This is a genomic window from Pseudoalteromonas sp. NSLLW24, assembly GCF_015864725.1.
GTDB lineage: Bacteria > Pseudomonadota > Gammaproteobacteria > Enterobacterales > Alteromonadaceae > Pseudoalteromonas > Pseudoalteromonas arctica.
The window spans coordinates 1-48,330 of sequence record NZ_JADYWQ010000023.1 but is presented as its reverse complement, the minus strand read 5'-3'; the positions used below and the strand labels follow the sequence as shown (position 1 = coordinate 48,330).

The following is a 48,330-nucleotide window of genomic DNA, read 5'->3' as shown; positions in this document are numbered from 1 at the left end:
CCATGCCGAACTCAGTAGTGAAACGAAACAGCGCCGATGATAGTGTAGCATTTGCTATGTGAAAGTAGGACATTACCAGGCTTCAAATTGTAGAAAGCCCGAATCTAACGATTCGGGCTTTTTTACGTCTGCAGAAAAGTGAAATGCGGGCAATTAACACACACTCACATTAACACCTAGCACGTAGGTCGGGCGTAGCGACTCCCGACGTTAAAATCACAACAAAACCCCTCAATAACTCAGTCGGCCAATAAAGTAGCATTTGCTATGTGACTCTCCACCGCTGTGGGCACTACGACATCCTACTGCGTAGCGCACCGACTTCACATTGTAGAAAGTCCGAATCTAACGATTCGGGCTTTTTTACGTCTGCAGAAAAGTAAATGCGCGCAATTAATACTCACTGACATCTACACACATCACGTAGGGCGGGCGAGCATAGCGACTCCCGACGCTGATATACTGCGTAGCGTACCGACTTTATATTGTAGAGCGTCTGAATCTAATGATTCGGACTTTTTTACGTCTGCAAAAAAGTGATTCAGGGATTCCTCTAGAGCGAAGGACTTTTTAGTAAATAATTTATATCGATCAGCAATAATATTTAATCAATTTGAGGGATTAAATCTGACGCTAACTGCGTTAAAAGCCTTATATATGAAACAACTGAATAACGAATTCTTGCCCTTCTTTTATCGACTCCGCTTAGTTATTGCTCTAATCTCAATTTATGATCTGTTCAATTATGTAGTTTATAAAATGTGACATAGTTCGTTTAGATAAAAATAGAATAATAAGGGTTTAATAATGAGTGAAATTGATAATCATCCACATGGCATTTTTTGTTGGTCAGAACTTTGTACACACAATTGGAAAGAAGGTAAGACGTTTTATACATCATTATTTGATTGGGGGTATGACGATCAACCTATTGGGGAGGACATATATTACACCATGCTACAAAAGCAAGGTGGTGATATAGCCGCTATGTATGAAATGCCTAAAGAGCAAATTAGTGAAGGGATCCCAAGTCATTGGTTGGCTTACATTGCCGTCGACAATGTTGATGATTGTGCGCTAAAAGCTAAAGAACTAGGTGCTGAAGTTATTGCCGGTCCTCATGATGTTATGAATGCAGGACGAATGTTGATGCTAAAAGATCCTGTAGGTGCCACTGTTGCACTATGGCAAGGCAATGAGCATAAAGGTTGTAAGTACTTAGGTGAATTAAACACGCCTTATTGGCATGAGTTAGCAACCAGAAATAGTAAAGTAAGTAGAGATTTTTACTGTGCTTTACTAGGCTGGGAAAGTGAAATAAAGCCAATGGAAGGTATGAACTACACTTTATTTTTGGTTGATGGACAGCCAATTGCCGGTATGCTTGAGATGACAAGCGACTGGCCTGAAGATATTCCTGCTCATTGGATGATTTATTTTGCAGTAGAGAGCTGCGATACGGCAGTAAATAAAGCCGCTAGCTTAGGTGGACAAGTATGTGTTCCTGCAACAGATATCCCCGATGTTGGTCGTTTTAGTGTTATATGCGATCCTCAAGGTGGTGTATTTTCGGTGATCGAATCTGTTATAGATGACGTTTAAACAGTTACATTAGCTTTAGCGTTAATTTACTCGCTAGTTTGTTATAATACTCGCCAATTAAATCGTCAGAAAGTGCAGAGAACGCAATGGAATTTGAACAAGATAGCAATTTAACCCTTCCTTTATTTCTATTAGATGAATCATTAAGTGATAGAGATTTAGAGCAGCCTGATTTTGAAATATCAATTGGACTTGATGATGAGTTACTTGCTCAAATTTGCCAAAATCCAAGTGAAGATAGCAGTGTAGCTATTACCGTTAGCGGTTATGAGTTGCTTATAACTGATTCTCTGTATTTAAGTATATTAGAGCAAGAGCATGATGCGCAGATAACATTAACGCATGGGCCTCTTTTAAGTATTGTTTTGAATACTGAAGGTCAAAAAACATTCGTTTCTCCTCAAATGGATATGATGCCCACCTTCGATTTAGGTGACGAGGACGAATGAAAAAAATAATAATAAGTACATTTGTATTAATTATCCTTAGTGGTTGTGCTTACTTAGGTAATGCACATTACGATGATTTATTTGGACCAGAGCAAGCGCAAGAGCGTATCGTTCCACATTCTACTCTTGCTGGAGCTGATTTTTTACAAAACGTAAAACCAGTGCTCGATACCCGCTGCGTCGTTTGCCATGGTTGTTACGATGCACCTTGCCAGCTTAAGCTCTCATCCCCTGAAGGTATTGACCGAGGTTTGAGTAAAGAGCTTGTTTACGATGGAACTCGTTTATTGGCAACGACCCCAAGCCGTTTATTATTTGATGCAACCAATACACAGCAATGGCGAGAAAAAAACTTTACGCCAGTTTTAAATGAACGCGTGCAAAGTGAGGAAGCGAATTTAGCGGGAAGTGTTTTATTTAATAGTTTAGTGTTAAAGCAAAGCTATGAATTACCAACTAATGAAGTGCTAGATGATGAATTTGATTTTTCATTAGGGCGTTCGCAAACCTGTGCAACAATGGGGGAGTTTGACCGATTAGCTGACGAGCAACCTCATGGCGGTATGCCTTATGGTTTACCTGGGGTTTCGCGCGAAGAGTTTAATCATTTACAGAACTGGCTTAAAAATGGCGGTAAAATGTCACATATTGAGCCACCAAGTAAGTATGATCAGAATAAAATAAAGGGCTGGGAAGCATTTTTAAATCAAGATAACTTAAAGTATCAGTTATCAGCACGTTATATTTATGAACATTGGTTTTTAGCACATATTTATTTTACGTCAGAGGACCCACAAAGCTTTTTTAAACTAGTTCGCTCAAGTACGCCTCCTGGTGAGGAAATAAAGTTAATTAATACTCGTCGTCCATACGATGACCCTAAAGTTAGCCGTGTTTATTATCGTTTTATGCAAGAGCGTACAACCATACTTTCTAAAACGCATTTACCACTTGAGCTTAATGAAACTAAATTACTGCGTTTGTACGAGCAGTTTATTGCGCCAGATTATACAGTTACGCAAATGCCGAGTTATGAGCCTAAGTCAGCATCTAACCCATTTAAAACTTTTGAAGTTATTCCTATTAATTCTAGATATCAATTTATGCTTGATGAAGCAGAGTTAATTATTATGGGCTTTATAAAAGGGCCTGTTTGTCGTGGTCAGATTGCTTTAAATGTTATAAATGATCACTTTTGGGTGGCATTTGCTGATCCTGATAAGGTTGCGACTCCTGCTGTAGGGGAAATGCTAATGCAACATGAAGAAGCTCTAGAACTTCCTGCCGCAGAGGAAAGTAATGCGTTACCTATTTCTAGCTGGGTTAAATATTCAGTTCGTGAGAAAAAATATTTACAGGCAAAAGTTGAGCTTGCAAACGAAATGTTTAAAGGTGGCGAGCATCTTACAACTGACTTGCTTTGGAAGGGTGATGGGCATAATAAAAATGCTGCGCTGACTATTTTCCGCCATTTTGATAGTGCAACTGTTGTTAAAGGTTTTATTGGTCAAGAGCCTAAAACCACGTGGATACTTGATTATGCGTTATTTGAACGTATTCATTATTTGCTTGTGGCAGGCTTTGATGTATACGGAAATATAGGCCATCAATTGGTTACACGTTTATATATGGATTTTTTACGTTTAGAGGGAGAGCAAAACTTTTTAGCTCTATTACCTGAGCACAAGCGTAATCAAATCAAAAAGCAGTGGTATCGTAATTCACCACCTGACTTATCTAAGTTCTTTAAAAGTAACCGAGAATTTAGCCAGCCCAGTGGTATTAACTATGAAACTGATGATCCACAGCATGAACTATATACCTTGATGAAAGAAGCATTAGCGCCAGTTTTAAGTGAAAAATACAACTACACTGAAGTGCCAAAGCCGTTAAATGTAGTAAGTAACATGCCAGCAAAAGCGGTTAACTTATTACCTCAGCTTTCTTTTATACTTGTAAAGCAAGAAGATAATAGCCATAAGGGCTACACTATTATTCATCATAATGCGCACTACAATATATCTAGTTTATTAAACGAAGATGGCCAACGTGCTTATGATGAAGATACCGCGACTATTGTTCCTGGGTTTATCGGAGATTATCCAGCAGCTATTTGGTATTTAAATAACGAGCAGCAAGTAAATGCTTTTGCTGAGCAATTGCCTATGATGCAAATAGAAGCTGATTATGGTGCATTGAAATCTAAGTTTGGTATTCGACGTACTCATCCACAGTTTTGGCAATACAGCGATATATTGCACGATACTGCTAAAAAATATCGTGGGATAGAATATGGAATGTTCGACTATAACCGTTTAGAAAATAGATAGTTAAATAGTTTTATTTTATTAGCCCAACTTTTTAGCTGGGCTTTTTTATTTAATAATCATTATTTAAGCTGCTTATTAGTTCTAAAAAATTGAGCTACACTTAAAACAAAAACAAGGCTTAGTATGTTTAAAGTTGTCGCGAATATCCGTACTCGTTACCGATGGGCATTAATAGCAATAGCACTATTAATAAGCACATCAGCATCACTTATGCAGTATTATTTTTCGGTGCAAAAATACGACGCAAAAATAATAAATATGGCTGGTAAGCAGAGAATGCTTTCTCAAAAAATAGCTTGGCATAGTAATGAGTTATTATTATCGGCAACAAATATTTCTGAGCATACTAAAGCGTTAAAGGCATCAGTTGTATCATTCAAAAAAACTCATAATTACTTACTTTCAAAAAATGGTAATGGAGAGTATCAATACCTTACACCTAAGCTTATTAAGCTGTATACGTTAGCTCCTCATAAACTAGATTCCCAAGTTGCAACATATATCCAGCAAGCGGAAAATTTGCTTTATCAACAAGGCCAAGTAGATAAGCGTATATTCTCTGTAACTGAGGTTGAAGAGCTATTAAAGCAACTAGATCATGCAGTGAATTTATTTGAAGAGCAAGCTGTCCAAAAATTGAACTGGGTATCTAACCTTGAATTATTATTTTGGCTTATGGCGATGTTTTTACTACTTGTAGAGTTAAGATTTGTATTTATGCCAATGGAAAAAGAAATAGGTAATGCATTGTCTAAATACCAAAAACAAAAAGAGTTCGCTCAACAAGTGAGTCAAAATAAAGAACATTTTATTGCCAGAGCAAGTCACGAATTTAGAACACCTTTACAGGGTCTTATTACGTCTATTGAGGAGTTAAAGGTTTCTGATACGCAGAAAAGCATTAAAACCCAAGCTAATTACTGCGCACTTAGGTTAATAGCCATATTAGATGAACTGCAGGACTTGCACGCTTTAAGTACAGGTAAGTGGGTACCGCAATTTAAAAATGAAAACCTTCTAGAGTCGTGTAATAAAGTACTAATGGCTTACGAGCATGCTTGTCAGCAAAAAGGCCTGAAACTAGTTAGTTGTTTAGATAAATCATTAAATTGTGTATGTAAATTGGATCATCAACGTTTGCAGCATACGCTTACAGAATTAATCAGTAACGCTATTAAGTTTACGACAGAAGGTGAAATTACTGTCTCTGCAAAGCTTTTTAATGATGAACTTTGTGTAACTGTAAGTGATACTGGTTGTGGTTTTTCGAAAGAGATTACTGATCTTGAATTTGACTCATTTAAACAAACAAACCATTTTCAAGGATTAAGAACAGGTCTCACTCGGGTTCAGTATGTTGTAAAGGCGTTGCACGGTGAAATTACCTTCAAAAATAATGAAGCCCATGGAGCGCTGGTATCTTTGCACTTACCAATAATTGCCAGTAAAGCTCTCCCAAACCCTCGTAAAATAAATGACAAACTAAAGTGTTTAGTCGTTGAAGATAATCCATTAAATACTATATTACTGACCCGCATACTTAGCCTATTAGGTTTAAGCTATGATTGCGCTGAAAACGGCAAAGTCGCGTGCGATATGGTGAGTGAAAATCAATATGATATTGTTTTTATGGACTTAAATATGCCAATAATGGATGGGTTTGAGGCGATTAAAAAAATACGCTCTGATCTTAATAAAGTAATGCCAATTATTGTTATAACAGCAAATACTTCACAAAATGATATAGAGCGAGCTTATAAATACGGGGCTAACCTTCATATTCATAAACCAATAAGTCAGCAAGCAATTAAAGACGCATTAAATAGTATTAGCGTTGTTAGGGCGTGTTGATCTTTGGTAGTTGAATTTGCAGCAGACTGTTTGGTTTTTAGGCAAGGCAGAGCCTGTGTAGTGTGGTTATTCCCCATAAATAGGCGATAGCGCAGCATAAATACCAAACATGCGCTGCCCATTGGGTTCTTTCTAGGGACGATTAACTCTTTGTTGCCTACATGGATGTAGGTAAGGGGCGTGAGCAGGACGCGGAAGCTTTACTCGGTTTTGACTTAGCCCACTAGGTTACAAACCTCGCGCCGCGATTTAATCGCCCCTAGATTGAACAAATTTCAATCCACAAAGATCAATACGCCCTAGTGAAATAAATTAATTTTTCAGATAACAAGCTTGCTAAGCACTTTTAATATGCGTTAACTTGCTGTTTTAAGGTTTATTAGGAAAAGTTAGTGCAGTCAATTACGCTTGAGCAATTTAATGGTTACTTACAAGGACAAGGCAAAAGTCGTTACGACATATGCAACCTAGATTGGCAAGTGAATCTAGGAGAACATTGGCTGCTTCTAGGTGCTAATGGAGCCGGTAAATCTGCACTGACAGCTGCGTTAGTTGGTGAAGCTAAGTGCGAAAGTGGTAAGCGTATAAGTAGTATTAATAAACTTATGCTCGTGTCTTCAGATTCGCATAAACAGTTACTGGCCCAAGAATTAGAGCATGAAAAGCATAGCCTCGTTAAAGACCTTATATTTGCAGAGCATAGTAATAATGGTGAGTTATTAGCGCAGCTAATAGAATTATTTAAATTTAGCTCATTACTAAATAGGCATTTTAGAGAACTTTCAACGGGTGAAACTCGTAAACTCCTACTTATAAAAGCACTCAGCTCCCATAGTGAGTTAGTCGTGCTTGACGAGCCATTTGATGGACTCGACGTACAATCTTGCCAGCAACTTAATAAAATACTCATAGAGCTTAGCCACACGATTACTTTTGTTTTTGTACTAAACCGCCTAGACGAAATCCCTTCATTCATTACTCACTATGGCTATGTAAACCAAGGTTGCTTGTTACATACTTTAGCAAAGCCAAGTAGTGAGCAATTAAGTGACTTACTAAAACTACTTCATTTAGAGCATACTTCATTGGATGTGCCATCTCCTGATACCGAACAAGAGCAAAAGACATTCACTGGTAATACCTTAGTTAAATTGAGTAATGCTAAAGTTAGTTATAGTGACGTAAGCATATTCAAAAATCTCAATTGGACCATAAAAAAGCATCAGCATTGGCAGCTTACTGGAGCGAACGGTTCAGGTAAAACATGCCTATTAAATTTAATAACAGGTGATAACCCACAGTGTTATAACAATGACATTGAAGTGTTCGGTTTTAAACGCGGAACCGGGGAGAGTATTTGGGATATAAAACAGCATATTGGTTTTATATCTAACGGGCTACATATGGATTATCGCGTAAGTATATCGGCTTTAAATACTGTTATATCTGGTTTTTATGACAGCATAGGTTTATATCAAAAGCCGAGCGACGCACAAGTTAATATTGCTAAGCAGTGGCTGGCATTTATTGGTTTAAGTGACAAGCAAAACACCTCATTCACCCAGCTTTCGTACGGCGATCAACGTATGCTTTTAATTGTACGAGCTATGGTAAAGCATCCAACGTTACTTATTTTAGATGAACCTTGCTTAGGATTAGATGAAGCAAACAGGCAACGTGTACTGCTACTAATAGAGAAAATTTGTGCTGCTAATACAAGTACTGTGATTTATGTAAATCATCATGCGGCAGACAAAATTAAAGGAATAGAGAATTACTTAAAAATGGAAGACTTTAATTAAAAGCTCAGAGAAAGGTTGAGCGAAAATTCACTCAACCCATTTTTATTTTAAAGACGAGTAACGCTAAAGCCTTTATCTCGTAGCTGTTTAAGTAACCCGTGTTTTTCAGGTAAATGCAGAGCGCCTACGGCAATAAATAGTTGCTCGTTTGCTAAACGCGGTGTGAGTTGTTTAACCCAATTATTATTGCGGTTAGTTAGCATTACTTGCTCGCTAATTTCACCGTAATTACTGTCATCAAAACTCATGTTGTAGTAATCGGTTAGTGTATCCATATCCCCGTTTTTCCAGGCATTAACTAATTTGATAAAGTAAGTATTAATATCGCTGAGTTGTTCAAATGTTTCTTCAATCATTTCATTGCTTAATAGCGCCATGCCATCAAACATTTGCAGTTGTTGCTCTAGAGTTTCAAGCTCACCAATTTTTATTTTATGTTCTTTAGCGTAAGCAAGTACTTGCTTATCTATGCCGGTTTTATCTGAATATCCTGCATTTTGAAATTCAATTTGCATCATAGTCACCATAACAGCCCAAGGCTTTAAGCCATTAAACATAGCAATATCAATCGACTTTTTAGCAAAGTAATCTTTTAGCTTGGTATAATTTTGCTTTGAAAGCTCAGTTTGCAGTGTTTTACCGTCACTTAGCATCATAAATGGCATTGAACGCTGTTGCATTTCAAGTGGTGTAAGTTTGCTTATATCAACTTCAACAATCACTTCTTTGCTTGCACTAATTGCATCGGTTACATTTTTAGGTAAGCCTTTCATGCTGGCATCACCAACGTGTACAGTGCCAAATAGGTATGAGCTGACGCCATTTTTTTCTATTTTATATAAGGCGGGAGCTGCATAGCTGTTAAGGCTAAATGTTATAAGTAATGCCACAATAAAAAAGTGGCTAATACGGGTAAGAGCATTCATTGTTTGTCCTTAAAATCTCGAAGGTTAGTAGTGTAAATACTAACCTAAATTTACTTCAGAGGTAACGCTAATATAAACGTTAGCGTATTGTTTTCGGTATTACTGGCAGTGATAGTAAAGCCATTTAAGTTACATAAGCTCTGTACAATTGATAATCCTAAACCATGGCGCTGGTTATTAGTTCTAGATGAATCTAGCTGATAGAGCGGGTCAAAAATAGCAGTGAGCTGTTCACTACTTAGTGGTTTATTTACTTTGTTACTAACAGAGATGGTCATGTTTGTGCTGTTATTTACGGCAGTTAATTTAATTGGTGCCTCAGGGAGTCCATAAAATAGTGCGTTATCGATTAAGTTACATAAAATGGTATTTAAACTAAATTCGTCAGCATTAAGTGTAATCTCGTCACTTATTTCGTTATTTAAACGCGCTTTAATAGTTGGGTGCTTAAAGGTCACCTCATCAACAATTTGATTTACTAGGTTATTTAGAATGATATTTTGTGCATTTAATTGCATTGCACTGCTACTTGAGCGCTGCAACAGTAATAGGTTGCTAACAATCGTTTTCATACGCTGTGAAATATTAAGCACATCACTGGTATAGGTGTCGCTAATGCGTCTATCGTCAGGGTAGCGAATAGCCACTTCTGAGAGGCTTATTAGTTCAGCTATTGGGGTTTTAAGCTCGTGTGCAATGTCGCTTGTTAGGCGTTTTTCATTACTATAGAGTTGCTGATTAACGGTAATAAACTTATTTAGCTCGTTACGTATAGGTTCTATTTCTTCTACTTTAAAGTCGCTTTCTATTGTTTGCGCAACACCGGTAATATCGAGTAACTTAATTTGGTCGTTTAAGTTGTGTAGCGGGTGCAGACCTTTATTTACAATACGTGTCACTAAATAGCGCACACCAAACACACCAAGTACACAGGTTAAAATAAAGACCACATCAATAATAATCAGTACTTTATTAAGTTCGGCTGTCGGCGCTGCAATCGCAAGAGTCATGGTATTAAAAACAGCAGAGTGAGTGGGGTTTCTATCATCTTTTTGGGCTACAAAGTGACTTATAAGTGCGCGGCCATCACGCCCGTTAGGAAGCTCGTAATCTATAATTTTAGATTCGTTTATCGGCATTTCTAAAAAAGGCAGGTTAGCATTTTCATAAAGCGCTAATGAGTCCGAGCGCTCAAAAACATCACGGCCATGCCATAACTGGTAAAACTCCGTGGCATCGGCTGCTTCATACTCTGACATAAACTCGCCAGCAAAATCAAATTCAACCACATTGTTGTCATCTTCAACTAAGGTTTTTAAGTAGTTAGCTTTATTAGTTAAAGACTGATTGAACTGATCTTCCACCCAAGTATCAACACTTAAATCAACGGTTAAAAATATGGTGAATAAAATAACCGAGATCACGGCGCTAATATTATTAACGAGTTTACGTCTTATTGAGTGACTTTTATTTTGTTGTTGCGACATAACCAAATCCACGTTTGTTTTTTATCGGTAGCTCGCCATCAAACTGCCTTACTTTTTTACGTATGGTTGAGATGTGTGCTTCAAGCGCATTTTTAGAGAGCATATCAAACTGACCTACCACGGCCTCACTTATAAGCTCGAGTCCTAATACTCGCTCTGGGGCGTTAAATAAGCATTCTATTATTTTGTATTCATTACGCGTGAGTTCAATGTCATGTTGCTTGTAATGAAGAGTTTTAAGTGACAGATCTAATACGCAATCACCTACGGTAAGGGTATTTTGTTGGTTTTGCAGTGAACCACGACGAAGTAATGCAAGGACACGAGCATGGAGTTCTTCAAACGAAAATGGCTTAGTTAAATAATCGTCAGCGCCTTTCATAAGGCCGCTAATTTTATCTTGAGGCTCACTTCGTGCAGATAAAATTAGCACACGGCTTTGGCTATTACTGCTGCGCAGTGCTTGTAAAATACTCATGCCATCAACGCTCGGTAGCATTAAATCAAGTACGAGGAGGTCGTAGTTTCCACTAAGTGCCATACTCAACCCTTCTGAGCCATCACCTGTTTCATCTACGGTAAAACCAAGGTTGCTAAGGCCAACTTGCAAGCTGCGTCTTAGTGCTTCAGAGTCTTCAATAACGAGGATTTTCATGTTTACTCGGTTTATAAAAATAGCCTTGTTACTTTAACAAGGCTTTATTATCAAGTCACTGCAAGAATAAGAACTAATGGTACCAACCATTTGTGTAGGCTAAATTACCCAAGTTCGCATGGGCTAGGGCTTTTTTTACTAATTGCTCATCGTTTTCACATGGCACAAGCTGGTTATTGCTATACGTATAGGTGGTTGCTGGTTTTTGTGGTTGTAACACCACCACTTTATTATCGTGCATGTAGGCAAAGTTTTTGTCGTATTGCATCATTGCGCGTTGTTTGTTGTCGCTAATTGGCTTTGATAAATCATGGCCTATCATAGGGTGCTTACCACTTGCGCCAATCAAAGACAGTAGAGTAACAGGAATATCGAGCTGACTGGCTAGTTGGCTATCTCGTTTATGGGTAATACCTTTACCAAAAATAACGGCCGGAATTTTAAAGTGATCAACCGGTACTAAATTCGAACCCGATACGCGCGAGTCGTGATCGGCAATAACTATAAACACGGTATCATCCCAGTAGCTCGATTTCTTGGCTTTTTCGATAAACGTGCCCAGCGCGTAATCTGCATACTTTGCTGCATTATTACGGGTTTGTTTTTGTTTGTCGTACAGCGTTATTTTATCGTCCGGAAAGTCATACGGACTATGATTAGAGCTTGAGAATATAAGGCTAAAAAAGGGTTTGTTTTGATTTTTAAGCTTAGTAAGTTCTATGTCGGCTTGGTCGTACAAGTCTTCGTCTGATGCGCCCCACGAGCCATTAAAGTCTATTTTTTTAAAGTTATTTGTATCTACGATACTTTTAAAACCATTGCCTAAAAAGAAGCTGCGCATGTTATCAAAATGGCTTTCGCCACCATAAATAAACTGTGTGTTGTAATTTTGCTTCGCTAAAAAATCAGCAATGGTAAAAAAGTCACGTTGTGATTTATCAAGCTTAACAACTGCACGCGAAGGCGTTGGTGTAAACCCTGTAATTACTGCCTCAATTCCACGTACTGAACGTGTACCCGTGGCGTATAAATTATGAAACCCCCAGCCTTGTTTATAAAGGGCGTCAATATTAGGTGTAAGCGGTAAACCGCCAAGCGTGCCTACATAACGAGCACCTAAACTTTCTTGTAAAATAATGACTAAATTTTTGGGTTTACCTGTATTACTTGCGCCATGAAACGTTTTTGTAGGGGCGGTTACATCACTAAATGTGCCTTGCGTATTTTGCATGTTACTACGCACAATACTAAGTAATTCATCGGTGGGCATTTTACCGTAATAGTCTTGGCTTGATTGCTCATTAGAAAGTTGCTTAACTGCAAACGCGACGCTATAAAGTGAGTTAAGGGTTAAGTCGTTAAGTAAGTGATCGGTAGAAAACGAGACCATGGCGGGGTTAAGTGGTCTGTGCCCTAATGAGTTACGCGCGCCCAAAAAAGTTAAGCATACTAAAACGAGCGCTAAAATTGATTGGTTTAAGCCTGTTAGTGATGACTTGCTTTGCCATTGATTGCTAAATACTTTACTTGCAAATTTACAGCTCAAAACAAGTGCTATAACAACAATAAATACTTCTAACTTATAGCCTGAAAAAATCATTTTTGAGACTTCTTTAGGGTAAATTAAATATTCTATAAATAAGCGGTTTGGGCGTAAATCGTACTCGCTTATAAACGTAGGCGTAATCACTTCAAAAAAAACAAGTAAAGCAGACATCGTCACTAAATAAATTTTAATGAGGCCGCGTACTTTATTTTGCCAACCTACGCTTTGCATCAGTAAAGTAAGTAGTAATGCGGGCATAATAATGTAGCTTAGAGTGGCTATATCTACTCTTAACCCACCTATAAATATAGATAACCACGCATGCGATCCAAATACACGCTCCCCTTGCCATACACTTAATCCAAAGCGAGCAAGTGTTAAAAAGCTAAGTGCCAAAACAGTAAATACAACAAAAATCCATACAGGGCCAAGTGCATTTTGTATTTTAGGTATAAAAGTTAGCTTTATGCCCATAATACAGCCCACCAAATAAGAGCGGCAATTAGCATAGCTATAAACACGCTTGCAGAGGCTATATCTTTAGCTAGCCCCGAAAGCTCATGGTATTCACTGCCAATTCTATCAACTACAACCTCAACTGCCGTATTTACCAGCTCAGCAAACAATATAAAAAGCAGGCTAGCTATAAGCAGTAATTTATCCCTTAGTGCAATTTCTTGTAGCCACACAAACACACCGAGTAACGAAAACAGTGCTAGCTCTTGTTGAAACGCCGCTTCAAATCGACTCATCCATTTTAAGCCGTTAAAAGAATGGCTTAAGGTAAAAATAAGGCGCATTAAGCCTTGGCGTTTTATAACGGTTTTATTACTCATATTTTTATTTCGCTTGGTGTTGTTTGGCAGCTAGCAAGTAAATCGAGCGATGCCTGATACGTTTTGCTTTTAATGCCAATTAAATTTAAAAGGGTGTGAAAAATATTGTTGTGTGAGCGTGCAGCAGTGGTGTCTAAATTAGCTAAACAGGTATTGGTAATGCGCTGATTATGCTCATCAGCCCACATATACAGGGGTACATGCGTTTGTGTACTAGGTGCAAAGCTATACGGAAAACCATGCAAGTAAGCACCGCCTTCGCCAAGTGATTCACCATGGTCAGAGACATATAAAAACTGTTTATCTATGTTGTTTGGCAGTGCTTTTAATTGCTCAATTACCTGGGCGTTAACAAAGTCGCTGTACGCAATTGTGTTGTCGTAGGTATTAACTAATTCATCGAGTGAGCAGTTTTGAATGTCGCTTCTATCGCACGTAGGCGTAAATTGCTTAAACTTATCTGGGTAGCGTTTAAAGTAAGTTGGCCCGTGTGAGCCCATCATGTGGAGGACGATAACGGTATTAGCTTGGTTTAAATTAGCGAGTTTGCGCTTAAGTGGAGCAATAAGCACTTCATCAAAGCAATATTTTCCATCGCAAAGCGCTGATGGGGTGGTTGGGATATCAATGTTAACAACACGGGTGCATACGTTTTTACAGCCGCTGTTGTTATCAACCCACAGTACGTCGCTGCCAGCTTGTTGTGCTAAATCAATCAGGTTTTGTTGGTTGTCAGCTGCTAATCGATCAAAGTTATCTTGTGTTTGCAGTGAAAACATACACGGCACAGACACTGCAGTAGCGGTGCCACAAGACGCCACATTATTAAAATACGTCACATTATACTTTTGTGTATAAGGATTGGTGTTACGCTTATAACCTTGATAAGCAAAGTTTTCTGCTCGTGCGGTTTCGCCAACAACCATAACGGTTACGCTGGTGGTGTTAGGCGCAATAAGAGTGGGTGTTGCATCTATATTTTTAAATTCCATATTGGTATACAGCAGCTGATCGCGCATGTATTTATAACCGCTAGAGAGATATTGAAACGGAATAATTTCTTTTTTCAAAATGCGGTTGTTGCGACCAGTGGCTGCGTAATCGGCGTAAAAGTTAGCGACCACTAAAGCAATTAGCGTTAAGCAGGCAATAATAAGTTTTATGCGGCTAATCGCTTCTTGATGAGGGCGAGTAAAGTGTATTTTTACTTTGCTTAATATAAAAACAGGTAGCGCACAAAACAACAGTAAAAAGGCTATGAGCTGCGGGTTTAAATAGCTCAGCGCTTCGCTTGAATCCGTTTCGAACGTGTTTTGAATCATTGAATAGTCAAACACGACACCGTAATTTAATGAGCCGTAAAGCACGGCGCTAGAAATTATCAGTAAAAGATAGTTAACTGGTTTTAATAACCATCTAACCGACACTATCGAAAAGAAAATAATTAAAAGGCATAACAAAAGCAGTGGCACTGAAAGTAAAAATAGCCATGAAAAAGATGCAAGAGAGGTTATGGCGCTAAACGAACCTTGAATAAAAGGAATGTTTATAACTAAACAGTAATAACAGGCAATCATCACTACAAAGGCATTTGCACTACAGTGAATGTAAAACCGTTTACTACGATTTGGCTTTTTTTGTGCTGGTGTTTGACTAATTACGTTCATATTTAGGCTCGTTTAAAATAACAACGCCATGCTATGCAACAACACTTAAGAGTCGCTTAAGGGAACCTACGCATTACCTGAAGGTGATAAATAATTTTATTTATAAAAATATTCTTAAAAATTAATCAAACCTTAAATAAGGGATATAAGAATAGTGAATTTCTGAGAATAAAATTAGAGCATAAAAAAACCACTACCAGCTTGTATAATGAATTTTAAAACCTGATAAATTGCCTTTTAGTCTTTTTGTTAGATTAACTTTGGTGTTGACTTAAAGGGCCTAGCGCGGTACTAATATAAAAAGAGAGCGAAGGAATAACCTTCGCGATAATTGAACAAAATTTGGTATTAATTACATGCTTACAAACGCACTTAACCTAGTCCTGATTATTATCGTGGTGATTATTCCCGCGAGGGCTTCGTAGTGCTTTAAAAACTTAAGCATTAAAAAAGCCCTCCGCACTTAACCGTTCGGAGGGCTTTTTAGTTTTAAGGGCAAAGTTTTTAGCGTAAAAATGTAATTGGGTTGTCACTGAGGAATGAGGGTTTATTAATGACAGGCGCAGAACTAACAATCGACTTATTGGCCAAACACGGCGTAAATGAAGTATTTGGCTACCCAGGCGGAGCTATTATGCCAATTTACGATGCGCTGTATGGCGCGCCAGTCAAACACTACCTTACTCGTCATGAGCAAGGTGCAGGGTTTGCAGCTGTTGGTTATGCTCGCAGCACGCGTAAATTAGGTGTGTGTTTTGCTACATCGGGCCCAGGTGCAACTAACTTAATAACTGCCCTTGCTGATGCGATGATGGACTCAGTACCATTATTGGCGATTACCGGCCAAGTGCCTACTGCAGCTATTGGTTCAGATGCGTTTCAAGAAATAGATGTACTAGGTATGTCGCTTTCGTGTACTAAGCACAGCTACATGGTAGAACGAGCGGAAGACTTAGCAGAGATATTACAAGAAGCTATTCATTTAGCGCAAAGCGGCCGACCAGGTCCTGTACTTGTCGATATCCCAAAAGATATTCAAATGGCGCAAGTACCTTTTAAGCCTTGGCTTGCAGCTGATGAATACTTACCTGAGTTAGATTTAAAGCAAGTTGCTATTGCTAATCAATTGTTGAGTGAGGCTAAACAGCCTGTAGCGTACGTAGGCGGTGGTGTACAAGCCGCTGATGCGCAAGACGAGTTAATGCAGTTTTTAAATAAAACCCAGATGCCTGCTGTATCAACACTAAAAGCATTAGGCAGTGTGTTACCTGACTACGAGCATTACTTAGGCATGCTAGGTATGCATGGTGGTCAAGCCGCTAATATTGCCGTGCAAGAATGTGATGTACTTGTGTGTATAGGTGCGCGCTTTGATGACCGCGTAACGGGTAACTTAGCTAAATTTGCAGCTAAAGCTAAAGTAATTCATTTAGATATTGATGCCGCTGAAGTCGGTAAGCGAAAACCTGCTAAAGCTTCATTAATTGCTGATTTAAAAACGTCGTTACCTGCACTTGAGTGCTTTGTAACACCTAAAGTGTGGTGTGACACAAATAAAGAAATGAATATCAAGCACGCGTGGCGTTACGACTACCCAGGTGAGAAGGTTTACGCACCGTACTTATTAAACCAACTGAGCCAACGCATGCCAAAAACTGGCGTTGTGTGTTGCGATGTAGGTCAGCATCAAATGTGGGTAGCACAACACATGAAGTTTACTCACCCGAGTAATCATTTAAGCAGTGGTGGCGCAGGCACGATGGGCTTTGGTTTACCGGCTGCTATTGGCGCACAAGTAGCACGCCCTGATGACTTTGTTATCACTGTATCGGGCGATGGCTCAATCATGATGAATATTCAAGAATTGGCCACGATTCGCCGTAATAATTTACCTGTAAAAATATTAATTTTAGATAACCAGCGCTTGGGTATGGTTCGCCAATGGCAAGAGCTATTTTTTGAAGGACGTTACTCTGAAACTAACCTTTCGGACAACCCAGACTTTGTGCAACTAGCTGCTGTATTTGGTATCCCAGGGCAAACAATTACCCACGCTAACCAAGTTGATGATGCTATTACAGCATTAGTTAACAGCAAAGGCCCGTACATAGTACATGCCTGTATTGATGATAAAGAAAATGTTTGGCCACTTGTACCACCTGGGGCTGCTAACGACGAAATGATGACGGAGAAAGCAAAATGAAACACAGCCTAACTATTGCATTAAAAAGCCAAAGTATAGCGGTAGAGCGCTTTTTACGAGTGGTGCGTCATCGTGGTTTTAACCTAACGCATTTTCAGCTCAATATGGATGATGGCTTATACAACGTAGCCATGACGGTAGATAGTGATAAACCTATTCACCTATTAACCAGCCAGCTAAACAAGCTGGTGGATGTAAAAGAAGTCACTTTACAAAATTTACAGCACCAACAGGCTGTGTAATTACGAATTACAAAATAATTTACGAGTAACTGAGTCACTAGGTTATTCACCAATTTTAGAATGAGGAATGCCCGCTTATATTGCGGCAAAAACTGAGGTAACTATGGCTAAATTAAGAAGTGCAACAACAACTGAAGGACGTAAACGTGCAGGCGCAAGAGCATTATGGCGCGCAACAGGTATGACAGACTCTGATTTTGGTAAACCGATTATTGCCGTAGTTAACTCGTTTACACAATTTGTACCAGGGCATGTACACCTTAATCAGCTTAGTGAGCTTATGGGTGAGACAATAACCCAAGCCGGTGGCGTTCCAAAAGAATTTAATACCATTGCTATTGATGATGGCATTGCGATGGGACACGGCGGTATGCTTTATTCGCTGCCTTCACGCGATTTAATTGCTGACTCGGTTGAATACATGGTAAATGGTCACTGCGCCGATGCGATGATCTGTATTTCAAACTGCGACAAAATCACTCCAGGGATGATGCTTGCAGCGCTACGTTTAAATATCCCGGTGATATTTGTATCGGGCGGTCCAATGGAGGCGGGTAAAACTAAACTTGCTAACATCGACATTAAACTTGATTTAGTTGATGCCATGGTTAAAGGCGCAGATGAATCGGTAAGTGATGCAGATTCAGAGCAAGTAGAGCGCTCTGCGTGTCCTACATGTGGTTCGTGTTCAGGCATGTTTACTGCAAACTCAATGAACTGTTTGTTAGAGGCAATAGGCTTAGCACTTCCGGGTAACGGTACCACGCTTGCCACTCATAAAGACCGTAAACAACTGTATGTTGAAGCTGGGGCTCGTATTGTTGATTTATGTCGTGAGTATTATCAAAAAGATAATCAAGATGTATTGCCACGCGCAATTGCCAATAAAACAGCCTTTATGAATGCAATGGTTGTTGATATTGCAATGGGCGGCTCGTCAAATACCGTATTACATTTACTCGCAGCAGCGCAAGAAGCCGGCGTTGATTTTGATATGTCGCATATTGATGCGCTTTCTCGTAAAACACCGTTTTTATGTAAAGTTGCACCAGCAACACCAGAGTACCATATTGAAGATGTACACCGTGCTGGTGGCATGATGGCAGTTGTACGTGAGCTTGGTAAAGCGGGCTTAGTTGACATGTCAGTGAATCATGTCGCTGGGTCAACAATGGCTGAGCTTGTTAAAAAATGGGATGCAACCGACCCAACTAACGAGGTAGCGCGCAAATTTTACCGTGCGGGTCCTGCGGGCATTCGTACTACTAAAGCAATGAGCCAAGAGTGTCGCTGGGATGAAGGCGATAATGACCGTGTGAATGGGTGTATTCGAAGCGTTGAACACGCTTTTCGCCAAGACGGTGGTTTAGCTGTGCTTTCGGGTAATTTAGCGGTTGATGGTTGTGTTGTAAAAAGTGCTGGCGTAGTTGACGAAATGCTACATTTTGAAGGCACCGCCATTGTATACGAATCACAAGATGATTCAGTTGAAGGGATTTTAAATAACGAAGTAAAAGCCGGCGATGTAGTGGTTATTCGTTATGAAGGCCCTAGAGGCGGCCCAGGTATGCAAGAAATGCTATACCCAACAAGCTACTTAAAATCGAAAGGCTTAGCTGAAAAGTGTGCTCTTATTACAGATGGTCGCTTTTCGGGTGGTACTTCGGGTTTATCAATTGGCCATGTATCGCCAGAGGCGGCGAGTGGTGGTGCAATCGCTTATGTTGAAAATGGCGACAAAATCATTATTGATATCGCAACACGTGAAATCACATTAGCGCTAAGCGATGAAGAACTTGAGGCACGTAAACAAAAGCAATTAGCACGCGGAAAAATGGCGTACAAGCCAGTTGATCGTGAGCGTTATGTATCGTCTGCTTTAAAGGCTTATGCATTACTTGCAACAAGTGCCGATAAAGGCGCAGTGCGCGACTTAGCTAAATTGGAGGCGCTTAGTTAATTATGGTCTCTCAAGAGCTCGATTATTTTCGCGCTATTATTCAAGCAAACATGGAGCCTTTGGCTAAAGTTACTGAGGTTAGCGAAATGGCTGAACTCAGTAAAAAGCTAGGTAACCATGTTTGGTTAAAGCGTGAAGACCAACAGCCCGTGTATTCATTTAAGTTACGCGGTGCGTATAACAAATTAAATAAATTACCTAAAGGCTCAGTGGTTATTACTGCTTCTGCGGGTAATCATGCTCAAGGGGTTGCATTGAGTGCATCTCACCTTGGGCATCAAGCAACTATTGTAATGCCAGTAACAACGCCTGAAATAAAAGTCAGCGCAGTGCGCGCACTTGGCGGTGAAGTTGTATTACATGGCCATCATTTTGATGCAGCAAAAGCATATGCGCTTGAGCTTACAGAGCAGCGTAACGGTATATTTGTCCCGCCATTTGACGATCCGGATGTCATTGTTGGTCAAGGCACTGTAGCACGCGAGTTAATGCAGCAATTAAACGAGCTTGATGCTGTGTTTATTCCTGTTGGCGGCGGCGGTTTACTTGCTGGTATGGCGGTTTACATTAAATCGTTGCGTCCAGATATAAAAGTAATTGGCGTAGAAGCCGACGAAAGTGCGTGTTTACAAGCAGCACTTGAAGCCGGTAAGCCAGTAGAGCTTGATCGCGTTGGTAGTTTTGCCGATGGCGTAGCGGTTAAAATTATTGGCACTGAAACATTTCGTTTAGCGCAAAAGTTTTGCGATGAAGTTGTAACCGTTACTAGCGATGAAATATGTGCAGCCATGCAGGATATTTTTGTATCTACGCGTGCAATTGCAGAGCCATCAGGTGCACTTGCAACGGCTGGGCTTAAAAAGTGGAGTCAGCAGTCGGGGTTAAAAGGACTACATTTAGCGGCTGTGCTTTCGGGTGCTAATTTAAACTTTGATCGCCTGCGTTATGTTGCAGAGCGCACTGCGCTGGGTGAAAAAAACGAAGCGTTATTAGCGGTTACTATTAAAGAAGAAAAAGGCAGCTTTAAACAGTTTTGTGCTTCTTTAGGTGGCCGTGCTATTACTGAGTTTAACTACCGTTATGCAGGACCTGGTGAAGCACAAATATTTGTAGGCATTGCACTTCGCCAAGGCGAGCAAGAGCTTAATGAGTTAAAGCAAGACTTAACAAATAACGATTATCAATTTTGCGATCTGTCGGATAACGAACTCGCTAAATTACATGTGCGTTATATGGTTGGCGGAAAAGCACCAGAGCAATTACATGAACGTTTATTGCGTTTTGAATTTCCTGAGTATCCGGGTGCGCTTGCACGCTTTTTAGATACTTTAGGCAGCAATTGGAACATTACCTTATTTCATTATCGTAATCACGGTGGTTCGATGGGGAATGTACTGGCAGGTTTTGCTATTGAGCCGAGTCAGTATGAGATGTTTAACGAGCATTTGAATCGCTTAGGTTACAGTGTACAAGATGAAACACAAAATCCGTGTTTTACCCAATTTTTAACATCAAAACCGCAAGCAGAAAAAGCCGAAAAACTCGCCTCAGTATAACCTATCTTTAAAGGCAGGCACCTAACTAGGGTGCTTGCTTTATTACACGTTTTACATATAGTTACAGGTAATCGTCATACTTTTTGAGGACACCTATTTGCTATTTAAAGGATTAATCATTGGATTGTGCTTTTTTTGCAGCCATATCGCGGCACAAGAATCAGTCACATTACAGCTAAAATGGACACATCAGTTTCAGTTTGCTGGCTACTATATGGCTAAGCAAAAAGGCTTTTATAATGAAGCGGGCCTTGATGTAACTATTAAACAAGCTAATCCAATGAAACCTGATACCTTTGGTCCTGTGGCCAGTGGTGAAGCACAATTTGGTGTAGGGCATTCTGGTATTTTACAGCAACGTATTAATGGTCAGCCTTTTGTTGCAATGGCAGCCTTATTGCAGTTTTCACCTTATTGCTGGATGGTAAAAGACACGTCTGATATTTTTCACCCTCGTGACTTTGTTAATAAACGTATCACTGCGGTGAGCAAAAATGACGGCACCGAGCTACTTATTATGCTTAAACGCAGTGGCGTTGATGTAGATAAACTCAAAGTTTACAATGGCGAAAATTTTAACCAGGCTTGGATTGAAAACAAGCTAGATGCTATGCAAGTTTATGTTACTACAGAGCCTTATTATATGACTCAACAAGGCGTAGCTCATCGGCTTGTTTGCCCACAGCGTTATGGTATGGATGTATATAGCGACATTTTATTTACTAGCGAAAACATGCTTAAGCAAAATCCGCAAACGGTCGAAAAATTCTACCAAGCGAGCCTAAAAGGTTGGCGCTATGCAATGATGAACATGGATGAAGCCATTGCGGTCACCCAGCAAATATACGCACCGAGTAAGAGCTTTCATCAGCTCGCCTTTGAGGCTGAAGTACTAAAAAGTTATATAACCCCACCCACTACCAGTTTGGGGCATATGTCGATAGCAAAGTGGCGCTTAATAGCTGACTTATATGGCATACAGCAAAACGAATTTGACGAAGTGAAATCTCACTTTATTTATAAATACCAAGAGCCTGAAAAGATGCAATTATCATGGATGCTCATAGCAGCGATTCTGGTGAGTATTATTTCCATACCTTTGTATTTACGGCTTATTTTTAGCCAAAAATAACTGCTTAATGAGAGCTCACTGAGCTGATATAATTAATTGTCTTTTTATTTTTTAAGCTGTTATGACTTTAGCCGAGCAATTTTTTGCACTTGATTCACTTTTAACGCGCCATCGTCAGTATTGGCAGTGCACCGCATTTGATTTTGACACTATTCCTTGGCCAGGGCTGCAAGGCATACTTAACGAACTAACTGATGATCAGGTAACCGTTCTTGATAACGATCAAAATCAGCTATACCAATTTTTTAGCCAACACATAAACCAACTTGATGAACTTGCTAAGCTATGTGAGTTACCTAGCTCTGCACACTCTCGATCTGATTATCCGTTTTGGATAAGTAACGGCATTAAAGGTCGTAAGTTTGATCAGTTACAAGACTTTGTATCTGCACTACCTAATACTAAGCAACCAGTTTTAGAGTGGTGTGCGGGTAAAGGACACTTAGGGCGAATGCTTGCTTTTAATGGCGCAAGTGATGTGCATAGTATTGAACTGCAACAAAGCTTATGCGAGCAAGGACAAAAAAGTGCACAGCAACAAGGCTTGGCAATGCACTTTAGCCAAGCAGATGTATTAAAAGAGGATATCACTCAATTTTTTAATGCTGATATGCATGCCGTAGCGCTACACGCATGTGGTGGTTTGCACCAAGCATTTATGCGCCAAGCAAGTTTAGCGAAAGTACAGCAAATTAGCTTTTCACCTTGTTGCTATCATTTATTTACGGCTAATGAGTACCGTGTAATGAGTGAGGTTGCAAACCAAAGTGAGCTTAACCTAACGCATCGCGATTTAAAGCTCGCATTACAAGAAACCGTTACAGCGCCTTCTCGTCTGGAAAAAGTACGTAAAACAGAACTAGAATGGCGACTTGGTTTTGACGCACTTAGAAAATCGATTACTGGCGAGCAATATTATGTAAGCGTACCTTCAGTTAACAAAGCTATATTCTCAGATTCGTTTAAATCATTTTGTGCATGGGCTGCAGATAAAAAGGCAATAAACCTACCTCAAGATACTGATTATAATAAATATTTAGATATTGGTGTTGCTCGAAAAAAAATAACTGACCGAGTTGAACTGGTTCGACATGTGTTCAGAAGAGCAATTGAAGTTTGGCTTGTGCTCGATCGTGCTTTATATTTGCAACAGCAAGGCTATCAAGTAAGCGTTAAAACGTTTTGTGAAAAGCAGTTAACGCCTCGTAATATTTTGATTCTTGCTAATATCCATTAAATTTCCGTCCTCGACTTAATAAGAGATGCAATGAGAAAGTTAAAAAATTTATTCGATAACAATAAACGTTGGGCTGCACGTACAAGCGAAGCTGATCCTGAGTTTTTTAAAATTTTATCTATGCAACAAAATCCAGAGTATTTATGGATTGGTTGTTCAGACTCTCGTGTACCTGCTAATCAAATAGTTGATTTATTACCAGGCGAATTATTTGTGCATCGTAACGTTGCAAACGTGGTTGTACACACTGACCATAACTGTTTGTCGGTTATGCAGTACGCTGTAGAGGTTTTAAAAGTAAAACATATCATGGTAGTAGGTCATTATGGCTGTGGTGGCGTACAAGCCGTTTTAAACAATGCAAAATTTGGCTTTATTGATAATTGGCTACGCCATGTAGGGGATGTAAAAGAAAAGCATCTTGAACAACTTGATGCAATGCCAGAAAGCGAACGTTTAAGCCGCCTTATTGAGCTAAATGTAATTGAGCAAGTGCGTAATGTATGCCGTACTAACATTGTGCAAGATGCGTGGGAGCGCGGCCAAGAGCTAAGCGTTCATGGTTGGGTTTATGGTTTAGAAAACGGCCATCTTCATGATTTAGAATCTGTAGTAACGTGCGCAAGTGAAGAAACGCAAAGCTACAAAAAAGCAGTGCAGCACGTACTTAATAAAGTGGGCGAAAATAAATAAATTTATGACTAAAACGGCGATATTAATAGGTGCTACAGGTTTGGTCGGTAATGAGTTGCTACATAAGCTACTTAAGAGCGATCGTTATACCAAAGTGGTTACGTTAAGTCGTCGGGCTTTGCCTATTACACACGCAAAGCTAGTTAATCACGTTATTGATTTTGAAAAATTAACTCAATACGTTGAGCTTTTTAAAGGTGACGTATTGTTTTCGTGTTTGGGCACAACCCGTAAACAGGCGGGCTCTACACAAGCTCAGCGTAAAGTAGATTTTGATTATCAGTTTATAGCGGCGCAGTTAGCGGCATGTAATGGTGTTACGCATTACTGCTTAGTGTCATCAAGCGAGGCGAACACGCACAGTAATAGTGCTTATTTGAAAATGAAGGGTGAGCTTGAGCAACATATTAAAGCACTCCCTTTTGATAAAATAAGTATTTTACAACCATCTTTATTATTAGGTGATCGTGAGCAATTTAGAGTGGCAGAAAAGATAGGCAGTATTATTTTTCCTGTTATTACACGGCTCCCGTTTTTAAAGCGTTACAAACCAATAACTGGCGAGCAAGTTGCGCAAAAAATGCTGAGTGTGAGTTTAGCGCAGCAGGCTAAGTTATTTTATTATGTGCTAGATGAGCTATTTGAATAAACTTGGTAAAACGCAAAAGGCAGCCTAAGCCTGTCTCTTATACACAAATCCCTGCTAAGAAATTAGCGGGGATTTTTTTGAACTAAATCTCAATGTCATGATCAGATCTTCAAATCTTGTTTGAGGGCACATTATGATTAACGAACATACTCATTGGGCAAAACAACAATTCGGTAAATCGGACTTAGGTGATCCAAGAAGAACAGCGCGTCTGGTAAAGTTAGCATCAACGCTTGCAAATGAACCAGGAAAACCACTTGTGAACATCACTCAATCCCCCGCCGATATGGAAGGTGCCTACCGCTTTATTCGCAACGAGAATATTGACGCAACGGCTATAGCAGAGTCAGGCTTTAAAGCCACGGTTGAACAAGCAAAAAGTCATAACTTATTACTCGCATTAGAAGACACGACCACACTAATTTATAAACATTCCTCCATTCGAGATGATTTGGGTCATGTCGGACGAGGAGCAAAACAACGAGGCTTGTTAGCTCATAGCGTATTACTGTTTGCGCCAGATACAAAGCAAGTTGTGGGATTAATTGAACAGTCTCGCTGGAGTCGTGATATCAACACGATTGGAAAAAGAGAAAAACACGCGACGACTTCTTACGAAGAAAAAGAAAGTTACAAGTGGGAGTCAGCGTCACGAGCGATGGCAGAGCGGCTGCAAGGACAAATGGCGAACGTGATATCGGTGTGTGACCGCGAAGCGGACATCTACGAATACTTGCAGTATAAACTGAGCGAGCAGCAACGATTCGTCGTACGCTCGATGCAAAGTCGTCATATTGAAGAAGGTGAGGATAAGCTCTATGCGTTTGCAAGCGAGCTGATGAGTGCAGGCACCAAACACATCCACATTGCACAAAAAGGAGGAAGAAAAGCCCGAAGCGCAACACTGGATATCACCTATGCGCCAGTGACACTCAAAGCGCCTTACAATAAGAAAGGACACTCCCTCCCAGTTTACTATGTCGGCTGTGCAGAGCGAGGAAACGCTGAGAACGGCTTAAGCTGGCACCTATTAACCAGTGAACCAGTCACCAGCAAAGAAGACGCTTTAGCTATCATCACCTACTATGAGCACCGTTGGCTTGTAGAGGAATACCATAAAGTCTGGAAAAGTGATGGTACGGATATCGAAAGTTTACGCCTTCAAAGCCAAGATAACATGGAAAGATTGGTGACGATTAATGGCTTTATTGCGACGCGAATATTGCAACTAAAGTTCACCAATGAGCAGCCTGATTCTCCAAGTTGTGAACAACTGTTATCTCCCAAAGCATGGAAGTTATTGTGGTTAAAGAGAATAAAAACACCATTGCCTGAAACTGCTCCAAATATGTCATGGGCGTATCAGGAACTGGCAAAGTTAGGAGGCTGGAAAGATACCAAGCGCACAGGGCGTGCATCTGTGAAAGTGTTATGGCAAGGATGGCTTAAGTTACAAGCCATCCTGGAAGGCTACGATTTAGCAAAATCTCTTGAGTCAGACTTGTGATCAAGAGACAGGCCTAAGCTGCCTTTTTTGTACATTAAATTAATACCAATTTTATTAAAAAAATGATCATTCTAGCGTATTAAATAACTCACTAACTACGTTAAAAATTATTTATATAGAACAACTATGTACCATAATTTTAGCCTTGTTATTGAGCTATTTTCTTATTGCTATAATAGAACACTAATTTAATGCAATTGGTATAATTATTCAGCGTCAGTTTTAGCGCTAAGTTGTTGCTCAAGTAATGCAACTTTAGCTTCAAGCTCAGTTAACTTTTCGCGAGTACGAATAAGTACTTGGCTTTGCACATCAAATTCTTCACGGCTCACAAAATCCATCTCAGCAAGCTTGTTTTGTAAAACTTGCTTTGTTTTACCTTCGAGTGTCTCTGCTAGGTTTTTTACACCTTGTGGCATATTGCTAGTAATTTGCTTAGCAATTTCTTCAAGTTTTGCTGGGTTGATCATATTTGTCCCTTCGATGCGGCCTAAAATAATAATAACTAATATTACCTTATACCCACGGTATTTAACACATGATCATCTTTACCTTAATTAATTAAGGCAATTGCTATGCTCGCAGTAATGGTTACGTTAAAATTGCGCGTCTTTTAAATTTCTTTGGTCGTTATGAAACTCAATCCTAAACAAGATGAAGCCGTAAAATATATTAGTGGTCCATGCTTAGTACTCGCAGGCGCAGGCTCTGGTAAAACCCGTGTTATTACGAATAAAATCGCTTATTTAGTGAAAAAATGTGAGTACAAAGCGCGAAATATAGCCGCTGTTACTTTTACCAATAAAGCAGCCAAAGAAATGCGTGAACGAGTACTGCAAACGCTCGGAAAGCAAGACGCTAAAGGTTTATGGGTATCAACGTTTCATACACTCGGTTTAGAAATAATAAAAAAAGAGTTAAGCACATTAGGGTTTAAACCCGGCTTTTCGTTATTTGATGATCAAGATACCAATCAGCTTCTAAGTGAGCTCACCGAAGATGAGCTAAAAAAAGACAAGGACTTACTCAAACTACTTAAAATGGAAATTGGTAGTTGGAAAAATGAATTAGTACTGCCAGAGCAAGCAATACGCGAAGCGCGTGATGCGCAAAAGGCATTGTTTGCACAGCTGTATGCTCGCTATCAAAATCAGCTACGTGCTTATAACGCACTGGATTTTGATGATTTAATTATGATCCCTACTTTGTTACTTACTAATAACGCCACATCTCGTGAGCGCTGGCAGCAACGCTTTAAATACTTGCTGGTGGATGAGTATCAAGATACCAATACAAGCCAATATCAACTTGTTAAATTGCTAGTAGGCGAGCGTGCCCGTTTTACTGTGGTAGGTGATGACGATCAATCAATTTACTCATGGCGTGGTGCTCGCCCGCAAAACTTAGTGTTATTAGGTAAAGACTACCCAGGGCTTAGACTTATAAAGCTTGAGCAAAACTATCGAAGTGCAGGGCGAATACTAAAAGCGGCTAACATTTTAATTGCGAATAACCCACATGACATAGAGAAAAAGTTATTTAGTGAACTAGGTTATGGTGAGCCGATTAAAGTAATAGGGTGCCGCGATGAAGAGCATGAGTCTGAGCGTGTGGTTGCTGAAATAATTTCACATAAGTTTATGAAGCGAACCAGCTATAAAGATTACGCGATTTTATATCGTGGTAATCATCAAGCACGTGGCTTTGAAAAATCATTAATGAGTAACCGTATCCCTTATAAAATTAGTGGCGGTATGTCGTTTTTCGCTCGTTCAGAAATTAAAGATATTATGGCGTATTTACGTTTGCTAGTTAATCAAGATGATGACAATGCATTTTTACGTATCGTAAATACACCGCGACGCGAAATAGGCACGGTTACACTTGAAAAGCTTGGTACGCTTGCTAACGAAAAACACGTGAGCTTATTTGCTACCTGTTTTGATAACGATTTAGGCTACAGACTAAAAGGGCGTGGTTTTAATGCGCTTGCTGGGTTTGCACGCTGGGTTGTTGAGCTATCAGATAACGCAGTACGCGGTGATACGCTCGAAGCTGTTAAAGACTTAGTGCGTAATATTAATTACGAGGCATATTTGTACGAGTCGTCACCGAGTGCTAAAGCCGCTGAAATGCGTATGAAAAACGTATCTGAGCTGTATCGTTGGATCACCGATATGTTGACCGGTGATGCCGACAACGAACCAATGACATTAGCCGAGGTTGTTAGCAAGCTAACCCTTCGCGATATGCTTGAGCGTAACGAAGAAGAAGATGAAACCGATGCAGTGCACTTATCAACACTACATGCATCAAAGGGCTTAGAGTACCCGTACGTATTTATGGTGGGTATGGAAGAGGGTTTACTTCCGCATCAGGTAAGTATTGATGAAGATAACGTAGATGAAGAACGCCGCTTAGCTTATGTTGGTATTACTCGTGCACAGCAGGAGTTAACACTTACTTATGCAAAAATACGTCGTCAATTTGGTGAAACCTCACAAACTGAGTTAAGCCGATTTGTACAAGAGTTACCGCAGGACGATCTCGCGTTTGAAAATAAAAAGGCGCCAAATACGCAAGCAGAGCGAATGGAAAAAGGCCAAGCAAGAGTCGCTAACCTTCGTGCAATGTTTAAAAAGCCTGAGTAATACCTCAGGCTAATTTTATAAAGACTGGGTTGCTTGTATTTCAGGTAACTCAGAACACACTAGAGCGTGTTGTTTTCCCACAAAAAATGCCAAACCGTGCTTGTCTAGTAAAGCTCTAAAATTAAGTATTGATGGGCCTTTAGCAATGACTTTCATTGCTTTGAGCTTTGTAATTGCAAGCACGCCCTGTAGCTGAAAATCGTAACTTTCTTGTTGTAAAACACGTTTACTAAAGGTCGAGCTAAGTAGCAGATAGTCAAAATTAATATCGGTTAGTAAATTAAGTTCGCATCGATCTTTAGCGAAATTGTTTAAACCAATTGAATAACCAAGTTGTGATAGCTTTTTGAGGTTTTCTATTTGTGTTGCGCTTGCGTGACGAATTTCTTGCTCATCAAATAGCAAACAGAGCTGGCTATGTCCTTGTTGTTTATTTAGCGTATCTGTAAATAAAACAAATTCGTGCTCCTCGAGTAGTAAACCAGAGCAAGGAACCAGCGCCATAGTTACATTTGCGGTAATTGCTTGTGCATAAGCGCGTTGTAATAACTGTAACTCTATCTCGAGGTGCTGTTCTTTATCTGATGCAAACTTTTTCAAAATATCAAAGCTAGTAAAGCCAAGTATTGGGTGTTCACCAAATGCTTCAAATAAAGATTCAGACTGATGTTGCTCATCAAGAGTAATTATTTCTGAGCTTCTAAAACTCATAGGTAATATATCAAGGTGATGTTGTGCTTTTAGTGCCTGCGCAGGTATTGATTGCGTTAATAGCGGATGAAATAGCTCGTAGCGGTTTTTTCCGGAGTTTTTAGCGTGATACATTGCAGCATCGGCATCACGAATAATTTCATCCGTATGCGTATAGCTTTTCTTTGAGTAGGTTATTCCTATACTAGCACCACTTTGAAGTGATTCGCCTTTAAGGAAAAAAGGCTTTTTCATTAAATCGATAATACGATTAGCAACATCTTCTGCTTGTTGAGGCTCAGTTAAGTGCGTTAATAAAATAACAAACTCATCGCCACCTAAGCGTGCTAGTAAATCATGTTCGCGTATACACTGGGCAAATAACTCACTAACGTTAATTAAAAACTGATCGCCAGCATGGTGACCAAGTTGGTCGTTAATGTCTTTAAACTTATCTAAATCAATAAATAAAACAGCAAAATTATGTTCAGGAAAGCGCTGATAATGTTGTAGTGTTTTTTCAAGCTGAGTTAAAAAGAGGCTGCGATTAGGTAAGCTAGTAAGAGAGTCGTGATGTGCGTCGTGATAAAGCTGCTGCTCTATTTTTTTACGCTCATCTATTTGCATTTGTAAGTGCAGATTTGTTTGACGCAGTTCTTTGGTTTTTTCGTTTACTCTAAATTCGAGTTCTTGATGGCTTTTTGCAATCGCTTGATTGGTGAGCTTTGTTTGTAAAACCGCTGCAATTTGATGAGATACAAAGGTAATTAACTCGCAATCATCCCGGCTGAAAATATGTTTGTTATCGTAAGCTTGGCAAACAATAAGGCCGATAACACCTTGAGCTGTTTTAAGTGGAGCGCCTAACCAACTAGTGGCCATTTGCTCTTTTTGTACAGGCTTAGCTCTTTGTACTACACCGCTTTCTATTAATTCTTTTGCTCTACACGGGTGTATAAGTTGCGTTTCTTCAGTGCTTATTACCAGTTCACTATAACCTTTAGCAAAGCGTCTTGGTTGTGTGTTTTCTTTAAATTCATCTACACAATAAGGGAAGCTTATCCAGCCAGACTCTTTATCGTAAAGTGCAATATATAAGTTCTCTGCGTAGGTAATTGTTTTTATTATTTCATGTATCTTAAAGTAAGCATCATCAAGGTTTTTAGCTTGCGTTGCTATTTCAGATATTTTAAACAGAATTTGTTGGCGTTGAAGTGCGCGTTTGCGTTGTTCTATTTCAAGGTTTAACGCGTCGTTACTTTGAGTGAGTGCACGGGTACGAATTTTAACTTCTGACTCAAGGAGCTCTCGTTTTTTTACACGCTCTATTGCAGTTGCTAAATAAAGCGACATAAACTCAAGTAATTGTATTTGTTGTGAGCTATAGCCTTGTTTTGTATCGTAACTTTGCGCTGCTAAAACACCGATAATATTATGTTCTTGGTAAACCGGAACACCTACCCAATGCTCTGCTGGAGTGCCTAATGCTTTAAATAAGCCTTCTGCTGCGGCATTTTGCATTTGCTGCTTGGTAAAACATGTGGTTTTACCCTGTTTAAATACATAACCAGTGGCGCCTTCATCAAAGCTATTTGATTGGTTAAGGGCGACGGCAATACCATCTTTTTCATCTGAAAAGTAAGAAAGTTCTAACGATTGACTGTATTGATTTAATAGCACCACATAAAAACTTTTACTCGGCACATATTTTTGTAAAATGTCGTGGATAGCGGGATAAAGTAGGGTTAGCTCGGCAACAGTACTTGCTTGCTCTGATAATTGTATCAGCGCATTTTGTAAGTGATGTGATTGTTTGTATTTATTGAGTAATGTTTTTAGACGTTTATTTTGATACGCCAATTTACTCGATACTGAGAGTTTATCTTCCAATGATCTAACCGGCTATTTTTATTGTATAGTTATTAGCCTTATACTTTCACTTTTAGCGCTTATCGTCAAGTTGATATTCGTACTATCATACTGGCTAGAAACACTATTTTAGGTATTAAAAAAGGCTTACCGAAGTAAACCTTTTTTGTGTATTTCAGCTGTATTTACTTAGATGTCATGAAGTCGATGGCAGCGCTTATCTCATCATCAGAACAATCCATACAGGTGCCTTTTGGAGGCATCGCATTAAAGCCATTTAGTGCATGCTCAAGTAAAGTGTCTTTACCTTTAGCTATACGTGGAGCCCAATCGTCAGGCGATTTAGGCGCGCCTAGTGCACCAGTACCGTGACATGCAAAACATGCACCTTGATACACTTGCTCACCAGAACGAGGGCCTGTAGGCGCCGCTGCTACAGCAGCTTTATCGCCTTCAAGGTATACAGCACCAACCGGCGCGAGACGTGCTTTAATTGCATCTTCAGTCATAGAGTTATCATATGGCTGTGCGTATGCAGTGGTTGCTAGCATTAATAATGCTGCAGCTGTTAATTTTTTCATTTTGCCTTGCTCACTTCGATTTGAACGTGATCAATCACGATTAAAGATGACGGAAATTAAACCGATTATAACTCTCTGAGCCAATTTATAAAATGCTAAGAGGCGTTTTTATTAATAAAACTGACTACTTTTTGCGTTAACGCAATAAAATTTAATTATTTACTGTTTTTTGTTAAGCAATTTAATAAGCGCAAACAGTCATACAATTAACTTTTAGATCCTAAGATCAATTTATTGATAATACGCTACTAACTAGTTTTTCGATCCCTGCATCGGCTTCAATAATTGATTGCGCAAGCATATAAGCTGGGGTTGTAACTAGCTTATTTGGCTGATCAATAACAACATCATCTACTGCACAATTTATATGTTTAGCGCCTAATGTGCTTAGCGCTTGTGCTGTCTCTGCATCGTTACCAATAGTAAGTACAGCGTTATCGTAAATAAATGGGATCAAAGCGGGTGCAATACACATATAACCAGCAGGCTTATTTTCTTTTGCAAATGATTTACAAGCATTAAGTACGTCTTCATTAATATTTGCTTTTGCGCCTTTAATTGCAAAGTCACATAAGTTTTTTGCAGCGCCAAAACCGCCAGGTACAATTAATGCGTCAAACTGAGTTACGTCTAGTTCAAGCAGCGATTTAATGTCACCCCGTGCAATACGAGCCGCTTCTGTTAATACATTACGTTTATCAGGCATTACTTCGCCCGTTAAATGGTTAATGGTATGAAGTTGTTCAATATCCGGTGCAAAACACTGATACGTTGCGCCATTTTTGGCTATATGTAATAAAGTTAAAATTGCTTCATTAATTTCACTACCATCGTACACACCAGACCCTGCTAATATTACCGCTACGTTTTTCATGCTTTTGTGCCCCTAAAGTCTTTTTTATAAGTCGATCGGATGAAGTCTAACATGCTCAAAATTTCTCGCGAAAATAAATTTTTAGTACAAAAATCATTCTCTATGCAAGTTGTATTGCGGTTTATGCCATTTGCGATCACTTTGCCTTTAAAAAAATTATAAAGGATCGCTATGATCTTCGATCCATTGTGCTAGAATACTCCTCCGGTTATTTAAATGGACGCGAATAATCAAAGTGAATAACAACACAAGCAGTCGTTAGAAAACCTTTTTCCACATTGGTTTAAAATAATAAAAAAAGAACCTCGTATTATCTTTTTTAAATTAAAACATACAGTTAAAGTATTTTCTAGGCATTTTATAATGCTTTGGAAGAATAGCTCGTGGCTGTTATCTACACACTTATCCACAGCTTGCTATAGTTTTAATAACACGATAAGCAGTAATTCACTGTCGTTTTATTTACTACCTTATGGCATGCTTATAATTACCTTAATTTTTTGCATTTAGGATCCAAATTCACCATGGCTCAGATCCCCGAAAACCCACTTATTTTAGTTGATGGCTCGTCATATTTATTTCGTGCTTATCATTCTCCGCCGCATTTAACTAATTCTAAAGGTGAAGCTACGGGCGCTATTTATGGCGTGATCAACATGCTTAAAAGCTTGATCAGACAATACGATCCCTCACATATGGTGGTTATATTTGATGCTAAAGGTAAAACGTTCCGTAACGATATGTATAGCGAGTATAAGGCAAATCGTCCGCCTATGCCGGATGACTTACGCACTCAAATAGCACCAATACACAGTATTATTAAAGCGATGGGCTTTCCGCTAATTAGTATTGAAGGCGTTGAAGCTGATGATGTTATTGGTACATTTGCACGTATAGCGTCAGAGCAAAAACGACATGTACTCGTCTCTACTGGCGATAAAGACATGGCACAGCTTGTTAATGAACACGTTACGCTAATAAACACGATGACTGACAGTATTTCAGATCCCGTTACCGTGGTTGAAAAGTTTGGTGTAGGCCCTGAACTTATTATTGATTACTTAGCATTAATGGGTGATAAGGTCGATAATATTCCGGGTGTTGAAGGTTGTGGTCCTAAAACTGCAGTTAAATGGTTAGAAAAATATGGTTCTCTTCAAGGTGTAATGGATCACGCCAGTGAGATTAAAGGTAAAATAGGCGAAAAGTTAGCAATTGCTCTTGATCATCTGCCTTTAAGCTACGAACTTGCGACAATTAAGTGTGATGTTGAAGTTGAATCTGATCTTGATACATTCAAACTTCAAGAGCCTAACAAAGACGAATTAATTGCATTATATGGTGAGTGCGAATTCCGTCGTTGGTTAGCTGAATTACTTGATAATCCTAAAGATGCTGAAACACATTTAGCTGTACCTACCCAAGCCACTGAATTACCAAAAGTAGAAGATGCTCATTACGAAACTATTTTAACTGAGGCGCAATTTGATACGCTGATAAATCAATTAAATAGTGCTGAGTTATTTGCATTTGATACTGAAACAACCAGCCTTGATTACATGAAAGCGCAATTGGTGGGTATGAGCTTTGCCGTAAAAGCGGGTGAAGCTGTGTATTTACCGGTAGCGCATGACTACCCAGGTGCGCCTGAGCAATTAAGCCTTGAATTTGTAATGCAAAAGCTAGGTCCAATTTTGGCAGATGAAAACAAAGCTAAAGTAGGGCAAAACCTTAAATATGACAAAAGTGTATTAGCGAATGCAGGTTTTGCGCTAAATGGTATTAAGTTTGACACCATGCTTGAGTCGTATGTATTTAATAGTGTAGGCACGCGTCACGATATGGACTCGCTAGCACTTAAATACCTAGGTCATAAAAATATTAGCTTTGAAGATATTGCTGGCAAAGGTAAAAAGCAACTTACCTTTAACCAAATTGAACTTGAAAAAGCAGCGCCTTACGCCGCAGAAGATGCCGATATTACTTTGCGTTTACACGAAGTGCTTTGGCCAAAAATAGCAGCTGATGAAAAGCTAAAATCGGTATTTGAAGATATAGAAATGCCACTTATTAGTGTGATTTCTGATATTGAACGCACCGGTGTTGCGATAGATAGCAATATGCTTGCAGCGCACAGCCAACGTTTAGGCGAGCGTTTAATTGAGCTTGAAAAAGAAGCATTTGAAATAGCAGGCGAACCATTTAACTTAAGTTCACCAAAACAGCTACAGGTACTGTTGTTTGAAAAGCTTGGGCTGCCTATTATTAAAAAAACGCCTAAAGGTGCACCTTCTACCGCAGAAGAAGTACTGCAAGAACTTGCTCATGATTATCCGCTACCTAAAGTAATTATAGAGCATCGTGGTTTATCAAAGCTTAAATCAACTTACACCGATAAATTACCATTAATGGTGAATGAGAAAACCCAGCGTGTACATACGTCTTATCATCAGGCAATTACAGCTACGGGGCGCTTGAGTTCAACTGATCCTAATTTACAAAATATTCCTATTCGTTCAGAAGAAGGACGTCGTATTCGTGAAGCGTTTATAGCCGCAGATGGTTATAAAATTGTTGCTGCCGATTACAGTCAAATTGAGCTGCGTATTATGGCGCATCTTTCACAAGACAAAGGTCTATTAAATGCATTTGCGAACGGCTTAGATGTACATAGTGCAACTGCCGCTGAAGTATTTGGTGTAGAGCTTGATGATGTAACTACCGATATGCGCCGTAAGGCGAAAGCAGTAAACTTTGGCTTAATTTACGGTATGTCGGCATTTGGTTTAGCACGTCAACTAGATGTGCCACGCCACGAAGCGCAGCATTACATAGATAAATACTTTGAGCGTTTTCCAGGTGTATTAGAGTACATGGAAACAACACGCGAAAAAGCGGCTGAAAATGGCTACGTTGAAACAATATTTGGTCGTCGCCTACATTTACCAGAAATAAACGCACGTAATGGGGCGCGTAGAAAAGGAGCCGAACGTGCTGCTATAAACGCACCAATGCAAGGTACTGCCGCCGATATTATTAAAAAGGCAATGCTGAGCGTTAACCGCTGGGTACACGAACAAGCGCCAAATACAATTAAGCTGCTTATGCAAGTGCACGATGAATTAGTATTTGAAATCAAAACAGACTGCGCACCACAGTATACAAAACACATTTGTGAACTGATGTCGCAAGCTGCTGCGCTAGATGTACCACTTATAGTTGAAGCTGATGAAGGTGACAACTGGGAACAAGCTCATTAATGCAATTTGAGCATTTTAATTAAAGCGCCTTTTGGCGCTTTTTTTATGTTTAATAAAAATGGCGAATAACAGCGATTCAATCAGGTATATGCAAGCTTTAGTTAAAATAAGGTTAATTTAAGCAACTATTTGTATTAAATAGTTATATGTTCGTCAATTCGAGCTGTTTTACAGGAATATGATTGTATTTTAATGCGTGCTTTTGTTAAAGTCCCGCCTGTCCTATCCTGTAGGACATCCTGTTGATGATGCATCTGAAAGGGTGCAACAAATTGATAGCTTCTCCCCAGTTTGCTATACCGGCCTACCAACTTGTTTGGTGGGCCGTTTTTTGTTTTACGCCTGAAAATCCTATCTAATTAATTCTTTATTGCGCTATACCAATTGTATTATTCATTCGTCATTTCGAGGTGGTTTGGGTACATCGCAGGTGATACCATCGAAGTGATATTATTTTTATTCTTTTCATTTTATTACTAAGGAGTGCGTTATGTTTAAAGCATTAGCTATTGCAGGTTTTTCTTTATCAAGTTTAGTTATTTCTAATGTTGCTCAGGCCAATTGGCAGCTAGTGAATGATAAAAGCCAACTAAGCTTTGTTTCAATTAAAAAAGATTCGATTGCTGAAGCTCACCATTTTACTAACCTTGAAGGTATGCTTTCTGATAAAGGCGAGTTTAGCGTTAATGTTGATTTAACATCAGCCGAAACTCTAATTCCTATTCGTAATGAGCGTTTAACGACATTTTTATTCGAAGCGGCTAAATTTCCAAATGCTGTTTTAACTGCAAATTTAACTAAAGAACTGAGCAATATTAAAAAGCCTGGTCAATATGTATTGAAGGGTATTAAAGCTGAGCTTGATTTTCACGGTAATAAAAAGCCATTGGCAATTGATGTACTCGTTAACAGCACGCAAAGTGGTGATTTAACGGTATCATCATTAACACCTATTATTATTAATAGTGATGATTTTGGTGTAACTGAAGGCGTTAAAAAGCTGCAAGAGCTAGCGGGCTTACCTTCAATTGCAACAGCAGTGCCTGTTACATTTGCAATTACACTTAAAAAACAGTGATTTCTTTAAGTGAGCTTAGCAAGCAATTAAGCGAGCCAAGCAAACCTTTTGATAGTTGGCAGCCTAATCATTGTGGTGAACTGCCAATTGTCATTAATCATGAGGGGAAATGGTTTTACGATGGCAGCGAAATAACACGCCCAGCCATGGTGAAGCTGTTTGCTTCTGTTCTATGTAAAGAAGGTGAGCAATTTTATTTAAAAACACCTGTCGAAAAAATAACAATAACGGTTGATGATGCGCCGTTTATTATTGTTGATTGGCGTTTTGAAAATACAGTGCAAGGGCAGGTGTTGTGTTGTATTGATAATTTAGCTAGGCAGTGGTTGGTGAGCGCTCAGCAGCCTTTAGTTATAAAAGACTATAAAGGGTCAAAAGTACCTTATCTAAAGCTACCTTATGGCTGTAGTGCGCGTGTTGCGCGAAGCGTATATTATCAGTGGGCTGAAAAAGCCGAGTCTGATAAACTCGGCTATTTTATTAAATCTGCAGGAAAGCAGTTTTATTTATCGTAACGCCAGCGTTTAAGCCTCTGGGTTAGTTTCGTCTGTGATTGTTTCATCGGTAGGTGGTACAGCAATAACAGGACCTAAAAACCATTCATCTAGTTTTTTAGCTACTTCTGGTAAACCCGTGCCTTTTAATGATGAAAATGCATGAACTGTAATATCCCCATCAAGCGTGCTTAATTCACGACGAACTTGCAGTACTTGTGATTTACGAGGGCCTTGCTTTAATTTATCGGCTTTAGTTAATAGTGCCAATACTGGAATTTCACTACCAATAGCCCAATTAATTAAATCGCGGTCTAAATCTTTTAATGGATGACGAATATCCATTAAAATAACAATACCTTTTAGGCTTTGACGCTTTTGTAGGTATTCGCCTAGCGATTTTTGCCATTTCTTTTTCATTTCGATTGGTACTTTAGCAAAACCATAGCCTGGTAAATCGATAAGGCGCATATCGTCAACATCAGCTAAATCGAATGTATTGATTAGCTGAGTACGTCCAGGTGTTTTACTTGTACGTGCTAGCTTCTGATCGGTTAATGCATTTAATGCACTCGACTTACCTGCGTTGGAGCGACCGGCAAACGCAACTTCAATTCCCGTATCAGCAGGTAATTTAGTAATGTCGGGAGCGCTTGTTACGAAAGACGCAGTATTATATTTGATACGAGATTTGAGCACAGGCTCTCCTAAAACTTAAATAAATAACGTTGAGTAAACCAAATTCACTCAGGGCGCGTATTTTATACTATAAAGGATGTATTAAAAAGCGTATTTAACCACCTAAAAACAGCACCTATGGTACATTTAAAACATGTTAAAGCTTAATCTAAGTCAAAACCCTGTAAATTATAAGCTTAATATGTGTAGAAAACGTGCCAGAGAATTTATTATCGTGTAGAATATATGTATTACAACATCACGATTGTAGATGATACAGGGTCGGAAACAGAGAATTCACCATGAAAAAAATAGCACTATCTTTAACAATATTGCTTGGTGCGTTGTCAGCAAGCAACGCAACAGCATTTGATGGCGATGTAAACGCAGGTAAAGAAAAATCAGCAACGTGTGCGGCTTGTCACGGCCCAGACGGTAATGCGCCGGTTAATATTTACCCTAAAATTGCAGGTCAACATCCAGATTATATCCTTAAGCAACTTCAGGATTTAAAATTAGGTATGACGTCAGGCGGCAAAGAAGGGCGTATGGATCCAGTAATGAGCGCTATGGCTATGCCACTTAGCGAGCAAGACATGAAAGATCTAGCTGCTTATTTTTCTTCAATGAACATGACTGAAGGTGCTACACCTAAAGATGTTGTTGAAGTTGGCGAGATGCTTTTTAAAGCAGGCGATGCAGAACGTGGAATTCCATCATGTGCAGCATGTCATGGCCCACGTGGTAATGGCTCGTCACTTGCTAAGTTTCCAAAAATTTCTTTTCAGCATCCAGGATATATCAAGGCTCAACTTGAAAAATTCCGTGATGGTACTCGTCATAATGACTTAAATGGCATGATGGGCGATATTGCAAAAAAATTAACAGATAAAGACATCGAAGTACTTTCTCAGTATTTAGGTGGCTTACACTAAAGTCGTATTTATTTAGCAGTTAATAATAAATAAACTACAATGTGTTAAAAAAAGCAGCCTAGGCTGCTTTTTTTGTGTCAAAAATTAACGATATCGTCCGTTTTAATGTAAGACATTGACCATGTCTGGTTGTAAGAAAAGTCTTCTTTTGATTTTTTATTATTGATTAACTTATTGTAATTTATGTTTATTTTTATATCTCAATGTAATAAAGATAATAAAAGTTATATAAACCAGTTGTAACAAAATCATTAACGAGTAAATTAACCACTGTCGCAAAACAACAATAACAAAACGGAAATAACTATCAAGGAAAGTAACGCGGCATGACTACATAGCATAAGATTAGTGCTACTAAAGGAAATAATAAAAAAGTGTCAGGATGACCGAAAATAATAAAAAACTCATGGAAGTTTAATAATAAAAACAAAATGGAATGTAACAAGGAACGTAAAAATAATAACAATACGGACTGATAATAATAAAAATAATAAAGACTAAAAAAAGTCGAAGGGAGAAGTGTCCAGATAATGGCGCTCAGATTAGCAGGCGGTAGAGATGTTTTCTCTACCGCCTTTTTATTTGTCCTGTTACAATACCCACCGTTTAAAATTAGCGATTAATTAGCTAAGGCGCTTTTAAATGAGAGACCCAACCTCTAAGCGCAAACTGAATTCTTCTGGCTAGGCCAGCACTGCGATGCCCATTAATTTGCGCTTCGCTCAAAACCTCTTAAGTGAGATGATCAAGATATGAGTAGAACTAAAAAGTCACGCAAAAGCCCAGCAAACGGACCTGTTCGTTTAAGCCAAGATAAGCTTAAAGAAATGCGCGCATTAAAAGAGCAGCGAGTTAAAAAAACCAAAGGTGCTAAGCCAGGTTCTCGTAACGCGCCAGATTTACTAGATAGCGAAAGCCATAATGCTGGTCACGCGCCGAAAGATAAGCGTGTAGGCAGTAAAAAGCCGGTACCATTAATTGCAACTGCGCCTGAGCCTAAAGTTGAAATGAAACGCAACTTAAAGCCAACTATTGAGCTGAAAAAGGTAATCGAGCCTGAATTTACACCTGAACAAGAGCTAGAAGCACTTGAGAATGACGAGCGTTTACTTAAATTAGTAGAGCGTCATGAAGAAGGTGAAATGCTAACTGGTAAAGATGCTAAGTACTTTAATAGCCGTATTGCTCGCCATCAGGCGTTATGTGAAATTCTTGGTATTGAAGACGAGGATGAAGACGAATTTGAAGATGACCTTGAAGATGATATTGAAAGCAAAGGCAATTCTGATTTCGATCAATACTTATCTGACGATTTAGCCAACGAATGGTTAGATGAAGACGACAAATAGTAAGGATAAATAATGAGTACCGCGGTAATTTTAGCCTTACTTTTAGGCGCTGCTATAATAGTTGGTCTGGCATTTTATGCGGGTCAGTTGCTGTATAAGTTAAATGCGCAAAAAAAGTTAATTGCTAAAACGCAGGCTGAACAAAAGCAAAAGCTTGAGAAGTCGCGTTTAAAGCGAAATGCCAAACTAGCCGATAGTATTCATTTAATTGCGCGTGCAATGAATGAAGAGCAGTGTGAGTTTTCTGAAGGCTGTTTACGTATTTGGGTACTTATGTCTCAATATGGCTTTGAGAGCGAGCGTGATTTAACGACACAATATCCTGGCATTTATAAAATGTACCAGGTAGTTAAAGAAATGCCGACACACGATGCACGTAAAAAATATGCTAAAAAAGAGATTTTTAAGCTAGATAAGGCTCGCTGGCAAGCTGAAGAAACACTTAAAGATGAAGTTAAAGCCGATTGTGCTAAAATTATCATCGAGTTTAAAGCCGCTCCTGGCAGCGATAAAGTGGTTTTTAACTAGCTTTAATTTTTCGAGTACTCAAAAAAAGCAGACCTTGGTCTGCTTTTTTTATGCGTAAAAACTTTCATACTAATAGCATTAAATTAGTGATCTGCTAAATCACTCGTGAAAAACGCGTCGCATTTATTTGTTTTTGTAAATGAGCGTCAAAGCACATGCAAATAATACGAATGAATAAGTTGCCGCGTGGTGTTACGCTAATTTTATTATCATTTATAGTGACTAGTTCATCTTTTATAAGTGGCGTAAGCGCAATTAACGCATCCTCAAAGTAGTCATTAAATATAAGCGCATGCTTTTCGCTAAAGTCTTGTATATCTAATTCAAACTGGCAAATGAGCTGCTTAATTGCATCAGCACGAATTACATCATCATGCGTTAAGTGCATACCTTTATTAAGAGCACAGCCGATTTGTGTTTCGATGCTGTGGTAATAATGTTTTAATTCTTTTTGATTTTGTAAAATGGCAGTGCCAATTTGTGAAATTGATGACACGCCTAAGCCTAATAAATCACAATTTCCATGGGTTGTATAACCTTGAAAATTACGATGTAACTTGCCTTCATTTTGCGCAATAGCTAGTTCGTTATCGGTTTTTGCAAAGTGGTCCATACCAATAAATTGATAGCCTGCTTGCGTCATCTGCTCCAGCGTGTTTTTAAACATAGTGAGTTTATTATGTGCACTGGGTAAATCTGCATCTTTAATCTTACGCTGTGCGGCAAAGCGCTCTGGTAAATGCGCGTAGTTAAACACCGATACTCGGTCAGGGCTTAACTCAATAAGTTGCTCTATAGTTTGCTTAAAGCTCTCTGGCGTTTGCAGAGGAAGCCCGTAAATCATATCTGCATTAATAGATTGAAATCCCAGCTCGCGAGCTTGTGTAATTAATTGCTTAACCGTATCTGCATTTTGCGGGCGATTAACAGCAAGTTGCACGTCGTCGTTAAAGTCTTGAATCCCAAATGAGACACGGTTAAAGCCAAGCATCCTTAAATCAACGAGCATATTATCGGCAAGTGAGCGTGGGTCTATTTCAATGCCGCGCTCTGTTGTGCTTGTAAAATTAAAGTGCTGCTCTAAAAGCTTAATTAGACGAGTCATTTGTTTTGCGGTTAAAAAGGTGGGAGTACCGCCACCTAAATGTAATTGCTCAACCGTGTAGTTTTTAAATAAATGAGCTTGGGCAGTAATTTCTTTTGCTAAAAAGTCGAGGTACGTATCTGCCTTAGATTGATGGCGGGTAATTATTTTATTACAACCACAGTAGTAGCAAAGCTGGCTACAAAACGGGATATGAATATATAGAGAAAGTGAACGACTCGTTGACGATTCTACAGCGCTTAGTAGGTCTTGTTGTTGATACCCATCACGCAGTGATAGAGCTGTGGGATACGAGGTATAACGCGGGCCAGACACATTATATTTGTTTATTAGGGTTTGATCCCAGTGTGGAAGTTTAATCATCACGCGCACCTAAGTATTTATTTAGGGGGGGATTATAAAAAAGTACGCAGTGAGGCGGTTTGATCTATAACAAAAAAGGTGCCGAAGCACCTTTTTTAATAAAATATCAATTAATGCGGTCTAATTAATACGTAACGGTATGAGCATCTTTGAGATATTGAAATAACTCTTTATAACCTTTACCCGGCTTTTCAGCTTTCGCTTCTTTTGCCGCATTACGAACCAATTGACGCATTTGCTGACGATCAAGAGACGGAAACTGTTCAATAGTCTCATTGATAAGGTCATCACCTTGTTCAATTAGGTCTGAACGTAATTGCTCAATTTTTTTGACCAATACTTCAGCTTGGTTATTTTTATTAAGCATTACATCGATAATCGCTCTAATAGCGTCAATGTTTTCTACAGTACGCAACGTTTTAGCGATGTAGTTTAAGTGACGGCGGTACGCGTCACTTTTATTACTTATTTTATCAGCAACAACCATTGCCGCTTTTAAATCGTCATTTAATGGCAGGCGTTCGCGCTGTTTTTTACCCATTTTGGCAATTTCAGTACCTAACTGATGAAACTCTTGCGCTTCGCGCTTAAGTTCCGTTCTTGATACATATTCAATTTCTTCTTCAATTTCAGCAGGCTTGCCTTTTTTCTTTGCCATGGGGTGCTCTTAAATAAAAATAACTTTTGCCATTATACATGAATATGATACTTAGGAATATTAGCTGATGTGATGCATTGAGTGTGTTAGCATTTAAATATAAGAAATGCGTGCATTATGCCTCTAAGGCTCAGGACTTAATTTATGAAAAGCCAACAAAACGATCCAATTTATTCTCAAATATCGCAAGTTAAAGATGCGGTAGCAGAAGTACTCGAACATGCCAAAAAATTAGGCGCAACAGCTGCAGAAGCGGCTATGTCTAGCACGTCTGGTTTATCGGTTAGTACACGAATGGGTGAAGTAGAAACCATTGAGTTTAACCAAGACGGCGGCTTAGGCATTAGTGTATACGTTGGTAATAATAAAGGTTCGGCGTCAACCGCTGATTTAAATCCAAAAACATTGCGCATGGTAGTCGAAAAAGCGATTGATATAGCCAAATTTACATCGGATGACCCATTTAACGGCGTTGCTGATAAAGAATTGCTTGAATTTAATCCTAAAGATTTAGATTTATACCATCCTTGGGATGTAAGCCCTGAAGAAGGTATTGAGCTTTGTCATGCTGCTGAGCAAGCTGCATTAAACGCAGATGAGCGCATTGTTAACTCTGATGGTGCGAGTTTTTCATCTCACCAAGGATTACGTGTTTATGGTAACAGCCATGGTTTGATAACTGGCTTTCCACGCACTCGTCATAGCATTAGTACGATGGTAATAGGTCAAGATGGCGAGCAGATGCAACGCGACTCTGCTTATACTGTTGCCCGCGACCAAGCGGGTTTAAATGACGCAGCGGCAGTTGGGCTTGAAGCAGCAGCTGAAACATTGGCTAAATTAAATAGCCAAAAGTTAGGCACAATGAAAGTGCCTGTTATTTTTAGAGCCGATATTGCAAATTCATTATTTGGTCACTTAGTGTCGGCAATTGGTGGTGGTGCGCTTTATCGTAAATCAAGTTTTTTACTTGATAGCTTAGGCACACAAGTATTTAGTAATTGTGTGAATATTGCCGAGCGCCCACATATTTTAAAAGGGTTGGCGTCGTCACCGTTTGATAGCGAAGGCGTTAAAACATTCGATAGAGAAATTATTCAAGGTGGCGAGCTACAAACTTATTTATTAGCAAGTTATGCCGCGCGTAAAATGAATATGACCCCAACAGGACATGCTGGCGGTATACATAACTGGCTTGTTGAGCAAACTCATAACGATTTAACTGCACTGTTAAAAACGATGGGCACCGGCTTATTAGTTACAGAGCTAATGGGGCAGGGCGTAAATACCGTAACGGGTGATTACTCTCGTGGTGCTGCTGGTTTTTGGGTTGAAAATGGTGAAATTCAATATCCTGTAAGCGAAATTACCATTGCTGGTAATTTAAAAGATATGTTTAAAGGCATATCTGCTATTGGTGGTGACATAGAACGCCGTGGTGGTATTCAAACTGGCTCAGTATTAATAGAGCAAATGCAAATAGCCGGCGCGTAGTATTAATACGCAGTGTATACTTAGACTTGGAGTATTATCTCTGGGTCTAAGTGAGCTTTTACGAGGTGTAAAATGGCTAAAGATAGATATGCACCAAAACCGCTAACCGATATTATGGCGGGGTTAAATAATCGTTTATCAGCTTATGCAGGCAAAAGCCAAGCACTTGATACACAGCAAACCCTATTAAAAGATTTTTTGGGTCCTAAGTTGGGTGACAAATGCCGAGTCAGTAATTACCGAGACGGCACGCTAATGATAGAGGCGGTGTCTGCACCTATCGCGCTTAGGCTTAATTATTTAAAAATGGATATGCTTTCACATTTTAGAGCTGCCGGAATGGCAGAGCTCGGGCAAATAAAAATAACTGCAAATCCTCAAGCAACTCAGAGATTAAGTACAGCGAATAAGTCGGGCAGTCCTGCAGTTACCAACTCACGTAAAATGAGTGAGCAAACAGCTGATTACTTAAACGCGATAGCATCTTCTGCACCCCCTTCTTTAAAAGAAAAACTAGAGCGTTTAGCGCTTCACGGAAAAAATAAAAGTAAGTCTTAACTACCCACCATCTTGTTATTGGTGGGGCTAATTTGGCAGCTCACCGCATTCAAAATACTTTGTTACATATTCCATTTTATTGTTGGCTTAATGAGGTTTATGATACTGCGTGGGCTTTATATTGATCGAAAGCTCTTTGATACCCATTCCATTAAGTAAAAGCGTGTAGGCAGTGCTATTTTTACTCCTGCTATATTCAAGAATTTAATGGAGTTGGTATGTGATACCAACCTGCATAAGTCTTTGATCAATTTAACGAATTAAATTGCACTATAACGTCGTTAAAAATTTTTTATTTAGAGCAACTAGATACAAAAACTTTTGCTTGGTTCTAGCGTAATTTTCTTAACGTTAAATAGACCCCATATATAAGCAGATTGGTATGATTCAATTCTAACTAACAAACGGAATAATTATGAATAAAGTAACAATGGCAGCTGCAAGTATCGCACTTGCGCTTGGCTTGGTAGGTTGTGGTGAAAAACAACAAGAAACTAAAGTAACCGACACTCCAGTAGTAACAGCACCCGCTGAAAAACCACTAGAGCTTGGTATTGAATTAGCTAATATGGATAGTTCAGTACGCGCACAAGACGATTTTTACTACCATGTAAATGGTCAGTGGTTAGCTAAAACTGAAATACCAGGTGATAAATCTAACTACGGTTCTTTTTCGCAGTTATATGATGAGTCACAAAAAGCGATGAAAATTGCCCTTGAAAACGCAGCCGCGAATAAGGCCGCTAAAAAAGGCAGCGATGAGTATAAAATTGGCGCATTTTATAAAAGCTATATGAATAAAGATGCGCGTAATGAGCTAGGTATTACGCCATTACAACCGTCATTAGATACAATTGATAGCGTTAAATCTAAAGCTGATTTAGTGGGTTTAATGGCTAAAATTCAAAAACAAGGCGGTACTTTACCGTTTGGTTGGTTTGTAAATAACGATGCTAAAAACTCAAGCGAGTATGCATTGTATTTATCTCAGTCGGGTCTTGGTTTACCAGATCGTGATTATTACTTAAAAGATGACGAAAAATTCACTAAAATTCGCGCTTCTTACGAGCAATACATCACTGATGTTTTAGCAAAGTCAGGCGTTAAAAGTGCAGCAGAAGCTGCTAAGAGCGTACTTGCATTTGAAAAAACACTAGCTGATGCTCAGTGGAGCCGTGTGCAAAGCCGTGATGCAACTAAATCTTATAACAAGATGACAGTAGCAGATGCAAGCAAGCTGATGGGTGACCTTGATTTAGCTGCATTCTTTAAAGATGCTGGCGTGAGTGCAAGTGACATTATTGTACGCCAACCTAGCTATTTAGAAGCACTTGCTACTATTTACAAAGACACTGATTTAGCGACGTGGAAAAACTACTTAAAATTTCATTTTGTAAGTGGTTATGCAGAGCTACTTAGTGAAGATTTAGTTAACCTTAACTTTGACTTTTACAGCACAACACTTCGTGGCGTAGAAGAACAAGCACCTCTTTGGAAGCAAGCGGTTGATGCATCTAACAGTGTACTTGGTGAAATTTTAGGTAAGGTATACGTTAAAGATAACTTCCCGCCAGAAGCTAAAGCACGCATGGAAGAATTAGTTGATAACGTAATTAAAGGTTACGGTGTTGCTATCGAAAACCTTGAGTGGATGAGCCCTGAGACAAAGCTTGCAGCGAAAGAAAAACTAGACAAATTTACGCCTAAAATTGGTTACCCAGACACGTGGAAAGATTACTCAGAGCTGGATATTAACTCAGATGAGCTAGTAGGTAACTACATTCGTTATAGCGAATGGGCATACGCAGACATGATTGCTAAATTGGGTAAACCAGTTGATCGCTCTGAGTGGCACATGACTCCGCAAACAGTAAATGCGTATTACAATCCAGTAAACAACGAAATTGTATTTCCAGCAGCTATTTTACAACCGCCATTCTTTAATTTAGAAGCGGATGATGCTGTAAACTACGGCGCAATTGGTGCAGTAATTGGGCATGAGCTTGGTCATGGTTTTGACGACCAAGGTGCTAAATACGACGGTGATGGCAACTTACGTAACTGGTGGAGTGAGACTGACCTTAAGCAATTTGAAGAGCGTACAGCGGCTTTAGTTGCACAGTATAACGAATATAAACCGTTTGAAGATGCAAGTGTTAATGGCGAGCTAACGCTTGGCGAAAACATTGGTGACTTAGGTGGCTTAACGGTTGCGCATAAAGCGTATATGCTGTCTTTAGGTGATAAAAAATCACCAGTGATTGATGGTTACACAGGCGATCAACGCTTCTTTATGGGTTGGTCACAAATTTGGCGTCGTAACTATCGCGATGAAGAGTTACGTAATCGTTTATTAACAGACCCTCATTCACCAAGTCACTACCGTGTAATCGGTATCTTGTCGAATATGCCTGAGTTTTACGAAGCGTTTGACGTAAAAGAAGGTGATAAAATGTATATCAAACCAGAAGATCGCGTAAAAATTTGGTAATTTACTAAATAGACTGATTTAAAGTTAATAAAAAACCAGTAAGTTTTTAGCTTACTGGTTTTTTTGTATCTTGAATTTGTAAATAACCTGAACTATGGATAATAAATCTATCTCAAGCAGCTATTTTCAGCGCTAACAGCGTTGAATTTACTTGCAATAGGCCAGCTATTGACGCGTAAATTCGCCTTGTTTTCACTAAAAATCTCTGACTAGAGAAAATAAATTTAAATATCACCATGATTCAATACGTTAATAAATCTCTTAACCAGAGTTCATATATGGTCTCCTCCAGTATTGCAAGGTGTCATTCAACGATAGCAGGGACAGGTTTGCTGTCATATATA

37 protein-coding genes are annotated in these 48,330 nt (G+C 39.2%); 24 read left to right on the top strand and 13 right to left on the bottom strand.

Annotated elements, in window-relative coordinates; translation table 11 throughout:
- Positions 1–807 precede the first annotated feature (807 nt).
- The 5 genes from I6E72_RS18135 to I6E72_RS18115 all read left to right on the top strand — a co-directional run bounded on the left by I6E72_RS18135 (position 808) and on the right by I6E72_RS18115 (position 8,034).
- The gene (locus I6E72_RS18135) at positions 808–1,602 is read left to right on the top strand and encodes a VOC family protein (protein ID WP_197113584.1); all 795 of its coding nucleotides are present in this window, start codon (positions 808–810) and stop codon (positions 1,600–1,602) included.
- An 86-nt stretch (positions 1,603–1,688) separates the two neighbouring features.
- The gene (locus I6E72_RS18130) at positions 1,689–2,051 is read left to right on the top strand and encodes a hypothetical protein (protein ID WP_024591417.1); all 363 of its coding nucleotides are present in this window, start codon (positions 1,689–1,691) and stop codon (positions 2,049–2,051) included.
- The gene (locus I6E72_RS18125) at positions 2,048–4,381 is read left to right on the top strand and encodes a fatty acid cis/trans isomerase (RefSeq protein WP_197113581.1); all 2,334 of its coding nucleotides are present in this window, start codon (positions 2,048–2,050) and stop codon (positions 4,379–4,381) included. The genes I6E72_RS18130 and I6E72_RS18125 overlap by 4 nt, the downstream gene beginning before the upstream one ends.
- Positions 4,382–4,504: 123 nt before the next feature.
- Positions 4,505–6,232, top strand: a complete 1,728-nt coding sequence (locus I6E72_RS18120) for a response regulator (protein WP_197113578.1) — start codon at positions 4,505–4,507, stop codon at positions 6,230–6,232.
- A gap of 392 nt (positions 6,233–6,624) precedes the next feature.
- Complete coding sequence (locus I6E72_RS18115; RefSeq protein ID WP_197113575.1) at positions 6,625–8,034, top strand: ATP-binding cassette domain-containing protein; 1,410 nt, start codon at positions 6,625–6,627, stop codon at positions 8,032–8,034.
- 47 nt (positions 8,035–8,081) lie between these two features.
- On the opposite strand, the gene I6E72_RS18110 is transcribed toward I6E72_RS18115, so the two are convergent.
- The 6 genes from I6E72_RS18110 to I6E72_RS18085 form a co-directional block, all read right to left on the bottom strand.
- Complete coding sequence (locus tag I6E72_RS18110; protein WP_197113565.1) at positions 8,082–8,960, bottom strand: TraB/GumN family protein; 879 nt, start codon at positions 8,958–8,960, stop codon at positions 8,082–8,084.
- A gap of 50 nt (positions 8,961–9,010) precedes the next feature.
- Positions 9,011–10,447, bottom strand: coding sequence for a sensor histidine kinase (locus tag I6E72_RS18105; protein WP_197113562.1), 1,437 nt, complete (start codon positions 10,445–10,447; stop codon positions 9,011–9,013).
- Positions 10,428–11,102 carry a response regulator transcription factor gene (locus I6E72_RS18100; protein WP_197113559.1) on the bottom strand — a complete coding sequence of 225 codons (675 nt, stop codon included), beginning with the start codon at positions 11,100–11,102 and terminating at the stop codon, positions 10,428–10,430. Before I6E72_RS18100 ends, I6E72_RS18105 begins: the two co-directional genes overlap by 20 nt.
- 73 nt (positions 11,103–11,175) lie before the next feature.
- Positions 11,176–13,122 carry an LTA synthase family protein gene (locus I6E72_RS18095; RefSeq protein WP_197113556.1) on the bottom strand — a complete coding sequence of 649 codons (1,947 nt, stop codon included), beginning with the start codon at positions 13,120–13,122 and terminating at the stop codon, positions 11,176–11,178.
- On the bottom strand, positions 13,113–13,484 hold the full coding sequence (locus tag I6E72_RS18090; protein ID WP_169061055.1) for a diacylglycerol kinase: 372 nt from the start codon (positions 13,482–13,484) through the stop codon (positions 13,113–13,115). Before I6E72_RS18090 ends, I6E72_RS18095 begins: the two co-directional genes overlap by 10 nt.
- Positions 13,481–15,151: a phosphoethanolamine transferase gene (locus I6E72_RS18085; protein ID WP_197113553.1), complete on the bottom strand. Its 1,671-nt coding sequence runs from the start codon at positions 15,149–15,151 to the stop codon at positions 13,481–13,483. Before I6E72_RS18085 ends, I6E72_RS18090 begins: the two co-directional genes overlap by 4 nt.
- Before the next feature lie 553 nt (positions 15,152–15,704).
- On the opposite strand from I6E72_RS18085, the gene ilvG reads away from it, so the two are divergent.
- The 9 genes from ilvG (at position 15,705) to I6E72_RS18040 (ending at position 26,330) form a co-directional block, all read left to right on the top strand.
- Positions 15,705–17,354, top strand: coding sequence for an acetolactate synthase 2 catalytic subunit (ilvG, locus tag I6E72_RS18080; protein WP_197113549.1), 1,650 nt, complete (start codon positions 15,705–15,707; stop codon positions 17,352–17,354).
- Positions 17,351–17,596, top strand: a complete 246-nt coding sequence (gene ilvM / locus I6E72_RS18075; RefSeq protein ID WP_010553831.1) for an acetolactate synthase 2 small subunit — start codon at positions 17,351–17,353, stop codon at positions 17,594–17,596. Before ilvG ends, ilvM begins: the two co-directional genes overlap by 4 nt.
- Positions 17,597–17,699: 103 nt before the next feature.
- A complete protein-coding gene (ilvD, locus tag I6E72_RS18070) occupies positions 17,700–19,556 on the top strand; it encodes a dihydroxy-acid dehydratase (protein ID WP_010553830.1) in 1,857 nt (618 codons plus the stop codon).
- Positions 19,557–19,558: 2 nt separating this feature from the next.
- Positions 19,559–21,112: a threonine ammonia-lyase, biosynthetic gene (ilvA, locus tag I6E72_RS18065; RefSeq protein WP_007582109.1), complete on the top strand. Its 1,554-nt coding sequence runs from the start codon at positions 19,559–19,561 to the stop codon at positions 21,110–21,112.
- Positions 21,113–21,209: 97 nt separating this feature from the next.
- Complete coding sequence (locus I6E72_RS18060; protein WP_197113547.1) at positions 21,210–22,244, top strand: ABC transporter substrate-binding protein; 1,035 nt, start codon at positions 21,210–21,212, stop codon at positions 22,242–22,244.
- A 61-nt stretch (positions 22,245–22,305) separates the two neighbouring features.
- A complete protein-coding gene (locus I6E72_RS18055; RefSeq protein ID WP_197113545.1) occupies positions 22,306–23,481 on the top strand; it encodes a methyltransferase in 1,176 nt (391 codons plus the stop codon).
- Between the two features lie 30 nt (positions 23,482–23,511).
- The gene (gene can / locus I6E72_RS18050; RefSeq protein ID WP_007582103.1) at positions 23,512–24,174 is read left to right on the top strand and encodes a carbonate dehydratase; all 663 of its coding nucleotides are present in this window, start codon (positions 23,512–23,514) and stop codon (positions 24,172–24,174) included.
- 4 nt (positions 24,175–24,178) lie between these two features.
- The gene (locus tag I6E72_RS18045; protein WP_197113543.1) at positions 24,179–24,823 is read left to right on the top strand and encodes an NAD(P)H-binding protein; all 645 of its coding nucleotides are present in this window, start codon (positions 24,179–24,181) and stop codon (positions 24,821–24,823) included.
- Positions 24,824–24,956: 133 nt separating this feature from the next.
- Positions 24,957–26,330 carry an IS4 family transposase gene (locus tag I6E72_RS18040; protein WP_096058041.1) on the top strand — a complete coding sequence of 458 codons (1,374 nt, stop codon included), beginning with the start codon at positions 24,957–24,959 and terminating at the stop codon, positions 26,328–26,330.
- A 206-nt stretch (positions 26,331–26,536) separates the two neighbouring features.
- Here I6E72_RS18040 and ubiK read toward each other — a convergent pair whose 3' ends face one another.
- Complete coding sequence (gene ubiK, locus I6E72_RS18035) at positions 26,537–26,800, bottom strand: ubiquinone biosynthesis accessory factor UbiK (RefSeq protein WP_121954625.1); 264 nt, start codon at positions 26,798–26,800, stop codon at positions 26,537–26,539.
- Between the two features lie 162 nt (positions 26,801–26,962).
- On the opposite strand from ubiK, the gene rep reads away from it, so the two are divergent.
- On the top strand, positions 26,963–28,981 hold the full coding sequence (gene rep / locus I6E72_RS18030) for a DNA helicase Rep (protein WP_010553826.1): 2,019 nt from the start codon (positions 26,963–26,965) through the stop codon (positions 28,979–28,981).
- 15 nt (positions 28,982–28,996) lie between these two features.
- Here rep and I6E72_RS18025 read toward each other — a convergent pair whose 3' ends face one another.
- The 3 genes from I6E72_RS18025 to elbB all read right to left on the bottom strand — a co-directional run bounded on the left by I6E72_RS18025 (position 28,997) and on the right by elbB (position 32,995).
- A complete protein-coding gene (locus I6E72_RS18025) occupies positions 28,997–31,561 on the bottom strand; it encodes a sensor domain-containing diguanylate cyclase (protein ID WP_007582095.1) in 2,565 nt (854 codons plus the stop codon).
- Between the two features lie 164 nt (positions 31,562–31,725).
- On the bottom strand, positions 31,726–32,121 hold the full coding sequence (locus I6E72_RS18020) for a c-type cytochrome (protein WP_007582093.1): 396 nt from the start codon (positions 32,119–32,121) through the stop codon (positions 31,726–31,728).
- A gap of 226 nt (positions 32,122–32,347) precedes the next feature.
- Complete coding sequence (gene elbB / locus I6E72_RS18015) at positions 32,348–32,995, bottom strand: isoprenoid biosynthesis glyoxalase ElbB (protein ID WP_007582090.1); 648 nt, start codon at positions 32,993–32,995, stop codon at positions 32,348–32,350.
- Between the two features lie 524 nt (positions 32,996–33,519).
- On the opposite strand from elbB, the gene polA reads away from it, so the two are divergent.
- From polA to I6E72_RS18000, 3 genes are all read left to right on the top strand, one after another.
- Complete coding sequence (polA, locus tag I6E72_RS18010; RefSeq protein WP_101216532.1) at positions 33,520–36,255, top strand: DNA polymerase I; 2,736 nt, start codon at positions 33,520–33,522, stop codon at positions 36,253–36,255.
- A 490-nt stretch (positions 36,256–36,745) separates the two neighbouring features.
- On the top strand, positions 36,746–37,333 hold the full coding sequence (locus I6E72_RS18005) for a YceI family protein (RefSeq protein WP_007582084.1): 588 nt from the start codon (positions 36,746–36,748) through the stop codon (positions 37,331–37,333).
- Positions 37,330–37,848, top strand: a complete 519-nt coding sequence (locus I6E72_RS18000; protein WP_010553821.1) for a DUF1285 domain-containing protein — start codon at positions 37,330–37,332, stop codon at positions 37,846–37,848. Before I6E72_RS18005 ends, I6E72_RS18000 begins: the two co-directional genes overlap by 4 nt.
- 9 nt (positions 37,849–37,857) lie before the next feature.
- On the opposite strand, the gene yihA is transcribed toward I6E72_RS18000, so the two are convergent.
- Positions 37,858–38,526 carry a ribosome biogenesis GTP-binding protein YihA/YsxC gene (yihA, locus tag I6E72_RS17995; protein WP_007377272.1) on the bottom strand — a complete coding sequence of 223 codons (669 nt, stop codon included), beginning with the start codon at positions 38,524–38,526 and terminating at the stop codon, positions 37,858–37,860.
- Between the two features lie 281 nt (positions 38,527–38,807).
- Here yihA and I6E72_RS17990 point away from each other — a divergent pair, with 281 nt between their 5' ends.
- From I6E72_RS17990 to I6E72_RS17980, 3 genes are all read left to right on the top strand, one after another.
- Positions 38,808–39,440, top strand: coding sequence for a c-type cytochrome (locus tag I6E72_RS17990; protein WP_007582080.1), 633 nt, complete (start codon positions 38,808–38,810; stop codon positions 39,438–39,440).
- 752 nt (positions 39,441–40,192) lie between these two features.
- The gene (yihI, locus tag I6E72_RS17985) at positions 40,193–40,789 is read left to right on the top strand and encodes a Der GTPase-activating protein YihI (RefSeq protein WP_007582074.1); all 597 of its coding nucleotides are present in this window, start codon (positions 40,193–40,195) and stop codon (positions 40,787–40,789) included.
- Positions 40,790–40,801: 12 nt separating this feature from the next.
- Complete coding sequence (locus I6E72_RS17980; RefSeq protein WP_010553820.1) at positions 40,802–41,317, top strand: DUF2489 domain-containing protein; 516 nt, start codon at positions 40,802–40,804, stop codon at positions 41,315–41,317.
- 94 nt (positions 41,318–41,411) lie between these two features.
- Here the strand turns inward: I6E72_RS17980 and hemN are convergent, their stop codons facing one another.
- Both hemN and yjgA read right to left on the bottom strand, forming a co-directional pair.
- Positions 41,412–42,785 carry an oxygen-independent coproporphyrinogen III oxidase gene (hemN, locus tag I6E72_RS17975; RefSeq protein ID WP_197113541.1) on the bottom strand — a complete coding sequence of 458 codons (1,374 nt, stop codon included), beginning with the start codon at positions 42,783–42,785 and terminating at the stop codon, positions 41,412–41,414.
- A gap of 124 nt (positions 42,786–42,909) precedes the next feature.
- Positions 42,910–43,443: a ribosome biogenesis factor YjgA gene (gene yjgA, locus I6E72_RS17970; RefSeq protein WP_007582068.1), complete on the bottom strand. Its 534-nt coding sequence runs from the start codon at positions 43,441–43,443 to the stop codon at positions 42,910–42,912.
- A gap of 144 nt (positions 43,444–43,587) precedes the next feature.
- Between yjgA and pmbA the strand changes: the two genes are divergently transcribed.
- From pmbA to I6E72_RS17955, 3 genes are all read left to right on the top strand, one after another.
- Complete coding sequence (gene pmbA / locus I6E72_RS17965) at positions 43,588–44,937, top strand: metalloprotease PmbA (protein WP_007582066.1); 1,350 nt, start codon at positions 43,588–43,590, stop codon at positions 44,935–44,937.
- Between the two features lie 72 nt (positions 44,938–45,009).
- Positions 45,010–45,495 carry a DUF721 domain-containing protein gene (locus I6E72_RS17960; protein ID WP_024589904.1) on the top strand — a complete coding sequence of 162 codons (486 nt, stop codon included), beginning with the start codon at positions 45,010–45,012 and terminating at the stop codon, positions 45,493–45,495.
- 415 nt (positions 45,496–45,910) lie between these two features.
- Positions 45,911–47,986: a M13 family metallopeptidase gene (locus tag I6E72_RS17955; protein ID WP_197113538.1), complete on the top strand. Its 2,076-nt coding sequence runs from the start codon at positions 45,911–45,913 to the stop codon at positions 47,984–47,986.
- Positions 47,987–48,330: the final 344 nt, after the last annotated feature.

What these genes read in the sequence shown, in the direction of transcription:
- I6E72_RS18135 (WP_197113584.1), top strand. Translation starts at nt 808, where the DNA reads ATGAGTGAAATTGATAATCATCCACATGGCATTTTTTGTTGGTCAGAA.
- I6E72_RS18130 (WP_024591417.1), top strand. Translation starts at nt 1,689, where the DNA reads ATGGAATTTGAACAAGATAGCAATTTAACCCTTCCTTTATTTCTATTA.
- I6E72_RS18125 (WP_197113581.1), top strand. Translation starts at nt 2,048, where the DNA reads ATGAAAAAAATAATAATAAGTACATTTGTATTAATTATCCTTAGTGGT.
- I6E72_RS18120 (WP_197113578.1), top strand. Translation starts at nt 4,505, where the DNA reads ATGTTTAAAGTTGTCGCGAATATCCGTACTCGTTACCGATGGGCATTA.
- I6E72_RS18110 (WP_197113565.1), bottom strand. Translation starts at nt 8,960, where the DNA reads ATGAATGCTCTTACCCGTATTAGCCACTTTTTTATTGTGGCATTACTT.
- I6E72_RS18105 (WP_197113562.1), bottom strand. Translation starts at nt 10,447, where the DNA reads ATGTCGCAACAACAAAATAAAAGTCACTCAATAAGACGTAAACTCGTT.
- I6E72_RS18100 (WP_197113559.1), bottom strand. Translation starts at nt 11,102, where the DNA reads ATGAAAATCCTCGTTATTGAAGACTCTGAAGCACTAAGACGCAGCTTG.
- I6E72_RS18095 (WP_197113556.1), bottom strand. Translation starts at nt 13,122, where the DNA reads ATGGGCATAAAGCTAACTTTTATACCTAAAATACAAAATGCACTTGGC.
- I6E72_RS18090 (WP_169061055.1), bottom strand. Translation starts at nt 13,484, where the DNA reads ATGAGTAATAAAACCGTTATAAAACGCCAAGGCTTAATGCGCCTTATT.
- I6E72_RS18085 (WP_197113553.1), bottom strand. Translation starts at nt 15,151, where the DNA reads ATGAACGTAATTAGTCAAACACCAGCACAAAAAAAGCCAAATCGTAGT.
- ilvG (WP_197113549.1), top strand. Translation starts at nt 15,705, where the DNA reads ATGACAGGCGCAGAACTAACAATCGACTTATTGGCCAAACACGGCGTA.
- ilvM (WP_010553831.1), top strand. Translation starts at nt 17,351, where the DNA reads ATGAAACACAGCCTAACTATTGCATTAAAAAGCCAAAGTATAGCGGTA.
- ilvD (WP_010553830.1), top strand. Translation starts at nt 17,700, where the DNA reads ATGGCTAAATTAAGAAGTGCAACAACAACTGAAGGACGTAAACGTGCA.
- ilvA (WP_007582109.1), top strand. Translation starts at nt 19,559, where the DNA reads ATGGTCTCTCAAGAGCTCGATTATTTTCGCGCTATTATTCAAGCAAAC.
- I6E72_RS18055 (WP_197113545.1), top strand. Translation starts at nt 22,306, where the DNA reads ATGACTTTAGCCGAGCAATTTTTTGCACTTGATTCACTTTTAACGCGC.
- can (WP_007582103.1), top strand. Translation starts at nt 23,512, where the DNA reads ATGAGAAAGTTAAAAAATTTATTCGATAACAATAAACGTTGGGCTGCA.
- I6E72_RS18045 (WP_197113543.1), top strand. Translation starts at nt 24,179, where the DNA reads ATGACTAAAACGGCGATATTAATAGGTGCTACAGGTTTGGTCGGTAAT.
- I6E72_RS18040 (WP_096058041.1), top strand. Translation starts at nt 24,957, where the DNA reads ATGATTAACGAACATACTCATTGGGCAAAACAACAATTCGGTAAATCG.
- ubiK (WP_121954625.1), bottom strand. Translation starts at nt 26,800, where the DNA reads ATGATCAACCCAGCAAAACTTGAAGAAATTGCTAAGCAAATTACTAGC.
- rep (WP_010553826.1), top strand. Translation starts at nt 26,963, where the DNA reads ATGAAACTCAATCCTAAACAAGATGAAGCCGTAAAATATATTAGTGGT.
- I6E72_RS18020 (WP_007582093.1), bottom strand. Translation starts at nt 32,121, where the DNA reads ATGAAAAAATTAACAGCTGCAGCATTATTAATGCTAGCAACCACTGCA.
- elbB (WP_007582090.1), bottom strand. Translation starts at nt 32,995, where the DNA reads ATGAAAAACGTAGCGGTAATATTAGCAGGGTCTGGTGTGTACGATGGT.
- polA (WP_101216532.1), top strand. Translation starts at nt 33,520, where the DNA reads ATGGCTCAGATCCCCGAAAACCCACTTATTTTAGTTGATGGCTCGTCA.
- I6E72_RS18005 (WP_007582084.1), top strand. Translation starts at nt 36,746, where the DNA reads ATGTTTAAAGCATTAGCTATTGCAGGTTTTTCTTTATCAAGTTTAGTT.
- I6E72_RS17990 (WP_007582080.1), top strand. Translation starts at nt 38,808, where the DNA reads ATGAAAAAAATAGCACTATCTTTAACAATATTGCTTGGTGCGTTGTCA.
- yihI (WP_007582074.1), top strand. Translation starts at nt 40,193, where the DNA reads ATGAGTAGAACTAAAAAGTCACGCAAAAGCCCAGCAAACGGACCTGTT.
- I6E72_RS17980 (WP_010553820.1), top strand. Translation starts at nt 40,802, where the DNA reads ATGAGTACCGCGGTAATTTTAGCCTTACTTTTAGGCGCTGCTATAATA.
- hemN (WP_197113541.1), bottom strand. Translation starts at nt 42,785, where the DNA reads ATGATTAAACTTCCACACTGGGATCAAACCCTAATAAACAAATATAAT.
- yjgA (WP_007582068.1), bottom strand. Translation starts at nt 43,443, where the DNA reads ATGGCAAAGAAAAAAGGCAAGCCTGCTGAAATTGAAGAAGAAATTGAA.
- pmbA (WP_007582066.1), top strand. Translation starts at nt 43,588, where the DNA reads ATGAAAAGCCAACAAAACGATCCAATTTATTCTCAAATATCGCAAGTT.
- I6E72_RS17960 (WP_024589904.1), top strand. Translation starts at nt 45,010, where the DNA reads ATGGCTAAAGATAGATATGCACCAAAACCGCTAACCGATATTATGGCG.
- I6E72_RS17955 (WP_197113538.1), top strand. Translation starts at nt 45,911, where the DNA reads ATGAATAAAGTAACAATGGCAGCTGCAAGTATCGCACTTGCGCTTGGC.